Annotated in this window: 42 protein-coding genes and 1 other annotated feature; of the genes, 39 read left to right on the forward strand and 3 right to left on the reverse strand. The window is 37.3% G+C overall.

The annotated features are described in order from the left end of the window. The first annotated feature begins 266 nt into the window (after window positions 1-266). The 37 genes from rsmH (at window position 267) to pyrE (ending at window position 41,208) form a co-directional block, all read left to right on the forward strand. Window positions 267-1,199: a 16S rRNA (cytosine(1402)-N(4))-methyltransferase RsmH gene (gene rsmH / locus AB3X49_RS02005; protein WP_002014746.1), complete on the forward strand. Its 933-nt coding sequence runs from the start codon at window positions 267-269 to the stop codon at window positions 1,197-1,199. 15 nt (window positions 1,200-1,214) lie between these two features. After that, on the forward strand, window positions 1,215-1,577 hold the full coding sequence (gene ftsL / locus AB3X49_RS02010; RefSeq protein WP_002014745.1) for a cell division protein FtsL: 363 nt from the start codon (window positions 1,215-1,217) through the stop codon (window positions 1,575-1,577). A gap of 22 nt (window positions 1,578-1,599) precedes the next feature. Beyond that, on the forward strand, window positions 1,600-3,747 hold the full coding sequence (locus AB3X49_RS02015) for a penicillin-binding protein (RefSeq protein ID WP_483298763.1): 2,148 nt from the start codon (window positions 1,600-1,602) through the stop codon (window positions 3,745-3,747). A gap of 81 nt (window positions 3,748-3,828) precedes the next feature. Further along, entirely contained in the window at window positions 3,829-5,745 is a 1,917-nt protein-coding gene (locus AB3X49_RS02020; protein WP_002014741.1) for a stage V sporulation protein D, read from the forward strand. A gap of 210 nt (window positions 5,746-5,955) precedes the next feature. Further along, entirely contained in the window at window positions 5,956-7,431 is a 1,476-nt protein-coding gene (murE, locus tag AB3X49_RS02025) for a UDP-N-acetylmuramoyl-L-alanyl-D-glutamate--2,6-diaminopimelate ligase (RefSeq protein WP_002014740.1), read from the forward strand. A gap of 22 nt (window positions 7,432-7,453) precedes the next feature. Next, complete coding sequence (gene mraY, locus AB3X49_RS02030; RefSeq protein WP_002014738.1) at window positions 7,454-8,428, forward strand: phospho-N-acetylmuramoyl-pentapeptide-transferase; 975 nt, start codon at window positions 7,454-7,456, stop codon at window positions 8,426-8,428. Beyond that, window positions 8,429-9,781, forward strand: a complete 1,353-nt coding sequence (gene murD, locus AB3X49_RS02035) for a UDP-N-acetylmuramoyl-L-alanine--D-glutamate ligase (protein ID WP_367960267.1) — start codon at window positions 8,429-8,431, stop codon at window positions 9,779-9,781. Window positions 9,782-9,871: 90 nt separating this feature from the next. Then, the gene (spoVE, locus tag AB3X49_RS02040; RefSeq protein WP_002014736.1) at window positions 9,872-10,963 is read left to right on the forward strand and encodes a stage V sporulation protein E; all 1,092 of its coding nucleotides are present in this window, start codon (window positions 9,872-9,874) and stop codon (window positions 10,961-10,963) included. Between the two features lie 102 nt (window positions 10,964-11,065). Continuing rightward, the gene (gene murG, locus AB3X49_RS02045; protein ID WP_367960269.1) at window positions 11,066-12,160 is read left to right on the forward strand and encodes an undecaprenyldiphospho-muramoylpentapeptide beta-N-acetylglucosaminyltransferase; all 1,095 of its coding nucleotides are present in this window, start codon (window positions 11,066-11,068) and stop codon (window positions 12,158-12,160) included. A gap of 61 nt (window positions 12,161-12,221) precedes the next feature. Continuing rightward, window positions 12,222-13,127, forward strand: coding sequence for a UDP-N-acetylmuramate dehydrogenase (gene murB, locus AB3X49_RS02050; protein WP_367960272.1), 906 nt, complete (start codon window positions 12,222-12,224; stop codon window positions 13,125-13,127). A gap of 98 nt (window positions 13,128-13,225) precedes the next feature. Continuing rightward, window positions 13,226-13,996, forward strand: coding sequence for a cell division protein DivIB (gene divIB, locus AB3X49_RS02055; RefSeq protein ID WP_367960274.1), 771 nt, complete (start codon window positions 13,226-13,228; stop codon window positions 13,994-13,996). A gap of 401 nt (window positions 13,997-14,397) precedes the next feature. Then, a complete protein-coding gene (ftsA, locus tag AB3X49_RS02060; protein WP_002014731.1) occupies window positions 14,398-15,699 on the forward strand; it encodes a cell division protein FtsA in 1,302 nt (433 codons plus the stop codon). A gap of 39 nt (window positions 15,700-15,738) precedes the next feature. Next, a complete protein-coding gene (gene ftsZ, locus AB3X49_RS02065) occupies window positions 15,739-16,893 on the forward strand; it encodes a cell division protein FtsZ (RefSeq protein WP_002014730.1) in 1,155 nt (384 codons plus the stop codon). 457 nt (window positions 16,894-17,350) lie between these two features. Beyond that, window positions 17,351-18,268 (forward strand): sigma-E processing peptidase SpoIIGA, encoded by a 918-nt coding sequence (gene spoIIGA / locus AB3X49_RS02070; protein ID WP_367960276.1) that lies wholly within the window; start codon window positions 17,351-17,353, stop codon window positions 18,266-18,268. Between the two features lie 19 nt (window positions 18,269-18,287). Then, window positions 18,288-19,007, forward strand: a complete 720-nt coding sequence (gene sigE / locus AB3X49_RS02075) for an RNA polymerase sporulation sigma factor SigE (RefSeq protein WP_002128857.1) — start codon at window positions 18,288-18,290, stop codon at window positions 19,005-19,007. A gap of 157 nt (window positions 19,008-19,164) precedes the next feature. Beyond that, the gene (sigG, locus tag AB3X49_RS02080) at window positions 19,165-19,944 is read left to right on the forward strand and encodes an RNA polymerase sporulation sigma factor SigG (protein WP_002014725.1); all 780 of its coding nucleotides are present in this window, start codon (window positions 19,165-19,167) and stop codon (window positions 19,942-19,944) included. A 293-nt stretch (window positions 19,945-20,237) separates the two neighbouring features. Beyond that, window positions 20,238-20,516, forward strand: coding sequence for a YlmC/YmxH family sporulation protein (locus AB3X49_RS02085; RefSeq protein WP_012261605.1), 279 nt, complete (start codon window positions 20,238-20,240; stop codon window positions 20,514-20,516). A gap of 117 nt (window positions 20,517-20,633) precedes the next feature. Next, on the forward strand, window positions 20,634-21,443 hold the full coding sequence (pgeF, locus tag AB3X49_RS02090; protein WP_367960279.1) for a peptidoglycan editing factor PgeF: 810 nt from the start codon (window positions 20,634-20,636) through the stop codon (window positions 21,441-21,443). Window positions 21,444-21,448: 5 nt separating this feature from the next. Beyond that, entirely contained in the window at window positions 21,449-22,123 is a 675-nt protein-coding gene (locus AB3X49_RS02095; RefSeq protein WP_002165149.1) for a YggS family pyridoxal phosphate-dependent enzyme, read from the forward strand. A 19-nt stretch (window positions 22,124-22,142) separates the two neighbouring features. Beyond that, window positions 22,143-22,613, forward strand: a complete 471-nt coding sequence (locus AB3X49_RS02100) for a cell division protein SepF (protein ID WP_002014721.1) — start codon at window positions 22,143-22,145, stop codon at window positions 22,611-22,613. A gap of 6 nt (window positions 22,614-22,619) precedes the next feature. Then, window positions 22,620-22,883 (forward strand): YggT family protein, encoded by a 264-nt coding sequence (locus tag AB3X49_RS02105; RefSeq protein WP_002014720.1) that lies wholly within the window; start codon window positions 22,620-22,622, stop codon window positions 22,881-22,883. A 15-nt stretch (window positions 22,884-22,898) separates the two neighbouring features. Beyond that, window positions 22,899-23,666, forward strand: coding sequence for a YlmH family RNA-binding protein (locus AB3X49_RS02110; RefSeq protein WP_002033759.1), 768 nt, complete (start codon window positions 22,899-22,901; stop codon window positions 23,664-23,666). Between the two features lie 89 nt (window positions 23,667-23,755). Continuing rightward, entirely contained in the window at window positions 23,756-24,262 is a 507-nt protein-coding gene (divIVA, locus tag AB3X49_RS02115; protein WP_001131609.1) for a septum site-determining protein DivIVA, read from the forward strand. A gap of 51 nt (window positions 24,263-24,313) precedes the next feature. Continuing rightward, window positions 24,314-24,538: a binding site (T-box leader), on the forward strand. Window positions 24,539-24,610: 72 nt separating this feature from the next. After that, entirely contained in the window at window positions 24,611-27,376 is a 2,766-nt protein-coding gene (ileS2, locus tag AB3X49_RS02120; protein WP_002128852.1) for an isoleucine--tRNA ligase, read from the forward strand. A 158-nt stretch (window positions 27,377-27,534) separates the two neighbouring features. Next, complete coding sequence (locus AB3X49_RS02125; RefSeq protein WP_002014715.1) at window positions 27,535-27,864, forward strand: TraR/DksA C4-type zinc finger protein; 330 nt, start codon at window positions 27,535-27,537, stop codon at window positions 27,862-27,864. 125 nt (window positions 27,865-27,989) lie between these two features. Further along, window positions 27,990-28,448: a lipoprotein signal peptidase LspA gene (gene lspA / locus AB3X49_RS02130; RefSeq protein ID WP_002128849.1), complete on the forward strand. Its 459-nt coding sequence runs from the start codon at window positions 27,990-27,992 to the stop codon at window positions 28,446-28,448. A gap of 4 nt (window positions 28,449-28,452) precedes the next feature. After that, window positions 28,453-29,361 (forward strand): RluA family pseudouridine synthase, encoded by a 909-nt coding sequence (locus AB3X49_RS02135; protein WP_002128848.1) that lies wholly within the window; start codon window positions 28,453-28,455, stop codon window positions 29,359-29,361. Window positions 29,362-29,565: 204 nt separating this feature from the next. After that, the gene (gene pyrR / locus AB3X49_RS02140) at window positions 29,566-30,108 is read left to right on the forward strand and encodes a bifunctional pyrimidine operon transcriptional regulator/uracil phosphoribosyltransferase (RefSeq protein WP_001156489.1); all 543 of its coding nucleotides are present in this window, start codon (window positions 29,566-29,568) and stop codon (window positions 30,106-30,108) included. A 146-nt stretch (window positions 30,109-30,254) separates the two neighbouring features. After that, entirely contained in the window at window positions 30,255-31,547 is a 1,293-nt protein-coding gene (gene uraA / locus AB3X49_RS02145) for a uracil permease (RefSeq protein WP_002014712.1), read from the forward strand. A gap of 147 nt (window positions 31,548-31,694) precedes the next feature. Further along, on the forward strand, window positions 31,695-32,609 hold the full coding sequence (pyrB, locus tag AB3X49_RS02150) for an aspartate carbamoyltransferase (RefSeq protein WP_002128846.1): 915 nt from the start codon (window positions 31,695-31,697) through the stop codon (window positions 32,607-32,609). Continuing rightward, window positions 32,593-33,879 (forward strand): dihydroorotase, encoded by a 1,287-nt coding sequence (pyrC, locus tag AB3X49_RS02155; protein WP_002088243.1) that lies wholly within the window; start codon window positions 32,593-32,595, stop codon window positions 33,877-33,879. The genes pyrB and pyrC overlap by 17 nt, the downstream gene beginning before the upstream one ends. Further along, entirely contained in the window at window positions 33,876-34,973 is a 1,098-nt protein-coding gene (locus tag AB3X49_RS02160; RefSeq protein ID WP_002111416.1) for a carbamoyl phosphate synthase small subunit, read from the forward strand. Before pyrC ends, AB3X49_RS02160 begins: the two co-directional genes overlap by 4 nt. Then, the gene (gene carB, locus AB3X49_RS02165; RefSeq protein WP_367960285.1) at window positions 34,958-38,176 is read left to right on the forward strand and encodes a carbamoyl-phosphate synthase large subunit; all 3,219 of its coding nucleotides are present in this window, start codon (window positions 34,958-34,960) and stop codon (window positions 38,174-38,176) included. The genes AB3X49_RS02160 and carB overlap by 16 nt, the downstream gene beginning before the upstream one ends. Next, the gene (pyrK, locus tag AB3X49_RS02170) at window positions 38,173-38,952 is read left to right on the forward strand and encodes a dihydroorotate oxidase B electron transfer subunit (RefSeq protein ID WP_002088239.1); all 780 of its coding nucleotides are present in this window, start codon (window positions 38,173-38,175) and stop codon (window positions 38,950-38,952) included. Before carB ends, pyrK begins: the two co-directional genes overlap by 4 nt. Beyond that, window positions 38,949-39,878, forward strand: a complete 930-nt coding sequence (gene pyrD / locus AB3X49_RS02175; protein ID WP_002088238.1) for a dihydroorotate oxidase B catalytic subunit — start codon at window positions 38,949-38,951, stop codon at window positions 39,876-39,878. Before pyrK ends, pyrD begins: the two co-directional genes overlap by 4 nt. Further along, window positions 39,863-40,579 carry an orotidine-5'-phosphate decarboxylase gene (pyrF, locus tag AB3X49_RS02180; protein ID WP_367960288.1) on the forward strand — a complete coding sequence of 239 codons (717 nt, stop codon included), beginning with the start codon at window positions 39,863-39,865 and terminating at the stop codon, window positions 40,577-40,579. Before pyrD ends, pyrF begins: the two co-directional genes overlap by 16 nt. Then, a complete protein-coding gene (gene pyrE, locus AB3X49_RS02185; protein ID WP_367960290.1) occupies window positions 40,576-41,208 on the forward strand; it encodes an orotate phosphoribosyltransferase in 633 nt (210 codons plus the stop codon). Before pyrF ends, pyrE begins: the two co-directional genes overlap by 4 nt. Window positions 41,209-41,324: 116 nt before the next feature. On the opposite strand, the gene AB3X49_RS02190 is transcribed toward pyrE, so the two are convergent. Next, window positions 41,325-41,579 (reverse strand): YbeF family protein, encoded by a 255-nt coding sequence (locus AB3X49_RS02190; RefSeq protein WP_002033769.1) that lies wholly within the window; start codon window positions 41,577-41,579, stop codon window positions 41,325-41,327. A 164-nt stretch (window positions 41,580-41,743) separates the two neighbouring features. Further along, the gene (locus AB3X49_RS02195) at window positions 41,744-43,129 is read right to left on the reverse strand and encodes a hypothetical protein (RefSeq protein WP_367960292.1); all 1,386 of its coding nucleotides are present in this window, start codon (window positions 43,127-43,129) and stop codon (window positions 41,744-41,746) included. Window positions 43,130-43,295: 166 nt separating this feature from the next. On the opposite strand from AB3X49_RS02195, the gene AB3X49_RS02200 reads away from it, so the two are divergent. Together AB3X49_RS02200 and AB3X49_RS02205 are read left to right on the forward strand one after the other, a co-directional pair. Continuing rightward, entirely contained in the window at window positions 43,296-43,661 is a 366-nt protein-coding gene (locus AB3X49_RS02200; RefSeq protein WP_367960294.1) for a YoqO family protein, read from the forward strand. A 15-nt stretch (window positions 43,662-43,676) separates the two neighbouring features. Continuing rightward, window positions 43,677-44,045: a YoqO family protein gene (locus tag AB3X49_RS02205; RefSeq protein WP_060749564.1), complete on the forward strand. Its 369-nt coding sequence runs from the start codon at window positions 43,677-43,679 to the stop codon at window positions 44,043-44,045. Window positions 44,046-44,209: 164 nt separating this feature from the next. Here the strand turns inward: AB3X49_RS02205 and AB3X49_RS02210 are convergent. Further along, a partial coding sequence (locus AB3X49_RS02210) for a M24 family metallopeptidase (protein WP_367960296.1) occupies window positions 44,210-45,114 on the reverse strand: 905 nt, incomplete at its 5' end.

The following is a 45,114-nucleotide window of genomic DNA, read 5'->3' on the forward strand; positions in this document are numbered from 1 at the left end:
CTATGTATCAGGTATATATATATGACAAAATAGCACAAAATGTAAACGGATTATTATCTTTTTCGACAGGTTTTTGTTTAAATTCCCGCAAAAAATGATAAAATTTAGTATATAATAAAATAAAATAGCGATTTGTATAGCGTACTACCTTGTTGGAAGTTAAATGAGTCGTTCTTTAGTAGCATTTCATCCTCTAGTAGTAAATTGTGTTTGTAGAGTGAGAAATGTATTTAACATAATTAATTGGAAAAAGAGTAGGTGCAGCAATGTTCAAACACGTAACAGTACTTTTGAAAGAAACAGTAGATGGCTTAGATATAAAACCGAGTGGTACATATGTAGATTGTACACTGGGTGGAGGAGGACATAGTTCTTATTTATTATCTCAGCTAACAGATGGTGGAAAGTTAATAGCATTTGATCAAGATGAAATAGCGATTCAAAATGCGAAGGAAAAATTTTCTTCTTATGGTGAACAATTTGTAACAGTGAAGAGCAACTTCCGTTATTTATCTGAAAAACTACATGAATTAGGTATCACAGAAGTAGACGGGATTTTATTCGATTTAGGTGTTTCATCCCCACAATTAGATACACCAGAGCGTGGCTTTAGTTATCATCATGATGCACCGTTAGATATGCGGATGGATCAAGATGCCCCATTAACAGCATATGATGTTGTGAACAGCTGGTCATATGAACAACTCGTAAGAATTTTCTTCCAATACGGAGAAGAAAAATTTTCAAAGCAAATAACAAGGAAAATTGAAGCTTATCGCGAGAATAAGGCTATTGAAACGACAGGAGAATTAGTGGAATTAATTAAAGAAGGTATTCCAGCTCCGGCACGTAGAACAGGTGGACATCCTGCGAAGCGAGTATTTCAAGCGATTCGTATTGCTGTAAATGATGAATTAAAAGTATTTGAAGAAGCGTTGGAATCTGCAATTGATATGGTCAAGCCTGGTGGAAGAGTTAGTGTTATAACATTCCATTCTTTAGAAGATCGTATTTGTAAAACGACGTTTAAGCGAAATAGCACAACGCCGCAATTACCACAGGGACTACCGATTATTCCGGATGAATTTAAGCCGAAATTAAAGCTTATTACAAGGAAACCGATTTTACCTTCTGACATTGAATTAGAAGAAAATAATCGAGCGCGTTCTGCGAAGTTGAGAATCGCTGAAAAACGATAAAAAGGAGAGAGAGGTATGACTAATTTAGCTGTAAAGTATAAACAACAGGCGCAAGAAGAGGTACAAATTCAAGCGCCGCCACAGCAGATGGTTAAGCCAAAAGTTAAAACGAAAATTACAAGAATTGAAAAGCTATTGTACGTAACGTTTATTGGATTTTTATTATATGCTTGTGTAGCTTTTATTGGGAATAAAGCGGGTCTATATCAAGTTAATGTAGAAGCAGCGACGATAGAAGAACAAATTGTGAAAAAACAAAAGGAAAATCAAGAATTGCAGGCTGAAGTAGAGAAGTTAAGTCGTTATGAACGTATCGCTGAAGTTGCAAAAAAACATGGGCTAGAAATTAATGCGAATAATGTGAAAGGCCTAAAGTAAGGCAAATAGGTGTGAAGAAAAGATGAAGAGAAATATGACCAAATTTCATACCAATAAGGGAGCAGGTTATTTTATGATATTTTTCCTCCTGCTCTTTTTGCTGTTATTAGCCCGATTTTTTTACATACAAGTAACAGGAACAGTGGACAATCATGATTTGAAAAAACTTGCTGAACAGAAACATAGTAAAAAAGGTGTTCTCGAAGCGAATCGAGGAACAATTTATGACCAAAATGGTCATGTGCTAGCACAAGACGCAAATTCCTATAGAATGGTAGCGGAATTAAAAGGTGCTAAGCCTGTTGAGGATAAAGAGGATACTGCAAAGAAAATCGCTGGAGTACTCGGAACGGGTGAAGATGCGATCTTAGCCGCTTTAAATAAAGATAGAAGTCAAGTGGAATTTGGAACATTAGGTAAGGGCTTGACGAAAGAAAAGAAAGAACAAATAGAAGCATTGAAATTGCCAGGAATCTCTTTTATCACCGAAAATGCGAGAGTGTATCCAAACGGTGATTTCGCATCTTACGTCATAGGTCATGCCAGCCCTGATGAGAATGGAATCGCAGTAGGTCAATTTGGCTTAGAAAAGAGTTTGGATAAGTATTTAGGTGCTTCTAATGGTGAGGTAGCTTATACAGGGGACCGTAAAGGTGTATCTCTTGATGGTGGAAAGGTGAATGTAAAGGCGCCTAAAAATGGAGATAATGTGTATTTAACGCTTGACCAACGTATTCAAAGTTATTTAGAAGACGCAATGAAAGAAGCGAGTAAACATTATGAACCAGAAAATTTAATTGGAATTGTTGCGGATCCAAAGACGGGGAAAATATTAGCGATGTCTAGTAAACCTGGTTATGATCCGAACCAGGGAAAGATGAATTATTATTATAACGACGCAATTGCAAATGCATTTGAACCGGGATCAACAATGAAGATTTTCACGTTAGCGGCGGCCATTAATGAAGGTGTATACAATGGGCAAGACTTTTATCAGTCTGGTACATATCAAGTTGGTAATCGCAAAATAAAAGATCATAACGGCGGTGCTGGATGGGGTTCTATTACTTTCGATGAAGGGGTAGAGCGCTCTTCAAACGTAGCATTTGCAATTTTAGGTGATCAAAAACTTGGTCCAGATCGTTTCCGAAAATATATTCATAATTTTGGATTAGATGAAAAAACAAACATTGATTTACCTAGTGAAGGGTCAAATACAATTTTATTTGATCAACAAATACAACAAGTAACAACAGCGTTTGGACAAGGTTCTACAGTTACACCAATTCAACTTGTACAAGCTGCAACAGCGATTGCAAATGATGGGAAAATGATGAAACCTTATACAATTGATAAAATTGTGGATCCAATAACAGGTAAAGTACAGCTAGAGCATAAGCCAGAAGAAGTAGGAAAACCTGTTTCCAAAGAGACAGCAGCGCAAGTAAGGCAATTACTAGAACGTGTTGTTACATCACCGAAAGGAACAGGAACTGCATATAAAGTTGATGGGTACTCAGTCGGGGGGAAAACAGGTACAGCACAAATTCCTGACGGGAAAGGTGGCTATATGACGGGAAGAGAGAATTATATATTCTCATTCTTGGGTATGGCACCGATGGACGATCCGCAACTTGTTGTGTATGTGTCCGTTAAACAACCAAAATTAAAAGATGATGAAAACGGGGCTAAACCTTTAGCAGATATCTTTAAATATGTAACGAAAAATAGCTTAGAGTACTTAAAGATTAAGCCGAATGAAGTAAAAGACCCGAAAAAATATGTGAAAGAACAACAAACTGTCGTTCCAGATGTAACCGGAAAAACGATGGAAGAAGCGAAAAAAACAATTGATAAAGCAAAACTTCGTCCAATCGTATTAGGTGAAGGTAAAGTGCAGCAGCAAGTGCCAAAAGCAACTGAACAAACATTAAAGGGTGATCGAGTCTTCTTAGTAGGAGATAAACCTACAATGCCAAATATACAGGGATGGGCACTGCGTGATGTTATGAATTTAGCAAAAACATTAAAGCTTAACTTAAAACCTTCTGGTACAGGATATGTAACTGAGCAAAGTGTAGCGGAAGGGACATTGTTGCAACCTGGTACAGAATTAGGTGTAACACTCGTACCACCACTTGAACCGCAGCAAGAAGCAGAAAAGCCATAATGTTAATAGGGAAGAAGTTCTAATTAAATAAGTACAAGCATATATTGGAACAAGCTAGGCGTAAGGGAGGCTTGTTCCAATATGCGTGTATCAAATGTAACAGTTAGAAAACGACTTATTTTTATACTTATATCGGGTATACTCATTTTCACCATTATCGATATTCGTCTTGGATATGTGCAATTTTTTCTTGGAAATATGTTAACGGATCGTGCGAAGGATTCATGGAGTCGTAATATTACTTTTGAACCAGAGCGAGGGAAAATTTTAGATCGAAATGGTGTGGAGCTTGCTACAAATAAAAGTGCACCGACCGTCTTTGTTGTGCCGAGGCAAATTGAAAAACCAGCAGAGACTGCAGAGAAGTTAGCTGCAGTATTAGGTGTGGAAAAAGATGATGTTTATAAGCGGATTACAAAAAAAGAATCGATTGTAAGGCTTGATAAAGGCGGAAGGAAAATATCGCATGACAAAGCGAAAGAAGTACGCGGATTAAGTTTAAAGGGTGTGTACATCGCAGAGGATTCTATCCGGTACTATCCATTCGGTAATTTTTTATCACACGTATTAGGATTTGCGGGCAGTGATAATCAAGGGCTTATGGGACTAGAGAAATATTATGATAAAGAGCTAAATGGTGATAAAGGTCATGTGCGATTTTTTGCAGACGCGAAAGGACAGAGAATGCCTAACGTTGGAGATGATTTCAAAAAACCAGAAGCCGGCTTGAATTTAGGATTAACAATTGATTCACGCATTACGAGGATTATGGAAAGAGAAATGAATATTGCGGAATCAACGTACAATCCTGACGGTATGATAGCAATTGCAATGAATCCGAAAAATGGTGAAATTTTAGGTATGTCAAGTCGACCAAGTTTTGATCCAGCAGATTTCCAAAGTGTTTCTCCGGAAGTATATAACAGAAACTTACCTGTATGGAGTACGTATGAGCCGGGGTCAACATTTAAGATTATTACATTAGCTGCAGCCTTGAATGAAAATTTAGTAGACTTAGAGAAAGATACATTTTATGATGATGGGGCAGCTGAAGTTGGTGGAGCTAGATTGCGGTGTTGGAAAGCTGGAGGCCATGGTAGCCAAACGTTTTTAGAGGTAGTTCAAAACTCTTGTAACCCAGGATTTATTGAACTCGGTGATCGTCTTGGTAAAGATCGATTGTTTAAATACATTCGCAATTTCGGGTTTGGACAGAAGACCGGAATTGACTTACAGGGTGAAGGTAGCGGGATTTTATTTAATTTAGATAAAGTTGGTCCAGTCGAGCAAGCGACGACTTCATTTGGGCAAGGTGTTTCTGTTACACCGATTCAACAAGTAGCAGCTGTAGCGGCCGCTGTAAATGGTGGAACTTTGTATCAGCCATATATAGCGAAGGAATTTATTGATCCGAAGAATAATCAAGTTGTCAGCAAAAAGACACCTGTTGCGAAAAGGGAAGTTATTTCCAAGGAAACTTCAGAGAAAGTTCGTTACGCATTAGAGAATGTTGTAGCGAAAGGTTCGGGTAAAGGGGCTTATATTGATGGATATCGTGTAGGTGGAAAAACTGGAACTGCTCAAAAGGTGAAAGATGGAAAATATTTAGATAATAACTATATTGTATCATTTATCGGTTTTGCTCCAGCTGACGATCCGCAAATTGTTGTTTATGTAGCAGTGGATAATCCAAAAGGAGTCACTCAATTTGGTGGAGTTGTAGCAGCACCTATTGTTGGGAATATTCTTCGTGACGCACTTCCTGTAATGGGAGTGGAACCGAGAAAAGAGCAAGTTGAGAAAGAATATAAATGGGGCGATACACCAACTGTGGAAGTTCCGAATTTAATTGGTATGAAAAAGAAAGATTTACAAACGCAACTTGTAGACTTGAAGCTTGATATAAGTGGTGATGGTGGGAAAGTAATTAAACAATCACCAGAAGCAGGAGCTAAAGTAAAAGAGGGTTCAAAAGTTAGAATTTACTTCGGGAATTAAAGGTAACTGATTGTGTTTTATGGTACAATTGGTGGAAGTGAGTTCTTTATAGAAAAATTGCTTTATTTGAGACGATAAGTGTCTCATTAATAAATAAATCTATTGATTAGACTATAGTAGCACTTACCTCCTATTTTTATATAACTAGGAGGTAACGTGTTACTTGCTAAAATAAGAGATAAATAAACAATGTAGAGAGGGTTTAGTGAAATGAAGTTGCATACACTTGTATCATGTTTGCATGATTTTCCAGTTGTTCCAACAGAAAATCCAGAAATAACATCTATTGAAGCGGATTCACGCAAAGTGAAAGAGGGAAGCTTATTTATATGTATGAAAGGATATACGGTTGATAGCCATGACTTTGCTAAGCAAGCAGCCGCACAAGGAGCGGCTGCTATTGTTGCGGAAAGACCAATTGATGTTGACGTTCCAGTTGTACTTGTGAAAAATACTTTTCGTTCGCTAGCGGTTTTAGCTGATTATTTTTATGGCCAACCAACACACAAGTTACATTTAATCGGTATTACAGGTACAAATGGAAAGACAACAACATCGCATATTATGGATGAAATTATGCGCGCACATGGTCATAAAACAGGGCTAATTGGAACGATTAATATGAAAATCGGTGATGAAACATTTGAGGTGAAAAATACAACACCGGATGCACTAACACTTCAACAGACATTTTCAAAAATGGTTGAACAAGGTGTGGATAGCACAGTAATGGAAGTTTCGTCTCATGCTTTAGATCTTGGCCGTGTACACGGGTGCGATTATGATGTTGCAGTATTTACGAATTTAACACAAGATCATTTAGACTATCATAAAACGATGGAAGAATATAAACATGCGAAAGGGTTGCTTTTCGCACAGCTTGGCAATAGTTATCATCATAATCGTGAAAAATACGCTATATTAAACAGTGATGATCCAGTAGCAGAAGAGTATATGAGAAGTACAGCAGCTACTGTTGTAACATACGGTATAGATGTTGCAAGCGACATTATGGCACGAGATATCGTAATGACGAGTGGCGGTACAACATTTACACTTGTAACACCGTATGAAACTGTAAATGTTACGATGAAATTAATTGGTAAGTTTAATGTATACAACGTGTTAGCTGCTACAGCAGCAGGTCTTGTTTCAGGAGTGAGCTTACAAACAATTATTGATGTAATTAAAGAGCTTGCTGGCGTTCCTGGACGTTTTGAAGTTGTTGATGGTGGACAAAATTACACAGTTATTGTTGACTATGCGCATACACCTGATAGCTTAGAGAACGTACTAAAAACAGCAAAACAGTTTGCAAAAGGCGATGTATATTGTATCGTTGGTTGCGGTGGTGATAGAGATAGAACGAAAAGACCAATAATGGCAAGTGTCGCAACCGAATATGCAACTCACGCAATTTATACATCAGATAATCCAAGAAGTGAAGATCCGAAGGCTATTTTAGATGATATGGTAAATGATGTAAATGGGAATAATTATGAAGTAATTGTCGATCGAAAAGAAGCGATACGTTCCGCTATCTCGAAAGTAAAAGCAGAAGATATTATTATTATTGCTGGTAAAGGGCATGAAACGTATCAAATTATTGGTAAAGAAGTTCATCATTTTGACGATCGTGAAGTTGCTAAAGAAGCAATCACGGAGCGTTTAAACAACGAAGTGTAACAGCATGAGAGGAGGACTACATGTGCTTGAACAAGGTTTATTAGTAACGGCTGGGGTAGCATTCTTAATTTCTGTTGCCCTTTCGCCATTATTTATTCCATTTTTAAGAAAGTTAAAGTTCGGACAGAGTATTCGTGACGAAGGACCGAAGTCACACCAAAAGAAATCAGGGACACCAACGATGGGTGGTATTGTCATATATGTATCTATGATGGTGACTACGCTTATTATGGCGATTAAATTTAACAATTTAGGTGCAGAAGTATCATTGTTATTATTAGTTACATTTGGGTACGGATTAATCGGATTTTTAGATGACTACATAAAAGTAGTAAAGAAAAGAAATCTTGGTTTAACATCAAAACAAAAATTGATTGGTCAGCTTGTAATTGCTATTGCGTTCTTTTTAATTGGAAAAGGGCAAGCATTTCACACGTATATCATGATTCCAGGAACTGATGTTAAATTTGAATTAGGCTGGGCGTATTTTGTTCTCGTATTATTTATGCTTATTGGTGGATCAAATGCGGTTAATTTAACAGATGGTTTAGATGGTTTATTATCAGGAACAGCTGCTATTGCATTCGGAGCATTTAGTATTATTGCTGTAGCTCAAGAACAATTTGGGGTAGCGATTTTCTGTATGGCAGTCGTAGGAGCTGTACTTGGCTTTTTAGTATTCAATGCGAATCCAGCGAAAGTATTTATGGGGGATACTGGTTCTCTAGCTTTAGGTGGTGCTATCGCAGCTGTAGCGATTTTGTTAAAACAAGAATTGTTACTCGTTATTATTGGCGGTGTATTCGTAGCGGAAACTTTATCTGTTATTATCCAAGTTATTTCGTTCAAAACAACAGGAAAGCGTGTCTTTAAAATGAGTCCATTACATCATCATTATGAATTATGTGGTTGGTCAGAGTGGCGCGTTGTTGTAACGTTTTGGTCTGTAGGATTTTTATTAGCTGTGCTAGGAATTTATATCGGGGTGTGGATGTAATTGAAAACTGTAACTGAATATCAAAATAAAAATGTTCTTGTATTAGGTATTGCTAAAAGTGGTTATGCAGCAGCTACTTTATTAAAAAAATTAGGGGCAAACGTCATTGTAAATGATGGGAAACCATTAGCGGGTAATGTGCTTGCAGCTGAGTTACAAGCGGAAGGAATGGATGTTGTATGTGGTGGACATCCATTAGAATTGCTGGAGAGAAACATTTCACTTGTCGTAAAAAATCCAGGAATTCCATATTCTAATCCACTCTTAGTGGCGGCGAAAGAAAAACAAATTCCAATTGTAACTGAGGTTGAATTAGCATATTCCATTTCAGCAGCACCGTTTGTTGGGATTACGGGATCTAACGGTAAAACAACAACGACAATGTTAACGTTTGAAATGTTAAAAGAAGGACAAAAGCACCCAGTTATTGCGGGGAATATAGGTACTGTAGCTTGTGAAGTTGCACAATTGGCGAAGGGAAATGAAGTTGTCGTTACGGAACTTTCATCGTTTCAATTGATGGGAGTGGAATCGTTCCAACCAAAAATTGCAGCCTTTTTAAATTTATTTGAAGCGCATTTAGATTATCACGGGACGAAGAAAGAGTATGGTTTGGCGAAAGCGAATATTTTCAAAAACCAAACTGAAACAGATTATAGTATAATTAACGCAGATGATGCAGATGTCATGGCGTTATCGGCATATAGTAAAGGACAGAAAGTATTATTTTCGACGACGAAAGAAATTGAAGATGGTGCGTATATAAAAGATAACGCTCTTTATTTTAAAGGCGAAAAAGTAGTTAAAGTAAGTGATATTGTTTTACCTGGTAAGCACAATTTAGAAAATATTTTAGCAGCAATGAGTATTGCTAAATTACTAGGTGTTTCTAATGAAGCAATTACTGCTGTGTTAAAAAGTTTTACAGGTGTAAAACATCGCTTAGAATATGTAACAACGATTAATAATCGTAAATTTTATAATGATTCAAAAGCGACGAATATGCTAGCGACAGAAAAAGCATTATCTGCATTTACACAACCGATTGTATTATTGGCTGGTGGACTTGATCGTGGTAATGAATTTGATGATTTAATTCCATATTTTAAACATGTCAAAGCGATTGTGACATTTGGACAAACTGCACCAAAATTAGTAAGAGCGGCAGAAAAAGCAGGATTAGATGTAATTGAAAGTGTCGATACTTTAGATGATGCAGTAGTGAAAGCTTATGCTCATTCTACCGATGGTGATGTTATTCTTCTTTCACCAGCATGTGCAAGCTGGGATCAATTTAAAACATTTGAAGAAAGAGGAGACATTTTTATACAAGCTGTGCATAAACTTATATAAAGTAAATCAAAACATCAGTAGGCTAACACCTACTGATGTTTTGTTACATAGGGCAAAAGGTTCTGCCCAAAGAGGTGGTGTTCATGGGTAATGAAGAAAACGCCTGATTTTATTCTCATCATCGTTACACTTGCGTTGTTAACAATCGGAATGATTATGGTTTATAGTGCGAGTGCGGTTTGGGCCTCTTATAAAATGGGGGATTCATTCTTTTTTGCAAAAAGACAATTGTTATTTGCAAGTCTTGGGGTAGTAGCTATGTTTTTTCTAATGAAAATTGATTATTGGGTGTGGCGTACGTATTCAAAAGTAATTTTACTAGTTTGTTTCGTTCTTCTTATTCTCGTTCTTATTCCTGGAGTAGGTCTCGTTCGTGGAGGGGCGCGAAGTTGGATTGGAATCGGGGCATTTTCTATCCAACCGTCAGAGTTTATGAAATTCGCGATGATTATTTTCTTAGCAAAATTTTTAGCGGAACGACAAAAATTAATTACATCTTTTAAACGAGGTTTACTACCGGCTCTTAGTTTTGTATTTCTTGCTTTTGGGATAATTATGTTACAGCCAGATCTTGGTACGGGAACGGTAATGATTGGGACATGTATTATTATGATATTTATTTCGGGAGCAAGGGTCTTTCACTTTGCAATGTTTGGTTTGCTTGGCGCAGCGGGATTTGTAGGGTTAATTGCATCAGCGCCATATCGAATGAAACGCATCACATCATATTTAGATCCGTGGTCGGATCCGCTCGGAAGTGGATTTCAAATTATCCAATCGTTACTCGCAATTGGACCTGGTGGTTTATTTGGGCTTGGACTTGGACAAAGTAGACAAAAATTTCTTTATTTACCTGAACCACAAACAGACTTTATATTTGCAATCTTATCCGAGGAATTAGGTTTTATTGGTGGTTCATTTGTGTTATTATTATTTAGTCTATTATTATGGCGTGGGATTCGTATAGCATTAGGAGCGCCAGATTTATATGGTACGTTTTTAGCAGTAGGTATTGTGGCGATGATTGCGATTCAAGTAATGATTAATGTTGGTGTTGTAACAGGACTGATGCCTGTTACCGGTATTACTTTGCCATTTTTAAGTTATGGTGGATCAAGTTTGACCTTAATGTTAATGGCAGTAGGTGTATTATTGAATATAAGTCGCCATTCTCGCTATTAAACCCTGTTTAAAAGACAGGGTTTTTCGTGTGTGTGTGAAAATACAATATGTATATAGAAATAAATACGATTGAATAAGAACAGGGAAGTGGAGGAATCAGTAGTGCGAGTATTAGTAAGTGGTGGGGGTACTGGAGGACATATTTATCCAGCTCTTGCTTTGATTAGAGAAATAAAAAAACTAAATCCGGAAGCAAGATTTTTATACATTGGTACAGAGAATGGATTAGAGAGTACCATCGTACCGAAAGCGGGTATTCCGTTCCAATCTATTGTTATAAGTGGGTTTAAACGAAAAATATCTCTTGATAATGTAAAAACCGTGATGCGTTTCCTAAAAGGTGTTCAAGATAGTAAACGATATATTCGTCGTTTTAACCCTGATATTGTGATTGGTACGGGTGGATACGTATGTGGGCCAGTTGTATATGCTGCGGCTAAATTAGGTATTCCGACTATTGTCCATGAACAAAATAGTGTACCTGGTGTAACGAATAAATTTTTAAGTCGTTATGTCGATAAAGTTGCAGTTTGTTTTGAAGCAGCTGCAGAACATTTTCCACAGTCAAAAGTGGTTATGACAGGTAATCCACGTGCATCAGAAGTAATGGACCAAAATGGAATGAAAGGAAAACGTTCGGTAGGACTATCCCTTTCTAAAAAATCCGTGCTTATTTTTGGTGGGAGCCGCGGGGCTAGACCGATTAACGATGCTTTTGTAGAAGCGATTGAACAATTTGGGAATAAAAGTTACGAAGTATTATATGTAACAGGCGAAGTACATTATGATAAAGTTATGGAAGCCGTGAAACAAAAAGGAAATCCGAATAATGTTATTATTAAACCTTTTATTCATAATATGCCAGAGGTACTGACGGGTGTAGATCTTGTTGTTTCAAGGGCAGGGGCTACAACGCTTGCAGAATTAACAGCGTTAGGAAAGCCGAGTGTATTAATTCCAAGTCCGTACGTAACAAATAACCATCAAGAAAAAAATGCACGATCAGTTGTTGATAAAGGAGCAGCTAAAATGCTACTTGAAAAAGATTTAACATCTGAAACGCTTATTCGTGACATTGATGAGGTTTTATTGGATACACAAACATTACAAAATATGAAACTGGCTACTAAGCAACTTGGTATTCCAGATGCAGCAAATAAGCTATATGAAGTAATGAACAAGCTTATTAAAAAATAACATTAGGTGAACGCCCCGCATATTACTGTAATAAGGAGACTTGATATGGGGGAGATTGTCTATGGAACAATTAGTAAAAGAGCTTTTAGAAGCAAATGTTGGTCGCGTGTTAGTTAATGAACCGTTAGCGCGTTACACGACTATGAAAATAGGCGGACCAGCTGATATTTTAATTGTACCAAAGCATGTTGCTGGTATTGAGAAGACTCTAGAGTTAGTAAAGAAGTACAAGACAGGGTGGACTGCAATTGGTCGTGGTTCAAATCTTCTCGTATCTGATCAAGGTATAGAAGGTGTGGTTATTCGTTTAGGAGAAGGATTAGACCATTTAGAAGTCGAAAAACATAGAGTAAGAGTCGGTGCTGGATATCGCCTTATTAAATTGTCAACTTTACTTAGTCGACAGGGATTAGCGGGCTTGGAATTTGCAAGTGGTATTCCAGGAAGTGTTGGCGGTGCAGTGTATATGAATGCAGGCGCTCATAAGTCCGACATATCGAGTGTATTAACGAAAGCTCGTATTTTGTTTGACAATGGAACAATTAATTGGTTGACGAATACCGAAATGGGCTTTTCTTATCGCACATCTGTATTGCAAATGAAACGCCCTGGTATTGTTTTGGAAGCTGAATTCCAATTGGAGGTAGGCGAACGCGAGGGAATTGTAAGAAGCATGCAAAAGAATAAAGAGTATCGCCGTGAAACGCAGCCTTGGAATCACCCTTGTGCAGGAAGTATATTTCGAAATCCAGTCCCTTATTTTGCAGGAGATTTAATAGAAAAATCAGGGCTTCGTGGCTATAAGATAGGTGGAGCTCAAATTTCTGAAATGCATGGGAATTTTATTGTTAATACTGGTGTGGCATCAGCGCAAGATGTATTAGACTTAATCGCATTGGTAAAGCGTACAATTAAAGATAAATTTGGTGTTGATATGCATACAGAAGTAGAAATAATTGGAAGATAACGGTTGTTCGTTCCGCTCATTATCATTTATGTTATAATAAGAAGATAAGAACGGCATGAGGAACATGCCGTTCTTTATGTTACATAGGGGGATCGTACATGAAAAATAGTAAAGTGATTAAACTACAAGATCGTGTACCAAAATTAAAGAATCAAAATAAAAAAAATAAGAAACCTGTTAATCATCGGTTAATTTTATACATATCGATTTTATTTTTATTAGTACTCTTTTTAATTTATTTTCGGTCTCCGCTTAGTAATATAAAAAAGATAAGTGTCTTTGGAAATCATTATATGACAGATGAACAAGTTATGAAGGAATCAGGTGTGACATATGAAACGAGTTATTTCCGAGTAACAGCACATAAAGCAGAAGAAAACTTAACGAAACGAAAAGAAATTAAAGAGGTAAATGTAAAAAAACGTTTCCCAAACAAAATTGATGTTCATATCGAAGAATATTTAACAATTGGCTATATAAACAAAGATGGGAAATTACAACCGTTATTAGAAAATGGGAAAACACTCGATGTACTTCCGAACGGAAAGCTTCCAGTTGCAGCACCAATTTTTGAACCATTTAAAGAGGAAAAAATGAAGGAATTAATTGCAGAACTAGAAAAATTAACGCCAACTATTTTAAGGTCTATTTCTGAAATTCGTTATACACCAACGAACGCAAATGAAGATCATCTTACTTTATATATGAATGAAGGATATGAAGTGAGCACCACTATTCAAAATTTCGCAAAGCGAATGGAAGCTTATCCACTTATTTTAAAAACAATTGAACCTGGTAAGAAGGTTTTAATTGACTTAGAAGTGGGTGCATATACGAAGGAACTAGGTGCTGAAGAAAAGAAAGAATAGAATGATAGTTTTTACTGCGTTATTACGTATGAAATGAAACAAACGTTCTTTTATATGGATGCTAATTTGCAAGAATGCTTAATTTGATGAAAAAAATGTAAATTTTCTTAGATTCATACTAGGATTGGTACAAGTTTCACTTTTCTACAAGTACATCTTAGTGTAGACTTATACTTGGCGGTAATCTTTACACTTGAAATATAATTATTTCAAGATAGAGCAGTTATTCACAGGTTACTGCGATATTCTTAAATGAATGTTAAATAAAAATAAGAAAAATATAGGGTTAAAAAAGGGAAACGTATAAAGACGTTGAATATTTTTCTTATAAATAGTAAAGTTGCGATTGTTGTTCCATATATTGAGTTGTATGGTATAAATAAAGAAGGAGGTGCCAAAGAATGAACAGCAATGAAATATATGTTAGTCTTGACATCGGTACATCCAATGTTAAAGTCATCATTGGTGAAATGGTTAATGATAGCTTAAACATTATTGGTGTTGGAAACGTAAAGTCAAATGGTTTGAAGAAGGGATCGATAGTTGATATAGATGAAACTGTTCGATCAATTAAAAAAGCAATTGAACAAGCTGAGCGCATGGTGGGTATCCACATTGAGCAAGTTGTAGTAGGTGTCAATGCAAACCAGGTACAGTTGCTCCCGTGTCACGGAGTAGTCGCTGTTTCAAATGAAGATCGTGAAATCGGGAATGAAGATGTCTTACGCGTTCTAGATGCAGCGCAAGTTGTGTCAATTGCTCCTGAACGTGAATTTATTGATGTGGTACCTCGACAGTTCATTGTAGACGGTCTTGACGAGATTAACGATCCACGCGGGATGATCGGTGTAAGATTAGAAATGGAAGGTACACTTATTACAGGCTCGAGAACTTTACTACATAACCTACTTCGTTGTGTAGAAAAAGCAGGTCTTGAAATTGTTGATATTTGTCTGCAACCTTTAGCGGCAGCGACAGTTGCGTTATCTTCGGATGAAAGAAATAGAGGGGTAGCCCTTGTTGATATGGGCGGAGGATCTACAACCTTATCTATTTTTAAAGATGGAGAGTTGCAAGCAACGAGCGTATTGCCATTAGGTGGAGATCATATAACGAAGGATATAGCGATTGGGCTGAAAACTTCAACAGAAAATGCAGATCAAATTAAGCTGAAATATGGACATGCTTTTTATGATACAGCATCTGAAGAAGAGATGTTTACGGTTCCTATTATGGGAAGCGATCAAACAGAACAATATTCTCAGTTGGAATTATCGGATATAATAGAGGCTCGTGTAGAGGAAATTTTAATGTTTGTTCAAGATGAAGTGCATAAGTTAGGAGTAAAGCAAGCTGCTTCTGGATATGTACTAACTGGTGGGATAGCTTCTATGCCAGGTGTTCTTGATCTTGCATACGATATTTTACATGAAAATGTTCGTATAGCAACTCCTGATTATATTGGTGTTCGTGAGCCTCAATATACAAGTGGAGTTGGATTAATTAAACATTCTTATCAAAAAGCTAAATTACGTGGGAAAAATGTGCAGGAAAAGCAAGAACATTTTGAACCAGTACCAGCACCAATGCCGGTACAACAGCAACCTGCGAAACAAAAAACTCGTAATCAAAACAATACTAATCAAAATGATGACCGCATGATGTCAAAAGTAAAACGTGCATTCCGTTATTTATGGGATTAAAATTGGACACGAAAAATGAGGTTCTAGGGGGATTTCGACATGTTAGAGTTTGATACTACTCAAGATCAATTAGCGAATATAAAAGTTATCGGTGTCGGCGGTGGTGGAAACAATGCTGTAAACCGTATGATTGAACACGGTGTACAAGGTGTAGACTTTATCGCTGTGAATACTGATGCACAAGCATTAAATCTATCAAAAGCTGAAACGAAAATGCAAATTGGTGGAAAATTAACGCGTGGACTTGGTGCAGGCGCAAACCCTGAAGTAGGGAAAAAAGCTGCAGAAGAAAGTAAAGAACAGATTCAAGAAGCGCTTCGTGGCGCGGATATGGTCTTCGTAACTGCTGGTATGGGCGGCGGAACTGGAACTGGTGCAGCTCCAGTTGTTGCTCAAGTTGCAAAAGAACTAGGCGCGTTAACAGTTGGTGTTGTAACACGTCCATTTACATTTGAAGGGCGTAAACGTGCAACTCAAGCTGCATCTGGTATTGCGTCATTTAAAGAAAATGTAGATACACTTATCGTAATTCCAAATGATCGCTTATTAGAGATTGTTGATAAAAATACGCCAATGTTAGAAGCGTTCCGTGAAGCAGATAACGTATTACGTCAAGGGGTTCAAGGTATTTCTGATTTAATTGCTACACCAGGTCTAATTAACTTAGACTTTGCAGACGTAAAAACAATTATGTCTAATAGAGGTTCTGCTTTAATGGGTATCGGTTCTGGTAATGGTGAAAATCGTGCTGCTGAAGCTGCGAAAAAAGCGATTTCTAGTCCATTACTAGAAACATCTATTGATGGAGCTCAAGGTGTTATTATGAACATTACGGGCGGCGCAAACTTAAGTTTATATGAAGTACAAGAAGCAGCAGACATTGTAGCTTCAGCTTCGGATCCAGAAGTAAATATGATCTTCGGTTCTGTTATTAATGAAGGATTAAAAGATGATATCGTTGTCACTGTAATTGCAACTGGTTTTGATGATAGTGCTTCGACACAACCACCAAAACCAATTATCCGTCCGACTGCGAATCACACGCAACAGCAACAACAACCAGTAGCTCAACCTTCAAAACAACGTGAAGTTAAGCGTGAAATGAAACGTGAAGAGCCGGTTGTGCATGATCGTCATACTGATTCAGATGACATCGATATTCCAGCATTCTTACGTAACCGTCGTAGACGATAAAAGAAAAGGAGCTTTCATGCTCCTTTTTTTTGTTGTCTAAATGGAAAAGATCTGCTAAGCAGATCTTTTTTTATTATTTTGCATATGGAGAGCCCGGTCCTATTTTTAAACCATAAGCTGTGATAAATAACTTGAAACTTTAATTAGTCGGGGGTGTTCATCCAAAAATGATTGTTAGCCCGAATTCCACTTAACTTCTGTACTTTTTTATAGCTGAATTTTGAGGCGGTGTCTTACTGCCCGCAAATAGCAAGATAAACTTTGTATATATATAATTCAATTATTATGTATACAAGTAAAAAATTTATATTATTCTATGAAAAATACACTTTTATTTTTTACCGACAGATTATGTCTAGAAATCACAAAATAACAAAAAAATCCCTCCACCAATTGACACACTTTCCTATTGGATATGCATTATACTAGTCTCAACTTAAAAAAAGAGGTGAATTGTTTGGTTGTTTACGCCGACATCGTTTGGTTGTTAAACGCCTGCATTGATTTTCTTTTACTTTTATTAACAGCCACCGTGTTAAAAAAGAGAATCAAAAGATGGAGGCTTGTGTTAGGGGCATTTATAGGTTCAACTATTGTTATTTTCGCCTTTACGCCTTTTGCTTCTATGATGACACATCCAATTATGAAACTATTGTACTCGTTACTTATTGTGTATACAGCATTTGGGTTTTCGACATTTAGAAATTATACACAAACTGTTTTTACTTTCTATTTTGTAACCTTTATGGTTGGTGGAGGATTAATTGGAACGCATTACTTTTTGCAAACGAACGAAATGGTAAATGGATTAGTTCAATCTAAATCAGTTTCTTACGGTGATCCAATTAGTTGGGTATTTGTTATTTTTGGTTTTCCAGTAATTTATTATTTTTCTAAAAAGCGTATAGAAAGCGTAGAGGTCACAAAGATACACTATGATCAAATCGTGAAAGTGAAAATTCAATTAGCTGGAGAGGAACTAGAATTAGCAGGTCTAATTGATAGTGGGAACCAACTTTATGACCCGTTAACGAAAACACCCGTTATGATTATGCATATTTCATCATTAGAACATTGTTTGCCAGCTTGGTTAACAGAACAAATTTATTCCAAAACAGAAATTCCTCAAATACCAGAAAATGATTCTGGATGGGCGACGAGACTACGTTTAATTCCTTTCCGAGCAGTAGGAGTAGAGAATCAATTTTTATGGGCAATTAAGCCAGATTGTGTGCGAGTTTATCATGAAGGTAGTTCGGTTGTTGTAAACAAAGTACTGATTGGATTAAATACACAACAATTATCTACTAATGGAGAGTATCAATGCATTGTACATCCGAAAATGTTGATTTCGCAAAAGATGGTAATTGCTTAATTATGAGAGGCGGGATAATATGGTGAAATTTAAATTTTATTTGGTATACCTTTGGTATAAAGTATTGCTGAAATTAGGAATTAAGACCGATGAAATTTATTATATTGGTGGAAGTGAAGCGTTGCCACCGCCGTTAACGAAAGAAGAAGAGGCAGTTCTTTTGAATAAATTACCAAATGGAGATCAAGCTGCGAGGTCGATGCTTATTGAACGTAACCTAAGGCTTGTTGTATATATAGCAAGAAAATTTGAAAATACAGGGATCAATATTGAGGATTTGATTAGTATAGGAACAATTGGTCTTATTAAGGCAGTGAATACATTTAATCCAGAAAAGAAAATTAAATTAGCAACATATGCATCTCGTTGTATAGAAAATGAAATTTTAATGCATTTGCGTCGAAATAATAAAAATCGTTCGGAAGTTTCTTTTGATGAACCGCTTAACATTGATTGGGACGGAAATGAACTGTTATTATCAGATGTTTTAGGTACAGATGATGACATTATTACAAAAGATTTAGAAGCTACTGTAGATCGTCATCTTTTAATGAAAGCATTGCATCAATTAAATGACCGTGAAAAACAAATTATGGAGCTTCGGTTTGGACTCGCTGGTGGCGAAGAGAAGACACAAAAAGATGTGGCTGATATGCTTGGAATTTCACAGTCTTATATTTCTCGCTTGGAAAAAAGGATTATAAAAAGATTACGAAAAGAATTTAATAAAATGGTGTGAAGAATAAGACCAGTCGGTATCTAGGCTGGTCTTATTCTTTTTTTGTGCATTAGGAAATATGATATTTGTGAAAAATGATGGAAAAACCGTATGCATAAAATCCCCTTCAAAGGAAATACTTTACACTGTACAGCAACTCCCGATAGGAGGGAACACTTTGACGAGAAACAAAGTAGAAATTTGCGGTGTTGATACAGCTAAACTTCCAGTACTAAAAAATGAAGAGATGCGTAAATTATTTCGTGAAATGCAAAGTGGAGAGATAAGCGCCAGAGAGAAATTAGTGAATGGAAACTTACGTCTTGTACTGAGCGTCATCCAAAGATTTAATAACAGAGGAGAATATGTTGATGATTTATTTCAAGTTGGTTGCATTGGACTTATGAAATCCATTGATAACTTTGATTTAGGCCAAAATGTAAAATTTTCAACGTATGCTGTGCCGATGATTATTGGGGAAATACGCAGATATTTGCGTGATAACAATCCAATTCGCGTATCTCGCTCATTACGAGATATTGCGTATAAAGCGTTGCAAGTAAGAGAAAAATTGATTGCTGAAAATTCAAAAGAACCAACAGCAATGGATATTGCGAAAGTTCTTGAAGTGACACATGAAGAGATTGTTTTTGCACTAGATGCGATTCAAGATCCGGTTTCATTATTTGAACCGATTTATAACGATGGAGGAGATCCTATCTTTGTTATGGATCAATTAAAGGATGAAAAACAAAAGGACGAGCAGTGGGTTGAAGAACTGGCGTTGAAAGAAGGAATGAAGCGTTTAAATGATCGTGAAAAAATGATTATTCGAAAACGTTTCTTTCAAGGAAAGACACAGATGGAAGTTGCCGAAGAAATTGGGATTTCTCAAGCGCAAGTATCGCGTTTGGAGAAGTCTGCTATTAAGCAAATGAATAAGACGATTCAAGGATAAGGTCCTCACCAGTTATGGTGAGGCCTTTTTTATATATAATATTTTGCGCTCATAGTAGATTGGGTAGGTTCATATAATGAAAATAAAATGGATGTTCTATTAGTAGCGGTTATATACTGTTTATCCGCTTCGAAATTAGGCTGAAGTAAAAAGTTAGATGGAAGCGGGACTGCCCGTAAAAGTCCGATTGGCATGGGTTAATAATCAGTAGGGATGGGGATAATCCCACTGATTAAGGTTTCACTTTATTTGAGAGCGTACTTACGATTCATGATATAAGGGAGAGGATGAATATGATACGGATTTCGGAGTTTCAAATGAAGGATGTTGTAAATGTTTCAGATGGAAAGAGGCTTGGGAATATTGGAGATATTGATATTGATATAGACACAGGAAAGATTAGGGCGGTTATTATTTCTAAGCAGGCACGAATGCTTGGACTCTTTGGGAAGGAAGTAGAATTTGTGATTCCTTGGGAGCAAATTATGAAAATTGGAGAAGATGTCATACTTGTAAAAGTAGATCATGTTAATTCTGTAACAGAATCAATACAAACACCGACAATTTCATAAAGAATATTACAAATTCCTCTTTTTTTTCTGTTGTCATTATGAAAAAATAAAAGTATGGTAAAATAGACAGGAAGTACCATACTTTTTTCTGTTATTTTAATTAAAAGGAGCCGCTTTATGAGAGAACCATTTAAATATGTGGACGGTATACTGTATATACAAGGGTGGAAAGAACTTGGAAACATTACTGCTGGATTTACGACAAAAGATGGTGGAGTAAGTACAGGCTCCTTTCATGCGATGAATTTAGGATTACATGTGAATGATATCGTGGAGAATGTTCATGAAAACAGACGCATTTTAGCGAATAAGTTACAAAAACCATTAGAAAAATGGATTTGCTCTGAACAAGTTCATGACCATCATGTTGAGAAAGTAGGACTGCAAGAAAAAGGGAAAGGCGTTTATTCATATGAAGATGGTATTCCAAAAACGGATGGCATTTATACGACTAACAAAGATGTTCTCTTAACATCTTGTTACGCTGATTGTGTTCCGCTCTATTTTTATGCACCATCACATGATATGATAGGACTTGCGCATGCTGGGTGGAAAGGGACTGTAACAGAGATTGCGAAAGAAATGATTCAAAAGTGGAATGCAGAAGGTGTTTCAAGTGATGAAATTCATGTCGCAATTGGTCCTGCAATCGGATCATGTTGTTATGTTGTTGATGATCGTGTATTAACAGCAGCACAGCAAGTAGTAAACGGATCTGTTCCTCATAAAGTAATTTCTGATGGTCAGTATGCAATTAATTTAAAAGAAGTTAATCGTATATTATGTGTACAAGCAGGCATAAAAGAAGAACATATTGTAATGTCATCTCTTTGTACAAGCTGTGAAGAACAATTATTTTTCTCTCATCGTCGTGAGCAAGGTAAGACGGGGAGAATGTTGAGTTTCATAGGTTTTAAGGAGGAGTGAAGCAAGTGACAGTGCAAGGGAATTTAGTCGATGTAAACGAAGCAATTAAAGAATCTTGCGTACGAGCTGGACGTTCGATGAAAGATATTAAGCTCGTTGCAGTTACAAAAACTGTAGGGATTGAAAAAACAAGCGAAGTAATTGAAACAGGAATTATTGATTTAGGTGAAAATAGAAATGAAGGTTTCTTACAAAAATACGAGCATTTCGGTTCAAAAGTGAATTGGCATTTTATTGGATCATTGCAAACGAGAAAAGTAAAAGAAATCATTAATGAGATTGATTATTTACATTCATTAGATCGTCTTTCGCTTGCAAAAGAAATTCAAAAACGTGCTGATAAGAAAGTTAAATGCTTTATTCAAGTGAAAACATCATCTGAAGAATCAAAGCAAGGATTGGCGATAGAAGAAACAATTTCTTTTATTCAAAGTTTGCAAGAATTGGATAAGATTGAAGTGGTAGGATTAATGACAATGGCTCCGTTTACAGGAGAAGAGGAAGAGATTCGTCGCTGCTTTAAGGAATTGCGCATGCTACAGACAGAGGTGCAGGAGCTAGAATTATTACATGCACCATGTAAAGAATTATCAATGGGAATGTCAAATGATTACACGATTGCAATTGAGGAAGGCGCTACATATATTCGTTTGGGAACGGTTTTAGTAGGAAAAGCGTAGGAGGAAGGAGAAAGTTATTATGAGTTGGTCAAAAGTAAAATACTTCTTTTTTGACACACCGGAAGAAAAAGAAGCAGCTCAATATAGTTATGAAAAGGAGCAAACAGACATGAAAAAGCAACAAGATCCCCCAGAACAACAAGATGTTCCGTTTGCGAAAGTGCAACCGAAGCAAAATGTAGTGAGTATTGAAACAGCGAAGCAATCTTCAAAAGTTGTTTTACTAGAACCACGTACATATTCGGAAGCGCAAGGCATTTCGGATCACTTAAAAGGTAGACGAGCTGTTGTAATTAATTTGCAAAGAATGTCTACAGATCAAGCTGTACGTATCGTTGACTTTTTAAGTGGTACTGTATACGCTATAGGCGGGGATATTCAAAAAATAGGCCCGAAAACATTTATGTGTACACCTGAAAATGTTGATATCGTTGGTGCGATTTCAGAGTTATTCGGTGAAGAAGAAGAGACAAATATAAAGAGGTGGTAATACGCCATGACAACAGTTTTAACAGTGTTACTTACTGCTATCGAGATTTATTCGTGGGCACTAATTATTTACATTCTCCTATCATGGTTTCCTGGCGCAAAGGAATCGGCTTTTGGAGATTTTCTTGCGCGTATTTGCGAACCGTATTTAGAGCCGTTTAGGAGGTTTATTCCACCATTTGGTATGATTGATATTTCTCCACTTGTTGCTATTGTTGCCTTGAAACTTGCTAGAGGTGGTTTAGTGAGTTTATTCAACTATTTTTTATAGTGTGAGGTTAAATACATGAGCATCTATGAGCATTTTAGACCTGATGAAGAGGTCTTTGTGGATAAAGTATTAGAGTGGAAACAGGCTGCTGAGTATCATCAAGTCAAGTTAACAGATTTTCTTGATCCAAGACAGCAACAAATTGTTTCTATGGTAATAGGGCAAGGAGATGTAGCTGTACGGTTTGATGGTGCGATGCCTGAAGCCGAACGGAAAAGAGCACTAATTTATCCAGATTATCTAGAATTAAATGAAGAGGAATTTCAAGTAGAAGTATTAGAAATTGACTATCCTTCCAAGTTTTTTACGCTAGAACATAGGCAAATATTAGGTGCATTCATGTCGCTTGGTTTAACAAGGGAAAAATGTGGTGATATTTTGCTTCAAGAAGATCGTGCCCAAATTGCAGTTGCCAAAGAAGTTGTATCGTATATTGAAATGAACTTACAATCAATAGGGAAAATGAAAGTCACACTCTCTCCTATACAAGTAGAGAAAATTTTGCGTGTAGGTGAAAAATGGGGAGAAAAATCTGGGACTGTTTCGTCACTTCGTCTAGATGTTTTATTAGCTGAAATGCTACATATATCTAGGCAGAAGGTACAGCCTCTTATAAAAGGTGGCTTAGTAAAAGTCAATTGGAAAACAGTAGAGCAAACTTCGTATGAATGTTTTCCGGGGGATGTTTTCTCGGTTAGAGGGTATGGACGAAGTAAATTATTTTCTGTAGAAGGTAAAACGAAGCGCGACAAATGGAGAGTTTTGTATGGTATACTAAAATGATTGGTTTTTTAGAAGGAAATTCTCTTATTTTGTCGAAGAAAAGATATAATTGAAAGAGGAAATTTAGATAACTACTTGGAGGTGGCGTTGTGCCGTTAACACCATTAGATATTCATAACAAAGAATTTGGTCGCGGGTTTCGTGGCTACGATGAAGATCAAGTAAATGAGTTTCTTGATCAAATCATCAAAGATTATGAATTAGTCATTCGTGAGAAAAAAGCTTTAGAAGAAAAGGTTGCACAATTAGAAGGAAAGTTAGATCATTTTTCTAATATTGAAGATACGCTGAACAAATCTATCATTGTCGCACAAGAAGCTGCTGAAGAAGTGAAGCGTAATGCACAAAAAGAAGCAAAATTAATTGTACGTGAAGCAGAAAAAAATGCAGATCGTATCATTAATGAAGCGTTAGTGAAATCAAGAAAAGTTGCTTTTGATATTGAAGAGTTGAAGAAACAAGCGAAAGTATTCCGAACTCGTTTCCGTATGTTATTAGAAACACAACTTGAAATGTTAAACAACGATGATTGGGATAAACTAATTGAATTAGAAGACGAAGTGGACGAACTGTTGAAAAAAGAAGAAACAGTGTAAGCTTGACGTTTTTCTCATTATTACATATAATTTTAAACAGCATATTTATTAAGAAAAACGAAGATAGGGATAAGTACCTTTTTCATACCTTATATAGCGAACTGAGGATGGTGTAAGCTCAGGATAAGGAGATAATGGGAATATCACCCTGGAGTTCCGCGCTGAACAAATTTAGTAAGCGTAGGCGTATATTCGCGTTAAGAATATAAAGAGGACCTTATGCATTTGTATATGGTCTACTAGGGTGGTACCGCGGGAGACTTTCTCGTCCCTTTTTGGGGATGAGAGGTCTCTTTTTTATTCCCTTTTTTAAGGTCTGTCGTTTATATATTTAAGGAGGAATTGAGCATGGAGTACAAAAATACATTACTAATGCCAAAAACAGAATTCCCGATGCGTGGGAATTTACCGAAACGTGAGCCTGCAATGCAAGAAAAATGGGCTGAAATGAATATTTATGAAAAGGTACAAGAACATACGAAAGGCCGTCCTTTATTTGTACTACATGATGGACCTCCATATGCAAATGGTGACATCCATATGGGACACGCACTAAATAAAGTGTTAAAAGACTTTATTGTTCGTTTTAAATCAATGACTGGATACTGTGCACCATATGTACCAGGTTGGGATACACACGGTTTACCAATTGAGCAAGCTTTAACAAATAAAGGTGTAAAGCGTAAAGAAATGACAGTTGCTGAGTTCCGTAAGTTATGTGCAGAGTATGCATATGAGCAAGTGGAACGTCAACGTGAACAATTTAAGCGTTTAGGTGTACGTGCAGATTGGGATAATCCATATATTACTTTAGAGCCAGCTTATGAAGCACAACAAATTAAAGTGTTTGGTGACATGGCGAAAAAAGGTTATATCTATAAAGGACAAAAACCAGTTTACTGGTCTCCAACGAGTGAATCAGCTTTAGCAGAAGCTGAAATTGAATATCAAGATAAAAAATCAGCATCTATTTACGTAGCATTCCCTGTAAAAGATGGAAAGAACGTATTAGAAGGTGATGAGAAATACATTATTTGGACAACAACGCCTTGGACGTTACCTGCAAACTTAGGTATTTCTGTTCACCCAGAACTTGAATATGCTATTGTGAAAGTAAATGATGAGAAATATATCATCGCTTCTGAACTATTTGAGACAGTTGCAAAAACGTTAGAGTGGGAAAATGCTGAAGTTGTGAAAACGGTAAAAGGTAGCGAACTTGAGTATACAGTTGCAAAACATCCATTCTACGATCGTGACTCATTAGTTATGCTAGGAGAGCACGTAACAACAGATGCAGGTACAGGTTGTGTTCATACAGCACCAGGACACGGGGAAGATGACTTCGTTGTTGGTAAAAAGTATGGCTTAGAAGTACTTTGCCCAGTTGATGATAAAGGTGTATTAACAAATGAAGCACCTGGATTTGAAGGCTTATTCTATGATAAAGCTAACAAGCCAATTACGGAAAAATTAGAAGAAGTAGGCGCGTTACTGAAACTAACATTCATTACGCATTCATACCCACATGATTGGAGAACGAAAAAACCAATTATTTTCCGTGCGACAGCGCAGTGGTTTGCATCTATTGAAGCGTTCCGTAAAGAATTATTAGAAGCTGTTGCGGAAACAAAATGGGTACCAGCATGGGGAGAAACTCGTCTTCATAATATGGTTCGTGACCGTGGTGACTGGTGTATTTCTCGTCAGCGTGCATGGGGTGTGCCAATTCCTGTATTCTATGCAGAAAATGGTGATCCAATTATTACAGATGAAACAATTAATCATGTAGCAGATTTATTCCGTGAGCACGGTTCTAACGTATGGTTCGAGCGTGAAGCGAAAGATTTATTACCAGAAGGATTTACACATACAGGTAGCCCAAATGGTGAATTTCGTAAAGAAACAGACATCATGGATGTATGGTTCGATTCAGGTTCTTCTCACCAAGCGGTATTAGAAGAGCGCGAAGACTTACAACGTCCAGCTGATTTATATTTAGAAGGATCTGACCAGTATCGTGGTTGGTTTAACTCTTCATTATCAACAGCAGTTGCTGTAACTGGTAAAGCTCCATATAAAGGCGTACTAAGCCATGGTTTCGTACTAGATGGTGAAGGACGTAAAATGAGTAAGTCGATTGGAAACATCGTCGTACCGAAGAAAATTATGGATCAATTAGGCGGAGACATTTTACGCTTATGGGTATCTTCTGTTGACTATCAATCTGATGTACGTATTTCAGATGATATTTTAAAACAAGTAGCAGAAGTGTATCGTAAAATCCGTAACACATTCCGTTTCTTATTAGGAAACTTAGATGATTTTAATCCAAGTGAAAATACAGTAGCGGTAGCTGAACTTCGTGAAGTAGATCGTTACATGTTAGTGAAGTTAAATGACTTAATTACAAAAGTAAAAGATGCATATGAAACATATGACTTTGCTGCTGTATATCATGCAATTCACAACTTCTGTACAATTGATCTAAGTTCATTCTACTTAGACTTTGCAAAAGACATTTTATACATTGAAGGTGCAGATCACGCGGATCGTCGTGCAATTCAAACTGTATTATATGATGTTCTTGTTGCATTAACGAAACTTGTAACGCCAATCTTACCTCATACAGCTGATGAAGTATGGCCATATGTTCCTGGTGCAGAAGAAGAAAGCGTACAGTTAACTAATATGCCAGAAGCTACAGAAGTAGAGGGTTCAGAAGCGTTAAGAGCAAAATGGGATGCATTTATGACATTACGTGATGACGTTTTAAAAGCGTTAGAAGTAGCTCGTAATGAGAAAGTAATTGGTAAGTCATTAAATGCGAGCATTACGCTATATCCGACTGCAGAAATGAAGGCTATGTTAGAGTCTATTAGCGAAGACTTAAAGCAATTATTCATCGTCTCTGAGTATAAACTTGGTGGTACAATTGAAGAAGCGCCAACAGAAGCACCAAAGTATGAGCATACAGCTGTAGTTGTAGCACAGGCGACAGGTGAGACGTGTGAACGTTGTTGGGTTGTTTCAGAAACAATTGGTAAAGATGCAGAACATGAAACATTATGTGAGCGTTGTGCAACGGTTGTTAAAGAAAATTATGTAAAATAATGAAAAAAAGCTGACTGCTCATAATAGCAGTCAGTTTTTTGTTGATGATATATCGAAATAACTTTCACTCTCTTTCCTATGAAGGAAAAATGTGTGTGAGGTAAGCGTGGAAATTTCGGACACACTAATTGTACATTGCAGCTGGGAGGAATGTACACGTGAATGAAATTTATATGGAAATAAAAGAAGAATTGCAATTGATGAGAAAAGAGTTGCAAGATAGATTGGCGAAAGAAGTAATGCACACATACTATATGGAATTTGGGCAAGAACTTGGATACGAAATAAAGGAAGAGACAAAGAAAAAATTGCTATTACATGATATAAAAGAGGATTTAAAAGATGTAGAACGTGCATTGTTTAAAATGGAAATAGATATGTACGGTATTTGTGAAGAAACTGGAAGAGCGATTTCTACAAAACAAATGAAAACAATGCCGACTGCTCGTACTATTCATGAATTTTTCTATGAAAAGGTAAATGTATGAAATACGCACAACGATATTATGTTACCTTTTTTTAATTTATTTTATTCTTCTACAAAGGTTCATTGTGAAAAGGTAGCAGCTATGCTAAAATTTTGAGGTACACTGTCTTTGTGGGGGAAATGAAAATGATATATTATGTAATAGCGTTATTTGTCATTGCCATCGATCAAATATCGAAGTGGCTAATTGTAAAGAACATGGAATTGGGTACGAGCATTCCGATTATCGATAATGTATTATACATAACATCTCATCGAAATAGAGGAGCTGCCTGGGGTATTTTAGAAAATAAAATGTGGTTTTTCTACATTATTACAGTCATTTTCGTAGCATTTATCGTATTTTATATGAAAAAATATGCGAAAACGGACAAGCTTCTAGGTATTTCATTAGGTCTAATTTTAGGCGGAGCAATTGGCAATTTTATTGATCGTGTATTTAGACAAGAAGTAGTGGATTTCATTCACGTGTATATTTTCTCGTACAACTATCCGGTATTCAATATAGCTGACTCAGCATTATGTATTGGAGTTGTATTAATTATTATTCAAACAGTATTAGAAGGAAAGAAAGCGAAGGAGTAATTGAATGAGTGAAGTAGTACAAGTAACAGTTGCAGAAGAACAAAAAAGCGAGCGAATTGATAAATTCGTTGCAGAAATAAACAGTGAATGGTCACGTTCACAAGTGCAGCAATGGATTAAAGATGCTGTTGTGACAGTAAATGGGAAATCAGTTAAAGGGAATTATAAAGTAAAAGGAAATGATGAAATTACAGTAACAATTCCCGAGCCAGAAGAGTTAGATATTCAACCGGAAGATATGAATTTAGAAGTTTATTATGAAGATGCCGATGTACTAGTTGTAAATAAGCCGCGTGGCATGGTAGTACATCCAGCACCAGGGCATACGAAGGGTACGCTTGTAAACGGACTTATGCATCATTGTACAGACCTATCAGGTATTAACGGTGTAATGCGTCCTGGTATAGTACACCGTATTGATAAGGATACATCTGGATTATTAATGGTTGCTAAAAATGATATGGCGCATGAATCACTTGTAAATCAACTTGTAGCAAAAACGGTAACAAGACGTTATAAAGCGATTGTACATGGTGTAATTCCACATGATAAAGGAATAATTGACGCTCCAATTGGTCGTGATAAAAAAGAACGTCAAAGTATGACTGTTGATGAAAATGGTAAGAATGCAGTTACACATTTCCAAGTGTTAGAGCGATTTAAGGATTTCACACTTGTAGAATGCCGCTTAGAAACGGGACGTACACACCAAATTCGTGTTCATATGAAATATATTGGTTATCCACTTGCAGGAGATCCAAAGTATGGTCCGAAGAAAACGTTAGATATGAATGGACAAGCACTTCATGCAGGGATTTTAGGTTTTGATCACCCTCGTACTGGTGAATATATTGAGTTTGAGGCACCGATTCCAGAAGTGTTTGAAGAAGCGCTAAATGTTTTACGGAAATAGTATTGACAAATCATAAGAAAACTGAGATACTGACAACAGTTAAATAATGATCCTTTAACACAGCCCCGTGAGGTTGAGAAGGTAACGGTTTGAAATACTTAGGGTATGTTGTACCCTTTTTTCAAAAGTCCTCTCGCACACGCTGAGAGGACTTTTTTTATACCATTACTCTCACGCAAGAAAAAAAGCTTGGAGGTGTAGAGCATGCAAGAGAAAGCTGTCGTTTTAGATGACCAAATGATTCGCCGCGCTTTAACACGAATTAGTCATGAAATCGTGGAACGAAATAAAGGTGTCGATAATTGTGTTCTTGTCGGAATAAAAACACGTGGAATTTTTATTGCACAACGTTTGGCAGAACGAATTGGTCAAATTGAAGGAAAAGAGATGGAAGTAGGAGAGTTAGATATTACGTTATATCGTGATGATTTAACACTACAATCGAAACATAAAGAACCACTTGTAAAAGGTTCTGATATTCCTGTAGATATTACGAAGAAAAAAGTTATCCTTGTGGATGATGTGTTATATACAGGTAGAACAGTTCGAGCAGCAATGGATGCTCTTATGGATTTAGGTAGACCATCACAAATCCAATTGGCTGTTCTTGTTGATAGAGGTCATCGTGAATTACCAATTCGCGCTGATTATGTAGGAAAGAACATTCCAACATCTAGTGAAGAGCGTATCGAAGTTGATTTGCAAGAGACAGATCAACAAGATCGAGTAAGCATATACGATAAGTAAAGCCCTTTTAAATGTAGTCCTGTGAGGCTGCCAAAGGGTCTTGGCTTTCATATGTCAAATTTGGCATACGAAAGTGTAGGACTCTTTGTGCACAGGCACAAAGAGTTTTTTTATTGCAAAAATTAAAACTGAAGGAGGATGTAACAATGGAGCAAAAGCCAGTGTTAGACATTCATGAAGTACCGAAACCGGGAAAATGGTTATTATTAAGTATACAACATTTGTTCGCGATGTTTGGATCAACAGTGCTTGTTCCGTTTTTAACAGGACTGAATCCATCAGTAGCTTTAATATCAAGTGGATTAGGAACGCTAGCGTTTCTTCTAATAACGAAAGGTCAAGTACCAGCATATTTAGGATCATCATTCGCCTTTATTGCACCAATTATTACAGCGAAAACAGCAGGTGGACCTGGAGCAGCGATGCTTGGAGGAATGCTTGCGGGACTTGTTTACATCTTAATCTCACTCGGAATTAAGAAATCTGGGTCAGAATGGATTATGAAATTACTTCCGCCAATCGTAGTTGGGCCAGTCGTAATGGTAATCGGTTTATCTTTAGCACATACAGCAGTGAACATGGCGATGAACGGTGCGGATGGTAAGTATAGCATTACACACTTTTCAGTAGCATTAGTAACATTAGCAATTACAATCATTTGCTCCATATTCGGGAGAGGATTTTTCAGTATCATACCAGTGCTACTTGGAATCATCGGCGGGTATATATTCGCTTACTTCCAAGGGCTAGTAGATTTAAAGCCAGTAGCTGAGGCAAAATGGTTTGTCATACCAGACTTCACAGTACCGTTTGTAACATATACTCCGGAGTTTTCATGGAAAATTGTACTCTTAATGGTGCCAGTTGCACTTGTAACAATTTCAGAACATATCGGACATCAAATTGTACTTGGAAATGTTATTAAAAGAGATTTAATTGAAAAACCAGGTTTACATCGTTCAATCTTCGGTGATGGGATAGCAACATTGATCGCATCACTAATAGGAGGACCACCGAATACAACGTACGGTGAAAACATCGGTGTGCTAGCAATTACGAGAGCATACAGTGTATACTTATTCATCGGTTCAGCAGTGTTCGCAATCATGTTTGGATTTATCGGGAAGATTTCAGCACTGATTCATTCGATTCCAACACCAGTTATGGGTGGTGTATCAATCTTACTCTTCGGTGTAATCGCATCAAGTGGTTTACGTATGATGGTAGACGATAAAACAGACTTAGGTGACAAACGAAACTTAATGATTGCATCAGTTATACTAGTAATCGGTATTGGCGGAGCGGTACTGCACGTAGGTGAATCGTTCCAAGTAGAAGGAATGGCGCTAGCAGCAATTGTAGGTGTACTATTAAATCTACTACTACCAGAGACAAAACAAACAAATAAAACAAAACAATCTAAGCAGATTGCTTCATAAAAATAACCTTTTAATTCAGTCCTGTGAGATAGAAAAGGGTGGCTACTTTAACGCACCCTAGTCTCAAAGACTAGGGTATTTTTATACAGTTATTGTTATATAAATTCAATGGTGTTATCATAAAAAACAGAAAGATGAGGGATGACGATGAGCCATTTGTTAACGATGAGTGAATTATCGGAACAAGAAATTTCAGAAATCCTAAAAGACGCAGAAGATTTCGCGAATGGAAAAGAGAGAAAAACGACAGAGCAAACATTTGTTGCGAACTTGTTCTTTGAGAATAGTACGAGGACGAGATTTAGCTTTGAAGTTGCTGAGAAGAGATTAGGACTTGAAGTATTAGACTTTTCCGCAGATGCATCTAGCGTACAAAAAGGAGAAACTTTATACGATACGATAAGAACACTAGAATCAATCGGAACAAAAGCGGTAGTCATCCGCCATGAGCAAGATCGTTACTTCGATGAATTAAAAGATCAGGTGAATATCCCAATCTTGAACGCTGGAGATGGATGTGGAAATCATCCAACGCAATGTCTACTCGATCTTCTAACAATTAAACAAGAGTTTGGAAGATTTGAAGGTTTGAAGATTGCAATAGTTGGGGATGTTCGTCATAGCCGAGTAGCACGTTCTAATGCAGAAGCATTAACGAAACTGGGCGCGACAATTTACTTTGCAAGCCCAGAAGAGTGGAAAGATGAAGAGAACACATTTGGAACGTACAAGAGTTTAGATGAACTTGTTCCAGAAGTGGATGTGATGATGTTACTTCGTGTACAACATGAGCGTCATGACCATTATGAAACAGACATTATGAAAGAGTATCACGAGCAACATGGGTTAACAGTTGAAAGAGAAAAACGTATGAAAGAAGGAAGCATTATTATGCATCCAGCCCCTGTAAACCGTGATGTTGAAATTGCGAGTGAACTTGTCGAGTGTGAACGCTCACGCATATTCAAGCAAATGGAAAACGGGGTCTACGTAAGAATGGCTGTACTAAAACGCGCATTACCAAATGTATTAGGAGGAATGAAACATGAATTATTTGTTTAAAAATGGTCGTTATATGAATGCAGAAGGAACAATCGTAGCAACAGATCTTCTCGTACAAGACGGTAAAATTGCGAAGGTAGCAGAAAATATTACGGCAGATAATGCTGAAGTAATCGATGTAAATGGAAAGTTAATCGCACCTGGATTAGTAGATGTACACGTTCATCTTCGTGAACCAGGTGGTGAACATAAAGAAACAATTGAAACAGGAACACTTGCAGCAGCAAAAGGTGGATTTACTACAATTTGCGCAATGCCAAACACACGCCCAGTACCAGATTGTAAAGAACATATGGAAGACCTGCAAAAGCGTATTAAAGAAAAAGCACATGTAAATGTATTACCATATGGAGCAATTACAGTACGTCAAGCAGGTTCTGAAATGACCGATTTTGAAACGTTAAAAGAACTTGGAGCGTTTGCTTTCACTGATGATGGCGTAGGCGTGCAAGATGCAAGCATGATGTTAGCTGCAATGAAGCGTGCATCGAAATTAAATATGGCAGTTGTTGCACACTGTGAAGAGAACACACTTATTAATAAAGGATGTGTACATGAAGGGAAGTTTTCTGAGAAACACGGATTAAACGGTATCCCATCAGTATGTGAATCCGTACATATTGCCCGGGACATCTTACTTGCGGAAGCTGCAAATTGTCACTACCACGTATGTCACGTAAGTACAAAAGGATCTGTACGTGTAATCCGTGACGCGAAACGTGCTGGAATTAAGGTGACAGCAGAAGTAACACCGCATCACTTAGTATTATGTGAAGATGATATCCCATCGGCTGATCCTAACTTTAAAATGAATCCACCGCTTCGAGGAAAAGAAGATCATGCAGCGTTAATTGAAGGACTATTAGATGGAACAATTGATATGATCGCAACTGACCATGCACCGCATACTGCAGAAGAGAAAGCGCAAGGGATTGAAAGAGCACCGTTCGGAATTACTGGTTTTGAAACAGCATTCCCGCTTTTATATACAAACCTTGTGAAAAAAGGAATCATTACATTAGAGCAACTGATTCAATTCTTAACAGAAAAACCGGCTGACACATTCGGTTTAGAAGCAGGGCGCCTAACAGAAGGTAGAACAGCTGATATTACAATTATCGATTTAGAACAAGAAGAAGAAATTGATCCAACAACATTCTTATCAAAAGGAAAAAACACACCATTCGCAGGTTGGAAATGCCAAGGTTGGCCGGTTATGACAATCGTTGGTGGTAAGATCGCATGGCAAAAGGAGAGTGCATTAGTATGAAAAGACAACTTATCTTAGAAGATGGAACAGTATTAATTGGAAAAGGTTTCGGAGGAGAAATAGAAAAGTCAGGTGAGGTTGTATTTACAACTGGGATGACTGGATATCAAGAAACTTTATCTGATCCATCATACTGCGGTCAAATCGTAACATTCACGTATCCATTAATCGGAAACTACGGCATTAACCGTGATGATTTTGAATCAATTCACCCATCTGTAAATGGTTTAATCGTAAACGAAATTTGTGATCATCCATCAAACTTCCGTAATGAAATTTCGTTAAATGATTACTTGAAAGAAAGAAATATCCCAGGATTAGCAGGAATTGATACGAGAAAATTAACAAGAAAAATTCGTCAGTATGGAACTTTACGCGGACGTCTTTGCAATATGGATGTGGATGTAGAGGACATCGTTAGCCAATTGAAAGCAACTGTCTTTACAGATCATGTGAAACGCGTATCAACAAAAGATCCATATCCAAGTCCAGGCCGTGGACACCGAGTTGTACTTGTAGACTTCGGAATGAAACATGGTATTTTACGAGAATTAAATAAGCGTGATTGTGATGTAATTGTTGTACCTTACAATACAACAGCAGAAGAAATTCTACGCCTTAGCCCAGATGGAATTATGTTAAGTAATGGACCTGGGGACCCAAAAGATGTACCAGAAGCAATTGAAATGTTAAAAGAAATTATTGGTAAAGTTCCTTTATTCGGGATTTGCCTAGGACATCAATTGTTCGCCCTGGCATCTGGTGCGAATACAAGTAAGTTAAAATTCGGTCACCGTGGTTTAAATCATCCAGTAAAAAATCTTGCAACTGGAAAAGTAGCAATTACATCTCAAAACCATGGTTACGCAGTAGAAGAAGAATCAGTTGGAAATACAGAACTGGAAATTACACATGTTGCTTTAAATGATGGAACAGTAGAAGGTCTTCGTCATACGAAGTTCCCGGCATTTACAGTGCAATACCATCCAGAAGCTTCTGCAGGACCAGAAGATGCAAATGATTTATTCGAAGATTTCTTAGCAATGATTGAAAACTTCAAGAAAGAAGGGGAAGAGTTATGCCAAAACGCCTAGACATTAACACAATTTTAGTAATCGGATCAGGACCAATTGTAATTGGGCAAGCAGCAGAGTTTGATTACTCTGGTACACAAGCTTGTCAATCTCTTAGAGAAGAAGGTTACAAAGTAATCCTTGTTAACTCTAACCCAGCAACAATTATGACAGATACTGCAACAGCAGATAAAGTATATATAGAACCATTAACATTAGAATTCGTAAGCCGTATCATTCGTAAAGAACGTCCAGATGCACTCCTACCAACATTAGGTGGTCAAACAGGCCTAAACATGGCTGTTGAACTTGCGAAATCAGGCATACTTGAAGAGTGCGGAGTTGAAATTTTAGGAACAAAATTATCAGCAATCGAGCAAGCCGAGGATCGTGATTTATTCCGTACATTAATGCAGGAATTAAATGAACCAATTCCATCTAGCACGATTATTCATACGCTGGAAGAAGCACATGAATTTGTAAAAGAAATTGGTTATCCAGTTATTGTTCGCCCAGCATTTACAATGGGGGGAACAGGTGGCGGAATCTGTAATAATGAAGAAGAACTAATTGAAATCGTATCAGGTGGATTAAAACATAGTCCAGTAACACAATGTTTATTAGAAAAGAGTATTGCCGGTTGTAAGGAAATTGAATATGAAGTAATGCGTGATTCGAATGATAACGCGATTGTAGTATGTAACATGGAAAATATCGATCCGGTTGGGGTTCACACAGGTGATTCTATCGTTGTAGCACCGAGCCAAACATTAAGTGACCGTGAGTATCAAATGTTACGAAACACTTCATTAAGAATTATTCGTGCATTAGGAATTGAAGGTGGATGTAACGTTCAGCTTGCACTTGATCCACATAGCTTCCAATACTATGTAATCGAAGTAAACCCGCGTGTGAGTCGTTCGTCTGCACTAGCATCTAAAGCAACTGGATATCCAATTGCGAAGCTAGCGGCGAAAATTGCAGTCGGTTTAACATTAGATGAAATTATAAACCCAGTAACACAAAAAACATACGCTTGCTTCGAGCCAGCATTAGACTATGTTGTTTCAAAAATTCCACGTTGGCCATTTGATAAGTTTGAATCAGCAAACAGAACACTTGGTACACAAATGAAGGCAACTGGTGAAGTTATGTCAATCGGACGTAACTTAGAACAATCATTATTAAAAGCGATTCGTTCTTTAGAGCTTGGCGTTTATCACCTAGAGTTAGACCACTTAAAAGAGCTTGATAAAGAAACGATGAAAAAGCGTATTATAAAAGCTGATGACGAGCGTCTGTTCGTTGTAGCAGAAGCAATCCGTCAAGGTGTAACGAAAGAAGAAATCAACGAATGGTGTGAAATGGACTTCTTCTTCTTACAAAAAGTTGAAAATATCGTAAACATGGAACGCGAAGTAAAAGCGAATGTAGGAAATATGGAAGTGTTACAATCTGCGAAAGAAATGGGCTTCAGTGACCATTACATCGCCAATGCTTGGAACAAAACAGAGCGTGAAATTTACGATATGCGTAAAGAAAGCAATATGACTCCTGTTTATAAGATGGTAGATACTTGTGCGGCAGAGTTTGAATCTGCAACACCATACTACTACAGCACATATGGTGACGAGAATGAATCGATTGTAACAGATCGTAAGAGTGTAGTTGTACTAGGATCTGGTCCAATCCGTATTGGTCAAGGTGTTGAGTTTGATTATGCAACAGTTCACTCTGTAGGGGCAATAAAAGAAGCTGGATATGAGGCAATCATTGTTAATAACAACCCAGAAACAGTTTCAACAGACTTCAGTATTTCTGACAAATTATACTTTGAACCATTAACAATCGAAGATGTAATGCACATTATCGATTTAGAAAAGCCAGAAGGTGTTATCGTCCAATTCGGCGGACAAACGGCAATTAACTTAGCGGCTAAATTAGAAGCACACGGTGTGAAAATCTTAGGAACATCACTTGAAGATTTAGACCGTGCAGAAGATCGTGATAAGTTTGAAGCAGCTTTAACAAAGCTTGGTATCCCGCAACCAGTTGGTAAAACAGCAACGACTGTAGAGCAAGCAGTAGCGATCGCTGACAAAATTGGTTACCCAGTATTAGTAAGACCATCTTACGTACTAGGTGGACGTGCGATGGAAATCGTATATCGTCAAGAAGAATTACTGCACTACATGAAAAATGCGGTTAAAGTTCACGCAGATCACCCAGTATTAATCGACCGTTATATGGTTGGTAAAGAAATTGAAGTAGATGCAATTTCAGACGGTGAGAATGTATTCATTCCAGGTATTATGGAACATATCGAACGCGCTGGAGTTCACTCTGGGGATTCAATTGGAGTATATCCACCACAGAGCTTATCTGAAAAACTAAAAGAACAAATTATTGAACATACAATTGGGCTTGGAAAAGGTTTAAACATTGTTGGATTACTAAACATTCAGTTTGTAGTATTCAAAGATGAAGTGTATGTAATTGAAGTAAATCCACGTGCGAGCCGTACAGTACCATTCTTAAGTAAAATTACAGGCGTACCGATGGCAAATATCGCAACGAAAGTTATTTTAGGTCAAAACCTTGTAGAACAAGGATATGGAACGGGCTATCACCCAGAAGAGAAGGAAGTGTATGTAAAAGCACCGGTATTCTCATTTGCGAAACTACGCTCAGTTGATACAACATTAGGGCCTGAAATGAAATCAACAGGGGAAGTAATGGGTAAAGATTTAACGCTTGAAAAAGCATTATATAAAGGACTTGTTGCTTCAGGAATTAACATTCCAACGCACGGATCAGTAATCATCACTGTAGCGGATAAAGATAAAGAAGAAGCGCTGGAAATTGCAAAACGCTTCCATGAAATCGGCTATAACTTATTAGCAACAGCAGGAACAGCACAATCGCTAACAGAACAAAACATTCCGGTGCAAGTTGTAAACAAAATTGATTCTGAAGACTACAACTTACTTGATATTATCCGTCAAGGGAAAGCGCAGTTTGTAATCAATACATTAACAAAAGGAAAACAACCAGCGCGTGATGGTTTCCGCATTCGCCGTGAATCAGTAGAAAATGGTGTGGCTTGCTTAACATCACTTGATACAACGAGAGCAATCTTGAGAGTATTAGAATCTATGACATTCTCAGCTCATTCAATGAAAGAAATTACGCAAACGAAGCGTCACGAGGTGGTACATGCATGATGCAAAAGCAAAATATGATCGTCGTTAACCAAAAAGAAATCGCAAAAAACATTTACGAATTAGTGCTTCAAGGGGATTTAGTGCAGCAAATGAACGATCCAGGACAGTTTGTACACATTAAGGTAGCAGAGGGCATTACGCCCCTTCTGCGCCGCCCAATTAGTATTTGTAATGTCGATCAAGACAAGAACGAATTTACAATGCTATATCGTGCGGAAGGACAAGGGACAAAAACATTAGCGAAAAGAAAACAAGGTGAACTTGTAGATGTGTTAGGACCACTTGGTCATGGATTTCCTGTAGAAGAAGCGGAATCTGGACAAACGGCTCTATTAGTTGGTGGGGGAATTGGTGTACCACCACTATATGAATTGTCACAGCGTCTTGTAGCAAAAGGAGTACGCGTTATTCACATCTTAGGTTTCCAAACGAAAGATGTTGTCTTCTATGAAGAGAAATTCGCAGAACTTGGTGATACGTATGTTGCAACAGTTGATGGTACACATGGTACAAAAGGGTTTGTAACAGATGTAATCGATAGCTATGGAATTGACTTTGACATTCTCTACTCATGTGGACCTTTAGCGATGCTTCGTGCATTAGAAGGACGCTATAAGGAGAGAAAAGCCTACATTTCATTAGAAGAACGTATGGGCTGTGGTATCGGAGCATGTTTCGCATGTGTATGCCATTTGCAAGCAGATCCGAGTGGACATTCTTACAAGAAGGTGTGTAGCGACGGACCAGTATTTCCAATCGGGGAGGTTGTACTATGAACAGATTGCAAGTTGAATTACCAGGGTTATCATTAAAAAATCCAATCATCCCAGCATCTGGTTGCTTCGGATTTGGTCGTGAGTATGCACAGTTCTATGATTTAAGTGTACTTGGATCAATTATGATTAAAGCGACAACAGAACAACCTCGTTATGGAAACCCAACGCCTCGTGTTGCTGAAACACCAGGCGGAATGCTAAATGCAATCGGGCTTCAAAATCCTGGATTAGAAAAGGTAATGAATTCTGAATTACCTTTTCTCGAGCAATTTGATCTTCCGATTATTGCAAACGTTGCGGGTTCACAAGCTGAGGATTACGTAGCGGTTGCGAAGGCGATTTCAAAGGCACCTAATGTTCATGCGCTAGAATTAAATATTTCTTGTCCAAACGTAAAAACGGGTGGTATCGCTTTTGGTACAAATCCTGAAATTGCTGCTGATTTAACGAAGCGAGTAAAAGAGGTTTCTGAAGTACCGGTATATGTGAAATTGTCACCGAACGTGGCAAACATTGTGGAAATTGCAAAAGCAATTGAAAATGCGGGTGCGGACGGTTTAACGATGATTAATACATTGCTTGGTATGCGTCTAGATTTAAAAACTGCAAAACCAATTTTAGCAAACCGTACGGGCGGACTATCAGGGCCTGCGATTAAGCCAGTAGCAATTCGTATGGTACATGAAGTAAGTCAAGCTGTTAACATTCCGATCATCGGAATGGGTGGTATTGAAACAGCAGAAGATGTAATTGAATTCTTCTATGCTGGCGCAAGCGCGGTTGCAGTTGGAACGGCGAACTTTATCGATCCGTTCGTATGTCCGACAATTATTGAAGAATTACCAGCATTACTAGATGAATTAGGATTTGATCATATTTCGGAATGTCAAGGAAGGAGCTGGAAGCAAACATGTCACAGTCGTTAATCGTTGCACTAGATTTTCCAGGGAAACAAGAGGTAGAACAATTCTTACACCACTTTGAAGGGGAAGAGTTATTTGTCAAAGTTGGTATGGAGTTGTTTTACAAAGAAGGTCCTGCAATTATTACGTACTTAAAAGAAAAAGGACATAAAATCTTCCTAGATTTAAAACTTCATGATATTCCGAATACGGTAAAAAACGCTATGCGTAGCCTAGCTAGTCTAGATGTAGATATGGTAAATGTTCATGCTGCTGGGGGAAGCAGCATGATGAAAGCTGCGATTGAGGGATTAGAGGAAGGTAAGCAAGAAGGAAAAGAGAGACCGATTTGTATTGCCGTTACACAATTAACAAGCACTTCGGAAGCTATGATGAAAAAAGAGATTGGCATTGAGAAAACGTTAGAAGAAGCGGTTGCTCATTATGCAAAATTAACGAAAGAAAGTGGACTTGATGGAGTTGTTTGTTCAACACTTGAAGTACCAAAATTACGTGAAGTATGCGGAAATGAATTTGTAACAGTAACACCGGGGATTCGTCTTGCAAGCGATGATGTAAATGACCAAGTGCGCGTAGCAACACCGAAACGTGCGAGGGAACTTGGTTCAAGCTACATCGTAGTAGGACGTAGTATTACAAAAGCAGAAAATCCGCTTGAAGCGTATAAAACAGTAAAACAACAGTGGGAAGGTGTAACAGTATGAAAAAAGAAATCGCATCGCATTTATTAGAAATTGGAGCAGTATTTTTACAACCGAATGACCCATTTACTTGGTCTTCTGGTATAAAATCACCAATTTATTGTGATAATCGTTTAACTTTATCTTATCCAAAAGTACGCCAAGCGATTGCAGCTGGATTAGAAGAGTTAATTAAAGAGCACTTCCCAACTGTAGAAGTTATTGCAGGAACAGCAACTGCTGGTATTGCGCACGCTGCATGGGTAAGCGATCGTATGGATTTACCAATGTGCTACGTGCGTAGTAAAGCAAAAGGTCACGGTAAAGGGAACCAAATCGAAGGAAAAGCTGAAAAAGGTCAAAAAGTAGTAGTAGTAGAAGACTTAATTTCAACTGGCGGTAGTGCAATTACATGTATAGAAGCACTTCGCGAAGCTGGCTGTGAAGTATTAGGAATCGTATCAATCTTCACATACGAGCTTGAGTCAGGAAAAGAGAAACTAGAAGCAGTAAACGTAGCATCATATTCTTTAAGTGATTACAGTGCATTAACTGAAGTTGCAGCAGAAAAAGGTATGATCGGACAAGCTGAAACGAAAAAATTACAAGAGTGGCGTAAAAATCCAGCTAATGAAGCTTGGATCACAGCGTAACACGAAAAAAGACGACCGCGGGGGAACGCGGTCGTCTTTTTTATATCATTGCTAAAATTTTATGTAAAGTTCCATCGATATCAAAGAAAATCATATTACAATCTCCTCACTAATAACTACTTATTGTTTTCTGCAACTTCATATCCTCTCACAAACAATAGAGTCATATAAGAAATAATAAATGAGAAGATACTATACATACCGACCCAAAAGAAAAACTTTGGAGGGAAGGCGATAGCACCTACTATTAAAAAACTAGCAAACGTTACAATTGGCATTACATAGTACGTTCTCGTTCTACGTGTTCCAATAACAGAAACGATAAAGATAAGTAATGGACAAATTAATAAGACAAAAATCAATTCATTCATAGTTATGTCCCCTTTTCTAATTGAAGTAATCTGTTTCTCGTAAACGTTTTGAAATAAATACTCTCTTAATATAATTTCGCTACGTAATAAATAAACCCTTTTGAAGGTTAGTATGTTTCAATATTTAACCTAAAAAGGCGTAAGCAAGTATTATCTTGCTTACGTTACAGGATAAACATCGCAACGATCGTGGTGACGATTAAGCCAATCACAACTGGTAAAAAGTTTCGGCGCGCAAGTTCAAACGGATCTACTTTGCATATGGCAGCGGCAGGAATAAGCGCCCAAGGAATTAAAGTGCCACCGCCGGTCCAGATTGCTGCAATTTGCCCGAGTGCTGTTAATGTAGCGGTTCCATGCCCAAGTGCTGTTCCGAAAAGGTTTGCAATCGAACCAGCAAGTGATATACCGGAAAAACCAGATCCATCTAAGCCTGTTATGACACCAACGATAGTTAATGTTCCTGCCGATACATATTGATTTAAAGGTACAGTTTGGGATAAGGCGATTCCTAAGTCGTTAATGATTCCATGTGAACCTTTCGGTAAATAGTCTCCGATAATTTTTATAAAGCCGCTATCTCCTAAATAAAAGAGTGCAGCAATTGGGATAACTGGACCAAAGATTTTAAATCCAAATTGGAGCCCTTCTATAAAATAATCGGTCGTTTTATTCAGTCCATTACCTTTGTAGGCGATGAGAGAAATGAGGATAATCATAATAACAGTCGTCCCGCCGATAAGTGCAGTTGCATCGCTTCCTTGTAGTTTAAATTGAATCATGCAAAGAATATCTATGGCATATACGATCGGAATACAAATAGCGAGCCATTTTTTTGTCTGAGGAGATAATGAAGTGAGCGTTTTAGAAGACTCAGTTGATGGAATAGATTCTTGTATAGATAAGCCTGTATGAAATTCTTTTCGTAAGAAGAAAAATGCGACGGAAGTTGTCACAATACCCATAACAATAACGAGGGGAACACTGGCTGAAACAACGCTGGAAACAGGAAGACCAGCAGCGTCTGCAGTTAATTTCGGTGCACCTTGAATTACGAAGTCACCAGATAAGGCGATGCCGTGTCCGAATAAGTTCATAGCAATGGCAACACCAATTGGCGGAAGGCCGACGCGTACAGCGACTGGTAATAAAATGGCCCCCATTAAGGCGACAGCTGGAGAAGGCCAAAAGAAAAAGGAAATTGTCATCATTAAAAGACCGATAATCCAGTAGGCATGTGCAGGTGTACGAATCATCTTTGTAAATGGTGAAATCATCGTATCATTTATGCCGGTATGAACGAGTAGATTGCTCATTGATACGATAATGGAGATGATTAATATAGTTGGTAATAGTTCGGTAATGGCGTAAATGAAACTTTGAAAGATACCACTAATGGCAAGAGGGATAGAACTTGTAGCGGTTAATGCTAATAAAAAGATAAAAACGATACAAATGATCGTCGTATCTTTTCTAAAAATAAAAAAGGTAATAATAGTGAGTAAACAAAGAATATAGAGAGCATGTAAAAGCGTTAATTCAACTCCCATAACATTCACATCCTTTAGGCGTTCGTGTAGTTCATTGTATGAAAGCGGTGAAGGTATGTGAGTATAGGAAAAAGAAAAAAGTGAAATTTCATGTATCGTAATGGTAAGGAGTAGAAATGGATGTTGAAATACAATTAATCCTAAAAATGGAATTAAAGGAGGGCTTATGCGCAAAGAAATTGGATTTTGGGGATTTATCATACCTTGTAGTCTATTAATCATTTTAAATCTGCTTACAAACAATGAATGGATAAGTATCATACCTGTTCTCGGGTTTGTTTTTATACTGTTATATCGTTGGGATGACATGAAACAACATGGTAAGAAAAGTATTGGAATTATGATAGGTATCATTGTTGTTTGTTCATTTGTCGTAGGGGTTATTTTAATAGAGGGCCAAAAGCAAATGGAGAAAATATCTATTTTTCAAGATTGGATGTCTTCTGCGAAAGGTCTTTATCTTGTAATTGTAGTCGTTATTTTTCTAAGAGTCATGATAAGAATAGCAAGTTACATATTAAAGGAGAAGTAGAATGGGGGAGTACGAATGAGAGAGAAAATAGGGTATTATGGTGTGCTCGGTTGTTTAATATTATCAGTTATTTCGGGGCAATTTCTTAAAAGTGAATGGGTACCAGTAATATTATGTATAGGAGTATTGATTTTTGCTCCTATGTATCGCTGGGATGAATGGAAAGCATATAGTCGAAAAAAGAAAATTGTTTTCAGCATCGAGTTTGTCATTATAATTAGCACGATTCCGTTTTTGTTATTGAAAGGAAATGAGATAATAGATGGAATTGTAATGTTTCAAGGGTGGTTATTTATTGCGAAATTGCTATATTTAATATGCATTTTAATATCGGTAGCGGTAGTCGCTAAAAAAGTAAACGAAAAGTTATTCGTTAATGAATAAAAGAAAATGCCACCTTATTCGGTGGCATTTTCTTACTTTACTGAATGAGCTTTTTGCATCTTTTTAATTAAACGAATTTGTCCGCGATGGTTGATCTCATCTTCAAATACGTGAAACCACTTAAAGTAGTTATGAAAAAACTCCTGTTAAAAAGTTCATGATTTTTAACAGGGAATGACAATTAGTTCCCGATTTGCCTTTGTAATAACCTCATAGCCTTCTTTTGTGATGACAATATCATCTTCAATTCTACACCCGCCCCAGTTTGGTATATAAATACCTGGTTCAACTGTAACAACCATACCTTCTTCTAAAGTAGCCTTACTTTCTTGGGATAGACGGAGAGGTTCATGAATTTCTAACCCAAGCCCATGACCAGTAGAGTGGCCGAAATATTGACCGTATCCATGTTCTGTAATGTAATCTCTCGTTATATCATCGATACTTTTCGCAGTTTCTCCAGGTTTAATGGCTGCAGTTCCACGCTTTAATGCTTCTAATACAACATTATATATTTCTTTGAATTCTTCCGATGGTTCGCCAATCGCTACAGTACGTGTTAAATCGGAACAATACCCGTTATAAAGTGCACCGAAATCTAAGGTAACGATATCGCCGTGCTCGATTATTTTATTTGATGCAACTCCATGAGGAAGTGAAGAACGAACGCCAGAAGCTACAATAATTTGAAATGATGAGGATGTAGCCCCTTTCTTTCGCATGAAAAATTCTAATTCATCTCGGACATCAGTCTCACTTATTCCTGGCTTTAGAAACGTAAGGATGTGGTGAAATGATTCGTCAGCAATATTAGCCGCAATTTTCATTGTTTCTATTTCAGGTGTGTCTTTAATAATGCGAATATCTTCGATGATTTCACACACTTGCACCATTTCCGCATGTATGTATTTTTGTAAGTTTTTATATTGTTGTAATGTCATGTTATTTTCTTCAATTCCAAGTTTTTGAATGTTTAATTTCGATACTTGATTTGCGATTTCTTTTTCTAGATTTCCTTTATGCATAATAATTTTAGCTTCTTTTATTTGTGATTTCGCTTGATCTACAT

It is taken from the genome of Bacillus sp. C30 (genome assembly GCF_040838255.1).
GTDB lineage: Bacteria > Bacillota > Bacilli > Bacillales > Bacillaceae_G > Bacillus_A > Bacillus_A mycoides.

What these genes read in the sequence shown, in the direction of transcription:
- murB (WP_367960272.1), top strand. Translation starts at nt 12,222, where the DNA reads ATGGAACAATTAGTAAAAGAGCTTTTAGAAGCAAATGTTGGTCGCGTG.
- pgeF (WP_367960279.1), top strand. Translation starts at nt 20,634, where the DNA reads ATGAGAGAACCATTTAAATATGTGGACGGTATACTGTATATACAAGGG.
- spoVE (WP_002014736.1), top strand. Translation starts at nt 9,872, where the DNA reads ATGAAGAAAACGCCTGATTTTATTCTCATCATCGTTACACTTGCGTTG.
- AB3X49_RS02190 (WP_002033769.1), bottom strand. Translation starts at nt 41,579, where the DNA reads ATGAATGAATTGATTTTTGTCTTATTAATTTGTCCATTACTTATCTTT.
- pyrK (WP_002088239.1), top strand. Translation starts at nt 38,173, where the DNA reads ATGATGCAAAAGCAAAATATGATCGTCGTTAACCAAAAAGAAATCGCA.
- AB3X49_RS02105 (WP_002014720.1), top strand. Translation starts at nt 22,620, where the DNA reads ATGACAACAGTTTTAACAGTGTTACTTACTGCTATCGAGATTTATTCG.
- ileS2 (WP_002128852.1), top strand. Translation starts at nt 24,611, where the DNA reads ATGGAGTACAAAAATACATTACTAATGCCAAAAACAGAATTCCCGATG.
- AB3X49_RS02135 (WP_002128848.1), top strand. Translation starts at nt 28,453, where the DNA reads ATGAGTGAAGTAGTACAAGTAACAGTTGCAGAAGAACAAAAAAGCGAG.
- ftsL (WP_002014745.1), top strand. Translation starts at nt 1,215, where the DNA reads ATGACTAATTTAGCTGTAAAGTATAAACAACAGGCGCAAGAAGAGGTA.
- pyrC (WP_002088243.1), top strand. Translation starts at nt 32,593, where the DNA reads ATGAATTATTTGTTTAAAAATGGTCGTTATATGAATGCAGAAGGAACA.
- lspA (WP_002128849.1), top strand. Translation starts at nt 27,990, where the DNA reads ATGATATATTATGTAATAGCGTTATTTGTCATTGCCATCGATCAAATA.
- AB3X49_RS02200 (WP_367960294.1), top strand. Translation starts at nt 43,296, where the DNA reads ATGCGCAAAGAAATTGGATTTTGGGGATTTATCATACCTTGTAGTCTA.
- AB3X49_RS02015 (WP_483298763.1), top strand. Translation starts at nt 1,600, where the DNA reads ATGAAGAGAAATATGACCAAATTTCATACCAATAAGGGAGCAGGTTAT.
- AB3X49_RS02100 (WP_002014721.1), top strand. Translation starts at nt 22,143, where the DNA reads ATGAGTTGGTCAAAAGTAAAATACTTCTTTTTTGACACACCGGAAGAA.
- pyrE (WP_367960290.1), top strand. Translation starts at nt 40,576, where the DNA reads ATGAAAAAAGAAATCGCATCGCATTTATTAGAAATTGGAGCAGTATTT.
- AB3X49_RS02085 (WP_012261605.1), top strand. Translation starts at nt 20,238, where the DNA reads ATGATACGGATTTCGGAGTTTCAAATGAAGGATGTTGTAAATGTTTCA.
- AB3X49_RS02160 (WP_002111416.1), top strand. Translation starts at nt 33,876, where the DNA reads ATGAAAAGACAACTTATCTTAGAAGATGGAACAGTATTAATTGGAAAA.
- pyrD (WP_002088238.1), top strand. Translation starts at nt 38,949, where the DNA reads ATGAACAGATTGCAAGTTGAATTACCAGGGTTATCATTAAAAAATCCA.
- AB3X49_RS02205 (WP_060749564.1), top strand. Translation starts at nt 43,677, where the DNA reads ATGAGAGAGAAAATAGGGTATTATGGTGTGCTCGGTTGTTTAATATTA.
- rsmH (WP_002014746.1), top strand. Translation starts at nt 267, where the DNA reads ATGTTCAAACACGTAACAGTACTTTTGAAAGAAACAGTAGATGGCTTA.
- sigE (WP_002128857.1), top strand. Translation starts at nt 18,288, where the DNA reads ATGGTGAAATTTAAATTTTATTTGGTATACCTTTGGTATAAAGTATTG.
- divIB (WP_367960274.1), top strand. Translation starts at nt 13,226, where the DNA reads ATGAAAAATAGTAAAGTGATTAAACTACAAGATCGTGTACCAAAATTA.
- AB3X49_RS02020 (WP_002014741.1), top strand. Translation starts at nt 3,829, where the DNA reads ATGCGTGTATCAAATGTAACAGTTAGAAAACGACTTATTTTTATACTT.
- AB3X49_RS02110 (WP_002033759.1), top strand. Translation starts at nt 22,899, where the DNA reads ATGAGCATCTATGAGCATTTTAGACCTGATGAAGAGGTCTTTGTGGAT.
- pyrB (WP_002128846.1), top strand. Translation starts at nt 31,695, where the DNA reads ATGAGCCATTTGTTAACGATGAGTGAATTATCGGAACAAGAAATTTCA.
- uraA (WP_002014712.1), top strand. Translation starts at nt 30,255, where the DNA reads ATGGAGCAAAAGCCAGTGTTAGACATTCATGAAGTACCGAAACCGGGA.
- murE (WP_002014740.1), top strand. Translation starts at nt 5,956, where the DNA reads ATGAAGTTGCATACACTTGTATCATGTTTGCATGATTTTCCAGTTGTT.
- ftsA (WP_002014731.1), top strand. Translation starts at nt 14,398, where the DNA reads ATGAACAGCAATGAAATATATGTTAGTCTTGACATCGGTACATCCAAT.
- pyrF (WP_367960288.1), top strand. Translation starts at nt 39,863, where the DNA reads ATGTCACAGTCGTTAATCGTTGCACTAGATTTTCCAGGGAAACAAGAG.
- carB (WP_367960285.1), top strand. Translation starts at nt 34,958, where the DNA reads ATGCCAAAACGCCTAGACATTAACACAATTTTAGTAATCGGATCAGGA.
- AB3X49_RS02195 (WP_367960292.1), bottom strand. Translation starts at nt 43,129, where the DNA reads ATGGGAGTTGAATTAACGCTTTTACATGCTCTCTATATTCTTTGTTTA.
- ftsZ (WP_002014730.1), top strand. Translation starts at nt 15,739, where the DNA reads ATGTTAGAGTTTGATACTACTCAAGATCAATTAGCGAATATAAAAGTT.
- pyrR (WP_001156489.1), top strand. Translation starts at nt 29,566, where the DNA reads ATGCAAGAGAAAGCTGTCGTTTTAGATGACCAAATGATTCGCCGCGCT.